This window comes from Brachybacterium sp. p3-SID1565, from assembly GCF_025143785.1.
Taxonomy (GTDB): domain Bacteria; phylum Actinomycetota; class Actinomycetes; order Actinomycetales; family Dermabacteraceae; genus Brachybacterium; species Brachybacterium epidermidis.
Window position 1 is genome coordinate 1 of record NZ_JAMBDS010000010.1, and the last position, 57,671, is coordinate 57,671.

At 69.3% G+C, this 57,671-nt stretch carries 48 protein-coding genes and 2 tRNA genes (1 of these 50 running past the window's edge); 20 read left to right on the forward strand and 30 right to left on the reverse strand.

The genetic code is table 11. The annotated features are described in order from the left end of the window. The 3 genes from M4D54_RS04130 to M4D54_RS04140 form a co-directional block, all read right to left on the reverse strand. On the reverse strand, positions 1-866 hold an 866-nt coding region (locus tag M4D54_RS04130), incomplete at its 3' end, for an FRG domain-containing protein (protein ID WP_259890394.1). Positions 867-1,102: 236 nt separating this feature from the next. Next, a complete protein-coding gene (locus tag M4D54_RS04135) occupies positions 1,103-2,494 on the reverse strand; it encodes an IS1380 family transposase (RefSeq protein WP_311199674.1) in 1,392 nt (463 codons plus the stop codon). Between the two features lie 268 nt (positions 2,495-2,762). Continuing rightward, positions 2,763-3,437: a TetR/AcrR family transcriptional regulator gene (locus M4D54_RS04140; RefSeq protein ID WP_259890397.1), complete on the reverse strand. Its 675-nt coding sequence runs from the start codon at positions 3,435-3,437 to the stop codon at positions 2,763-2,765. Positions 3,438-3,527: 90 nt separating this feature from the next. Here M4D54_RS04140 and M4D54_RS04145 point away from each other — a divergent pair, with 90 nt between their 5' ends. From M4D54_RS04145 to M4D54_RS04160, 4 genes are all read left to right on the forward strand, one after another. After that, complete coding sequence (locus tag M4D54_RS04145; protein WP_193865167.1) at positions 3,528-4,229, forward strand: DUF899 family protein; 702 nt, start codon at positions 3,528-3,530, stop codon at positions 4,227-4,229. A gap of 36 nt (positions 4,230-4,265) precedes the next feature. Next, on the forward strand, positions 4,266-4,769 hold the full coding sequence (locus M4D54_RS04150) for an SRPBCC family protein (RefSeq protein ID WP_193865168.1): 504 nt from the start codon (positions 4,266-4,268) through the stop codon (positions 4,767-4,769). 68 nt (positions 4,770-4,837) lie between these two features. Then, positions 4,838-5,737, forward strand: a complete 900-nt coding sequence (locus M4D54_RS04155) for a hypothetical protein (RefSeq protein ID WP_259890398.1) — start codon at positions 4,838-4,840, stop codon at positions 5,735-5,737. Between the two features lie 88 nt (positions 5,738-5,825). Next, on the forward strand, positions 5,826-7,037 hold the full coding sequence (locus M4D54_RS04160) for a toxic anion resistance protein (protein ID WP_259890399.1): 1,212 nt from the start codon (positions 5,826-5,828) through the stop codon (positions 7,035-7,037). An 80-nt stretch (positions 7,038-7,117) separates the two neighbouring features. Here the strand turns inward: M4D54_RS04160 and M4D54_RS04165 are convergent, their stop codons facing one another. From M4D54_RS04165 to M4D54_RS04215, 11 genes are all read right to left on the reverse strand, one after another. Then, the gene (locus tag M4D54_RS04165) at positions 7,118-8,332 is read right to left on the reverse strand and encodes a Wadjet anti-phage system protein JetD domain-containing protein (protein WP_259890401.1); all 1,215 of its coding nucleotides are present in this window, start codon (positions 8,330-8,332) and stop codon (positions 7,118-7,120) included. After that, positions 8,319-11,672: an ATP-binding protein gene (locus M4D54_RS04170; protein ID WP_259890403.1), complete on the reverse strand. Its 3,354-nt coding sequence runs from the start codon at positions 11,670-11,672 to the stop codon at positions 8,319-8,321. Before M4D54_RS04170 ends, M4D54_RS04165 begins: the two co-directional genes overlap by 14 nt. Next, positions 11,669-12,412 (reverse strand): DUF4194 domain-containing protein, encoded by a 744-nt coding sequence (locus tag M4D54_RS04175; RefSeq protein WP_193864974.1) that lies wholly within the window; start codon positions 12,410-12,412, stop codon positions 11,669-11,671. Before M4D54_RS04175 ends, M4D54_RS04170 begins: the two co-directional genes overlap by 4 nt. After that, positions 12,399-13,940: a DUF3375 domain-containing protein gene (locus tag M4D54_RS04180; RefSeq protein ID WP_017823489.1), complete on the reverse strand. Its 1,542-nt coding sequence runs from the start codon at positions 13,938-13,940 to the stop codon at positions 12,399-12,401. The genes M4D54_RS04175 and M4D54_RS04180 overlap by 14 nt, the downstream gene beginning before the upstream one ends. A gap of 421 nt (positions 13,941-14,361) precedes the next feature. Continuing rightward, positions 14,362-15,915, reverse strand: coding sequence for an aldehyde dehydrogenase family protein (locus tag M4D54_RS04185; RefSeq protein WP_259890408.1), 1,554 nt, complete (start codon positions 15,913-15,915; stop codon positions 14,362-14,364). Continuing rightward, positions 15,912-16,745 (reverse strand): NAD(P)-dependent oxidoreductase, encoded by an 834-nt coding sequence (locus M4D54_RS04190; protein WP_228018810.1) that lies wholly within the window; start codon positions 16,743-16,745, stop codon positions 15,912-15,914. Before M4D54_RS04190 ends, M4D54_RS04185 begins: the two co-directional genes overlap by 4 nt. Then, on the reverse strand, positions 16,745-17,278 hold the full coding sequence (locus M4D54_RS04195; RefSeq protein ID WP_228018917.1) for a hypothetical protein: 534 nt from the start codon (positions 17,276-17,278) through the stop codon (positions 16,745-16,747). The genes M4D54_RS04190 and M4D54_RS04195 overlap by 1 nt, the downstream gene beginning before the upstream one ends. Beyond that, positions 17,275-18,198 (reverse strand): DUF3100 domain-containing protein, encoded by a 924-nt coding sequence (locus tag M4D54_RS04200; RefSeq protein WP_311199675.1) that lies wholly within the window; start codon positions 18,196-18,198, stop codon positions 17,275-17,277. The genes M4D54_RS04195 and M4D54_RS04200 overlap by 4 nt, the downstream gene beginning before the upstream one ends. A 236-nt stretch (positions 18,199-18,434) precedes the next feature. Next, positions 18,435-19,550 (reverse strand): Gfo/Idh/MocA family protein, encoded by a 1,116-nt coding sequence (locus tag M4D54_RS04205; RefSeq protein WP_228018764.1) that lies wholly within the window; start codon positions 19,548-19,550, stop codon positions 18,435-18,437. Further along, entirely contained in the window at positions 19,544-20,554 is a 1,011-nt protein-coding gene (locus M4D54_RS04210) for a Gfo/Idh/MocA family protein (protein WP_193864977.1), read from the reverse strand. The genes M4D54_RS04205 and M4D54_RS04210 overlap by 7 nt, the downstream gene beginning before the upstream one ends. A gap of 284 nt (positions 20,555-20,838) precedes the next feature. After that, complete coding sequence (locus M4D54_RS04215; RefSeq protein ID WP_193864978.1) at positions 20,839-21,336, reverse strand: flavodoxin domain-containing protein; 498 nt, start codon at positions 21,334-21,336, stop codon at positions 20,839-20,841. An 84-nt stretch (positions 21,337-21,420) separates the two neighbouring features. Between M4D54_RS04215 and M4D54_RS04220 the strand changes: the two genes are divergently transcribed. Both M4D54_RS04220 and M4D54_RS04225 read left to right on the forward strand, forming a co-directional pair. Continuing rightward, entirely contained in the window at positions 21,421-21,840 is a 420-nt protein-coding gene (locus M4D54_RS04220; RefSeq protein WP_228018765.1) for a MerR family transcriptional regulator, read from the forward strand. A gap of 307 nt (positions 21,841-22,147) precedes the next feature. Further along, positions 22,148-23,719, forward strand: a complete 1,572-nt coding sequence (locus M4D54_RS04225; RefSeq protein ID WP_259890409.1) for a SulP family inorganic anion transporter — start codon at positions 22,148-22,150, stop codon at positions 23,717-23,719. A 786-nt stretch (positions 23,720-24,505) separates the two neighbouring features. Here M4D54_RS04225 and M4D54_RS04230 read toward each other — a convergent pair. Beyond that, complete coding sequence (locus tag M4D54_RS04230) at positions 24,506-25,357, reverse strand: uroporphyrinogen-III synthase (RefSeq protein ID WP_193864980.1); 852 nt, start codon at positions 25,355-25,357, stop codon at positions 24,506-24,508. Between the two features lie 291 nt (positions 25,358-25,648). Between M4D54_RS04230 and M4D54_RS04235 the strand changes: the two genes are divergently transcribed. Genes M4D54_RS04235 through M4D54_RS04255 form a run of 5 tightly spaced genes read left to right on the forward strand, consistent with a single transcriptional unit; the run spans position 25,649 to position 29,351 of the window. After that, entirely contained in the window at positions 25,649-25,903 is a 255-nt protein-coding gene (locus M4D54_RS04235; protein ID WP_193864981.1) for a hypothetical protein, read from the forward strand. Then, positions 25,900-27,189: a cupin domain-containing protein gene (locus tag M4D54_RS04240; RefSeq protein ID WP_193864982.1), complete on the forward strand. Its 1,290-nt coding sequence runs from the start codon at positions 25,900-25,902 to the stop codon at positions 27,187-27,189. The genes M4D54_RS04235 and M4D54_RS04240 overlap by 4 nt, the downstream gene beginning before the upstream one ends. Continuing rightward, complete coding sequence (locus M4D54_RS04245) at positions 27,186-28,202, forward strand: sucrase ferredoxin (protein ID WP_311199676.1); 1,017 nt, start codon at positions 27,186-27,188, stop codon at positions 28,200-28,202. Before M4D54_RS04240 ends, M4D54_RS04245 begins: the two co-directional genes overlap by 4 nt. Positions 28,203-28,205: 3 nt before the next feature. Next, the gene (locus M4D54_RS04250; protein ID WP_193864983.1) at positions 28,206-28,451 is read left to right on the forward strand and encodes a hypothetical protein; all 246 of its coding nucleotides are present in this window, start codon (positions 28,206-28,208) and stop codon (positions 28,449-28,451) included. A 9-nt stretch (positions 28,452-28,460) separates the two neighbouring features. After that, positions 28,461-29,351: a magnesium transporter CorA family protein gene (locus tag M4D54_RS04255; protein WP_193864984.1), complete on the forward strand. Its 891-nt coding sequence runs from the start codon at positions 28,461-28,463 to the stop codon at positions 29,349-29,351. A 117-nt stretch (positions 29,352-29,468) separates the two neighbouring features. On the opposite strand, the gene M4D54_RS04260 is transcribed toward M4D54_RS04255, so the two are convergent. The 3 genes from M4D54_RS04260 to M4D54_RS04270 all read right to left on the reverse strand — a co-directional run bounded on the left by M4D54_RS04260 (position 29,469) and on the right by M4D54_RS04270 (position 29,858). Then, positions 29,469-29,541 (reverse strand) — tRNA-Ala (locus M4D54_RS04260). Between the two features lie 34 nt (positions 29,542-29,575). Then, positions 29,576-29,764 (reverse strand): DLW-39 family protein, encoded by a 189-nt coding sequence (locus tag M4D54_RS04265; RefSeq protein WP_193864985.1) that lies wholly within the window; start codon positions 29,762-29,764, stop codon positions 29,576-29,578. A 20-nt stretch (positions 29,765-29,784) separates the two neighbouring features. Beyond that, positions 29,785-29,858, reverse strand: a tRNA-Ile gene (locus M4D54_RS04270). A gap of 204 nt (positions 29,859-30,062) precedes the next feature. On the opposite strand from M4D54_RS04270, the gene M4D54_RS04275 reads away from it, so the two are divergent. Continuing rightward, on the forward strand, positions 30,063-30,536 hold the full coding sequence (locus M4D54_RS04275) for an aminoacyl-tRNA deacylase (RefSeq protein ID WP_193864986.1): 474 nt from the start codon (positions 30,063-30,065) through the stop codon (positions 30,534-30,536). An 18-nt stretch (positions 30,537-30,554) separates the two neighbouring features. Here M4D54_RS04275 and M4D54_RS04280 read toward each other — a convergent pair whose 3' ends face one another. The 7 genes from M4D54_RS04280 to dnaA form a co-directional block, all read right to left on the reverse strand. Beyond that, positions 30,555-31,031: a DUF3566 domain-containing protein gene (locus M4D54_RS04280; protein WP_259890416.1), complete on the reverse strand. Its 477-nt coding sequence runs from the start codon at positions 31,029-31,031 to the stop codon at positions 30,555-30,557. A gap of 3 nt (positions 31,032-31,034) precedes the next feature. Then, the gene (gene gyrA / locus M4D54_RS04285; protein ID WP_193864987.1) at positions 31,035-33,992 is read right to left on the reverse strand and encodes a DNA gyrase subunit A; all 2,958 of its coding nucleotides are present in this window, start codon (positions 33,990-33,992) and stop codon (positions 31,035-31,037) included. A 97-nt stretch (positions 33,993-34,089) separates the two neighbouring features. Continuing rightward, positions 34,090-36,186: a DNA topoisomerase (ATP-hydrolyzing) subunit B gene (gyrB, locus tag M4D54_RS04290; protein ID WP_193864988.1), complete on the reverse strand. Its 2,097-nt coding sequence runs from the start codon at positions 36,184-36,186 to the stop codon at positions 34,090-34,092. 378 nt (positions 36,187-36,564) lie between these two features. Next, entirely contained in the window at positions 36,565-37,422 is an 858-nt protein-coding gene (locus tag M4D54_RS04295; RefSeq protein ID WP_259890418.1) for a DUF721 domain-containing protein, read from the reverse strand. After that, positions 37,419-38,684 carry a DNA replication/repair protein RecF gene (gene recF, locus M4D54_RS04300; RefSeq protein WP_193864989.1) on the reverse strand — a complete coding sequence of 422 codons (1,266 nt, stop codon included), beginning with the start codon at positions 38,682-38,684 and terminating at the stop codon, positions 37,419-37,421. Before recF ends, M4D54_RS04295 begins: the two co-directional genes overlap by 4 nt. A gap of 20 nt (positions 38,685-38,704) precedes the next feature. Beyond that, a complete protein-coding gene (dnaN, locus tag M4D54_RS04305; protein WP_193864990.1) occupies positions 38,705-39,829 on the reverse strand; it encodes a DNA polymerase III subunit beta in 1,125 nt (374 codons plus the stop codon). Between the two features lie 406 nt (positions 39,830-40,235). Beyond that, complete coding sequence (dnaA, locus tag M4D54_RS04310; RefSeq protein ID WP_193864991.1) at positions 40,236-41,936, reverse strand: chromosomal replication initiator protein DnaA; 1,701 nt, start codon at positions 41,934-41,936, stop codon at positions 40,236-40,238. 426 nt (positions 41,937-42,362) lie between these two features. On the opposite strand from dnaA, the gene rpmH reads away from it, so the two are divergent. The 8 genes from rpmH to M4D54_RS04350 all read left to right on the forward strand — a co-directional run bounded on the left by rpmH (position 42,363) and on the right by M4D54_RS04350 (position 48,673). Beyond that, the gene (gene rpmH, locus M4D54_RS04315; protein WP_193864992.1) at positions 42,363-42,500 is read left to right on the forward strand and encodes a 50S ribosomal protein L34; all 138 of its coding nucleotides are present in this window, start codon (positions 42,363-42,365) and stop codon (positions 42,498-42,500) included. A 26-nt stretch (positions 42,501-42,526) separates the two neighbouring features. Then, positions 42,527-42,904: a ribonuclease P protein component gene (gene rnpA, locus M4D54_RS04320; protein ID WP_193864993.1), complete on the forward strand. Its 378-nt coding sequence runs from the start codon at positions 42,527-42,529 to the stop codon at positions 42,902-42,904. Between the two features lie 11 nt (positions 42,905-42,915). Continuing rightward, positions 42,916-43,194 carry a membrane protein insertion efficiency factor YidD gene (gene yidD / locus M4D54_RS04325; RefSeq protein ID WP_228018767.1) on the forward strand — a complete coding sequence of 93 codons (279 nt, stop codon included), beginning with the start codon at positions 42,916-42,918 and terminating at the stop codon, positions 43,192-43,194. 86 nt (positions 43,195-43,280) lie between these two features. After that, the gene (yidC, locus tag M4D54_RS04330; RefSeq protein ID WP_193864995.1) at positions 43,281-44,387 is read left to right on the forward strand and encodes a membrane protein insertase YidC; all 1,107 of its coding nucleotides are present in this window, start codon (positions 43,281-43,283) and stop codon (positions 44,385-44,387) included. Between the two features lie 288 nt (positions 44,388-44,675). After that, a complete protein-coding gene (locus M4D54_RS04335) occupies positions 44,676-45,188 on the forward strand; it encodes a R3H domain-containing nucleic acid-binding protein (RefSeq protein ID WP_228018834.1) in 513 nt (170 codons plus the stop codon). A gap of 8 nt (positions 45,189-45,196) precedes the next feature. Further along, positions 45,197-45,889 (forward strand): 16S rRNA (guanine(527)-N(7))-methyltransferase RsmG, encoded by a 693-nt coding sequence (gene rsmG / locus M4D54_RS04340; protein ID WP_193864996.1) that lies wholly within the window; start codon positions 45,197-45,199, stop codon positions 45,887-45,889. Positions 45,890-45,941: 52 nt separating this feature from the next. Next, complete coding sequence (locus M4D54_RS04345) at positions 45,942-46,805, forward strand: ParA family protein (RefSeq protein WP_193865175.1); 864 nt, start codon at positions 45,942-45,944, stop codon at positions 46,803-46,805. Between the two features lie 86 nt (positions 46,806-46,891). After that, positions 46,892-48,673, forward strand: coding sequence for a ParB/RepB/Spo0J family partition protein (locus M4D54_RS04350; RefSeq protein ID WP_193864997.1), 1,782 nt, complete (start codon positions 46,892-46,894; stop codon positions 48,671-48,673). Between the two features lie 2,411 nt (positions 48,674-51,084). On the opposite strand, the gene M4D54_RS04355 is transcribed toward M4D54_RS04350, so the two are convergent. The 5 genes from M4D54_RS04355 to murJ all read right to left on the reverse strand — a co-directional run. Next, positions 51,085-51,435 carry a hypothetical protein gene (locus M4D54_RS04355; RefSeq protein ID WP_193864998.1) on the reverse strand — a complete coding sequence of 117 codons (351 nt, stop codon included), beginning with the start codon at positions 51,433-51,435 and terminating at the stop codon, positions 51,085-51,087. 292 nt (positions 51,436-51,727) lie between these two features. After that, on the reverse strand, positions 51,728-52,900 hold the full coding sequence (gene trxB / locus M4D54_RS04360) for a thioredoxin-disulfide reductase (protein ID WP_193864999.1): 1,173 nt from the start codon (positions 52,898-52,900) through the stop codon (positions 51,728-51,730). Positions 52,901-52,957: 57 nt separating this feature from the next. Next, positions 52,958-53,440, reverse strand: coding sequence for a hypothetical protein (locus M4D54_RS04365; RefSeq protein ID WP_259890427.1), 483 nt, complete (start codon positions 53,438-53,440; stop codon positions 52,958-52,960). Positions 53,441-53,484: 44 nt separating this feature from the next. Beyond that, positions 53,485-56,046, reverse strand: coding sequence for a hypothetical protein (locus tag M4D54_RS04370; RefSeq protein ID WP_259890429.1), 2,562 nt, complete (start codon positions 56,044-56,046; stop codon positions 53,485-53,487). 54 nt (positions 56,047-56,100) lie between these two features. Continuing rightward, positions 56,101-57,671: the 3' portion of a murein biosynthesis integral membrane protein MurJ gene (gene murJ / locus M4D54_RS04375; RefSeq protein ID WP_259890431.1), read on the reverse strand. The gene runs 157 nt beyond the window's last position; the window shows 1,571 of its 1,728 coding nt (coding positions 158-1,728); the start codon falls outside the window, past its right edge; its stop codon occupies positions 56,101-56,103.

Below are 57,671 nucleotides of genomic sequence, written 5' to 3' on the forward strand. Positions count from 1 at the left end.
TTAGAGAAGCGTCGCATGCCATCCACATCTGGATAGCAGGTTTGATGAGTGACGGGTGTCGTCGGGGTCAGATGCGACCTTCCCCCACCAGCCTTACGCAACTGACGGCGAATCGAAGCCTTATTGACATGAATTCTCGCAGTATATGCTGTAACGCTTTTACTTTCAGCGCGACGCGCAGACTCCGGGTTAGTAAAGTAGAAAGGAAGGGACATAATGGCCGAGACCTCATCCTTGAGCATCTGCCTATTCTCCTCTACATATTCATCCCATACCCATCGATGCACCTGCGTCGAAGGGAGCTTTCCTAGAAGAAAAACTCCAGACTGAGCGGCAAGACGAGGCGAGACTTCCGCCCGGGGTTTGAAAATTTTTATGCTCCCAGATTTGATATCTCCAATATTTACATCGACGCTTCCATCCAGAACCTCATCATCGCGCGGAAGAAGCACCGCAAACAGCCGACCATCCACCTCGTCCATGGCCTCGACCGCAAAAAACGTGGCAATGTAGGGGTCTGGACTAAAGTCGAGTAGCCGCGTCGGCACCCAGTTGTGTTGCAGGTATGCAAGCCATTCCAAATTACTTCGGAGCTTAGGCCTCTCTGCGACTAGCCAGTCTTTAGACTCCGCAAGTATGCGGTTCTCCACCTTCTGCAAGTCGGCATCAGTGAGCTCGTCATTCGCCATTAAACGCACGAGGGAGGATGTCACGGCCCATGCAGAGTTCGCCTGACCTCTCCAATACACATCGCAACCAGCTTCGTCTGCTTTAGCTTCAATCTCTTCAAAATACCTCTGAAGCTCGCTCGATGTCTTAAGGGTAGTCTCGACCAAATCATAGTGATCGTTAGGCTTAATCAGCACGATAGAACTCCATTGGCCTTCAGTTGAGATGGTGAGACCGGAGCGATTGATCTACAGTGCTGCTGACTAGCCTCGATCTTTCACGGTGCTGCTGAGCGGCAGCGTCGGGCGTCGAGGCCGATGTCCGTAGCTGATTCTGGCAAGAGGGTGTGACGGTCCGCCGCGTGTCGGTCGCGGTGGTCGGGCGTTCCGGTGCCAGGGTCCTTGGGGAGTGCGGTCAGCGACGGGGCCGGGAGCTATCCGGCGGGGGCGGGGAGGCCGGTGAGGCGGGCGTGGCCTGCCAGGACGATCCGGGCCCAGCGTGACCGGTCCGAGAGATGCAGGACCCGCTGCCGGGCATGCCGAGCGATGGTCGCGGGGACCTGGAACAAGCGGTGGCGCAAACGTTTGGGCTCCCACCGCCGGGCGGGCTGGTCGGCGTAGCCGAGCAGCCCCATCCAGGCAGTGATCTCGCTGGCCAGTGCGACGATCTGGCACCAGATCCGGTTCTGGGCGAAGGTCTTCAGTGGCAGGTTCCGTAAGCCGGCGTCTTTCGCGGCCCGGATCCGGTCCTCGCAGCGGGCACGGCGACGGTGACGGATCTCGAGGTCCGCGAGCTGGCCCGTGGTGGTGTTGGTGGCGAACGCGGTGAGCCGGTAGCCGTCGATGTCATCGAACCGCAGCTGCGCTCCGGGATGGGGACGTTCGCGGCGGACGATGACGCGCATCCCCTTTGGCCAGTCCTCGTCGAGGTCGAGCAGCCCGGTCAGTTCGGCGACATCCGCGCCGTCCCGGACGTCGCCGTCGGAGTTGTAGGCAGGCTCCCAGACGTGCTTGGGGATCAAGCGGAACAGCTCCGGCGTGTTCGCGGGCAGGGTGAATCCGACCGAGTACGAGACCCGCCGCTTCACCAGCTCCTGCAGCGTCTTCTTCGTCCCGCCGGCACCATCAATCCGGACCAACACCTTCCGCCCCGGCCGGGACCCCATCCCCACCTGCGCCAGCGCATCAGCGATCACCTGCTTGTGATCGGCTGCGGTGTTCGAGCCAGCATTCCCGGGACGCAGGAGGCAGGTCAGCATCTCCCCGGACCCGCCCGCGCCGTGGTCAACGAACGCGAGCAGCGGGTGGAATCCGAAGCCCTTCTTAAACGTTGGCCTCGCGAACTCTTTCTCGCTATGGGACGTCACCAGCGATGCGTCCAGGTCGATGACCAGTGGGTTCTTCGCCGTTGCGTTCGCGTTGGGGGCGTGGTTCCCGGCCTGAGCCCAGGCGTTCTTGCGTGCTTTCCGGCGGGCCGTGCTGATCGCGCTCTCGGCCTTGTCGACGTCACCGGCCAGGGTCGTGAGCAGGCGGGAGATCGTCGGATCCGAGGCCACAGGCCCATACACATCTGGTTCCGCCCGCAGCGTCGCGACATCAGCCAAGCAGTCCCCACCGACCGCCAACATGAGCGCAAGATCGGTGAGGATCTTTCCTGGGTCGTGCCGCGCGAACTGCTTCCTCCACGGCGCCAGGGCTCTGGACAGCTCGGTGGTCAGGCCCGTCGCCCGCAGCGTCTGGGTCAGCAGGATCCCGCCTGCTTGACCGACGGCGGGCACCGGTGCGACATCAACCTGAGGACGTGGATACAACCCGGTAGTATTCACCCTGAAGGTGCTCCTTGGACTGCGATGAACTGGACTCTAGACAAGCCCTATTCTTCCAGCTCAGGAGCACCTTCACCCATTACGACCCGCCCCTCGGACACCTCAACGATGAAAGCCCGAGGCTAGGCGCTCACGATCTGATCGGTGATCACATCTATGATATTCCTCACAAAGGTCCGAGGCAACTACACACCCGTTGGATCGTTCTCTCGAGGCCGTCTTTCGACTCATGCTCGTTCCCAGCTCACTCTCAAAGCAATGATCCGCCTCAGCGGATCCCGGTGGTGATGTCGTCCACCACGCGCTCAGCCACCTGCCTCACCACCTGGGGTTCTGAGCCGCGGAGGGGCCCGTGCACCATCAGCTCGGCGCAGCCGTGGACGGCCGACCAGCAGGAGAACTCCGCCCCCGGACGGCGGTAGGCCGGCAGAGCGCCGCTGGTAACGCACTCCTCCAGCGCCGCCAGCAGCTCCGCGAAGGGTGGCACCTCCTCGAGCCGCACCTGATCGGTGCCTCCTGCCTCACCGAAGAAGGCCAGTTCGAACCAGCCCGGTTCCTCGATCGCGAACTCGATGTACCCCAGCCCCACCCCGCGCAGGCGGCGCAGCGCGGCCTCGGCCCGGGCCACCAGTTCCACGGGCGTCTCGGCGCCGGTCCCGCTCGCGGCGCCCGGTTCCCCGATCCGTTCCCGCATCCGCCCCCGTTCCCGCATCCGCGTGGCCATTCGCTCCTGGATCTCCTGGCCCAGTGCACCCATCAGGGCTGCACGATCGCGGAAGTGTCGGTACGCGGCCGCGGGGGTCACGCCGGCGCGGCGGGTCACCTCACGCAGTGACAGCGCCGAGGGACCCTCACAGCGGGTGATCTCCAGGCCTTCGGCGATGAGAGCTGCCCGCAGATCACCGTGGTGGTAGCGGCGCGCGTCGACGGACGTGGTCCCCACTATTGACGCCCCTCCCCCGCAAGTTTACGGTGTTCACACAATGTGGATGGTGTTCACATGGACTCTATCCCTTCCTACCTGGGGGTCGTCATGACCACGCAGCACACCGCTCTCCCACCCGTCACAGATGCCGAGACCTGGAGGCGCGAGCTCGACGCCCTGCGCATCCGCGAGAAGGCCGCCACCCGCGAACTGGACGCGAGCGCCGCGCAGCGCCGGCGCCTGCCGATGGTGGCACTGCCGGACTACACGCTGGAGTCGAAGGACGGTCCGGTGAGCCTGGCCGACGTGTTCGAGGGCCGCTCGCAGCTGATCACCTACAACCACATGTGGAACCCCGACCCCGATGCCGAGTGGCAGTGCGGGGGCTGCACCGGCTTCACCAGCCAGTTCACCCGCCTGGACTTCCTGGACCTGTACGACGCCCGCTTCGTGGTCGTCACCCAGGGCCCGATCGACACGGCCTTCGCCTACCGCGAGAAGGTGGGCAACCAGATGCAGTGGTACTCCACCGCCAACAGCCCTTTCGGCGCCGATATGGACGCCCCTGCCGGCGGCGGGTTCGCCGTGAACGTGTTCCTGCGCGACGGCGAGAAGGTCTACCGCACCTGGCACACCACCGGTCGCGGCACCGAGCAGCTCTCCCACACCTTCCCCCTGGTGGACCTGCTGCCCTGGGGCCGTCAGGAGGCCTGGCAGGACGTCCCGGACGGCTGGCCGCAGTCCCCCACCTATGAGAAGTGGCTGGACTCCCCCGACGTTGCTCGGCTCTACGGGGCCTCGCAGTCATGAACGACACTGCGCAACAGCGACATAGCACGGAGCGAAATCCCCGCGCCGGACGTTGCCGAACTCACCCACCTCGTAGCCGAGCGCACTATCCACGCAGCGCCAGAGCGGGTGTTCTCCCTGCTCGCGGATCCCTCCCGTCATCACCTGACCGAACCCTCCGACTGGGTGCGGGGCAGCCTGGAGCAGTCGCCTGCCACGATCACGGAGGTGGGTCAGGTGTTCGGAATCGAGATGTTCCACGTCAACGCGGGGGGCCGCTACGAGATGCACAACCGCGTCATCGCCCTGGAGCCGGAGCGCACCATCGCGTGGGAACCGGCCCAGTACTCCGCAGACGGCATCCTGGAGACCGGCGGCTGGACCTGGCGGTACGACCTCGAACCCGCGGGTGCCGACACCCGCGTGCGCCTCACCTACGACTGGAGCGCCACCCCGCCCGAGATCATCGAGCAGATCGGCGGGATGCCGGCCGTGGGCATCGACCATCTGGAACGCTCCCTCGAGGCCCTCGCCGGTGCCGTGGAGACCAGCCACGCCTGAGCCCCGTCTACCCTCCGCCCAGCAGTAAGCGATAACCTGCGCACGACCACGAGACGAGGCGGGTGCACGTGAGCGAGGGGAACGACCCGTCGGCCCAGCGGCCGACCACCGAGGGTGCCGCCGCGCCCTCACGCCCCGCCCTGCCCGGGGACATGGACCTGCCGTGGAAGGCCACGGCTGAGCGCCGCGACCTGTGGGGACCGGCCCCGAAGCCCCTGGAGGGAAAGGTCCACTCCCCCGCAGCCGGCAGCTCGACCGAGCTGGTGCGCTCCGGCCCCCGTCGAAACCCCCTGGTGTCCTTCGGGGTGCCGGTGTTGACGGGCTCGGCGGCGGCCTTCGCCGTGGTCGCTCTCGGGGTGGCCGGGGTGATCGCCGGGCCGATCGCCGCGATCGCCGCCGGTGTGGGGGTGCTGGCCGCGGGCGGCACCGGTGGCCTGCTGTACTCCCTGCGCCCGCAGCCGGCCCGTCTGCTCACCACCGGTGCCGACGTGCCCGATTCCACCCGCGAGATGCTCGAGCAGATCCTGCACGCCACCGCTGAGACTCGCGGACGCACCCGTGACCTGCGCGCCCGCGCCTCGGACCCGACAGCCCTGCAGGTGCTGAAGGACGTCGACGCGCTGCTGGTGCGGATCGACGCCCTGGCCGGCTCCGAGGCGATACAGACCCTGCGCCCCTCCTCCGGTGAGGTGACGATGCTGGAGGGCATGGCCTCCCGGTACGTCCCGGAGCTGGTGGACGCCGCTGAGGACATCATCGGCTTCCTGGTCACCTTCCGCGGCTCCGCCCGCGAGGAGGCGCTGGAGAACCTGCGGGCCGTGGACCAGCAGCTCGGTGTGCTGGCCGACGGCGTGGAGCGCATCGAGCAGGACATGGTGGCCGGGGTGTCCCGCTCCCTCGAGGTGCACTCCGAGTTCCTGCGCACCCGTTTCGCCGATCAGCACCTGAACCCCATCATCGACGTATGAGAGCCGCCGGTCCGCCACCGCCCCGCCGGGGCCGACGGACCGGCCCGACCATTCCTGTCCCCGCGACCATCAGCCTGAGGAGGCCCCCATGGACAAGCTTCAGCCCCCCACCCCCGCCGAGGAGATCGTGCCCGCCGAGCCCGTCGAGGAGCTCAGTGAGGAGAAGGCCGTCTCCCTGCTCACCGACCTGCCCGCCGAGCAGCAGAAGGAGCTGGAGACCCGCGCCGACCAGTGGCTCGAGGAGATCTCCACCCTGAACCCCCACTCCCAGGAGTTCACCGCCCAGGTCAACGCGCTGGGCGCGGTGGCGCGTCGTACCTTCGAGCGCACCAGCGGCACCTCCTCCCGCTTCATGGAGCAGTCTCTGCGTGATGCGAAGGAGTCCGGCGGCAGCCAGGAAGTGGTCTCCAAGTCCCTCGCGGACCTGCGCAACACGATGGAGGACCTGGCCCCCAAGGAGGACACCTTCGCTTCCAAAGCACTGAGCTTCCTGCCCGGCCGCGGCGCCGCCAAGCGCTACTTCCGCAGCTTCGAGTCCAACCAGAAGCAGCTCGACGGTGTGCTGACGGCCCTGGGCCGCGGCCAGGAGATGCTGCAGCGCGACAACGCGGAGCTGGCCGTGGAGCGCCGCGGACTGTGGGAGGACCTGGGTGCCCTGCAGAAGGCCTCCCACCTGCTGGGTCTGCTGGATGATCGGGCGGTGGAGAAGGCGCGGCAGGCCCGTGCGGAGGGACGCACCGAGGCGGCCGACGCCCTGGAGCGCGACGTGCTGTTCGCCGTGCGTCAGCGCCGCCAGGACGTGGCCACCCAGATCGCCGTCACCGTGCAGGCGTACATGGCGATGGGCCTGATCGAGGACAACAACACCAAGCTCGCCCAGGGCGTGGAGCGGGCCCGCACCACCACGGTGACGGCACTGCGCACCGCGGTGATCACCGCGCAGGCGCTGGAGAACCAGAAGCTGGTGCTCGACCAGATCGACGCGGTCAACTCCACCACCGATTCGCTGGTGGCGCGCACCTCGCAGATGCTGGCCGACAACTCCGTGAAGATCCAGGAGCAGGCCGCCACCTCGGGCGTCTCCGCCGAGACCCTGCAGAAGGCCTTCGACAACCTGTTCACCACCATGGACGGGATCGACACCTTCCGCGCCCAGGCCAACCAGAACTTCCTGGAGACCGTCAACGCCCTGGAGCACCAGGTGGAGCGAGCCCAGCCCTACATGCGCCGCATGGAGCAAGCCCCCGCCCAGCAGGCCCAGATCGACTCGGCCTCGGACCTGCTGCGCATCGAGGACTGATCAGCTCCTCTCATCGCCGCGAGCGGCGATTTCGTTGAGCATCTCAGGAGTGAAAGGCCACCGATCTCGCTATTGATCGATCAGCATGACCGGTCAATCATCACGGCCGCTTCAAGGTGCGTGACCGCGTAGCCGAGCTCGATGCGTTCCTGCTCCAGCCGTGTGCCGCCCGTGGCGAGTTCATCGTGCAGGATCTGCTCGCTCCCGGTCAGGCGTGAGAGCGTGACCACCGGACGCACGGACGTGGTGACGGCGAGCGCTCGATGGTCTTCGAGGGTGTCGGCATCCATGAGAATGCTGGTGACGTCGTCATGGTGGTGCCGGGCCCGGTCCAGGATCCGGAAGCCGTCTGCGTCGATATCCCCCCAGTAGATGACCGGGACGTCTCGTATCCAGGGCACGTCGAGCAGGCTGGGGATCGCGTATCCGGAACCGCTCACGGCAACCGCCTCGGGGATGTCCGGGAGCACCTGGACGGTCTCAGCGTTCTCACACACGATGACCACGCGGGGGGTGAGCCCCAGATCAGGCAGCTGCCTCACGGCGATCCGGCAGCTTCGAGGGAAGCCGGGGTGTCCCTGTCGAAGTCGGGGATCGAGGACCAGGACGTCGTGGAAGACGGGGTCCGAGGCGAGGCCGAGGTCCTCCGACCCGTCGGCGCGGGCGGCGCCGACGAGCCTGCTCACCAGTGACCGGTGATCCCGCAGCCACTTCGTGTGCATACCCGGGAACGGCACCTGGCGGATGCGCAGCCCCGAGCGGGGGTGGGACAACAGCCAGGCCGCCACCGCGATCGACAGATCGGCATCTGTCGGAGACATCCGCAGCCACTGCGCGCGCGACCGGTCCATCCCCGCAGCGACCGAGTGACGCAGAGCCTCGCCCCCCACCCCGGGATGATTGGCCAGGTGGGGAGTCTCCTCATGGTGGGCCAGGTGGGACACCGCCGCTTCGTAGCGGACACGCAGGAGCTCCGCCTCCGCCTGGGTCGGTCCGCCGGCACACTCGGTGAGCACGTCAGCACCGGTTGCACCCCATCGCACGGGGACTCGCTGGGAGCCGAGGTGTGCCCAGCGGCGCTCCTCCCACTGCACGTGGAGGCCCAGCGGTTCGGGGGCGCGACGCCACAGCTGGACCCACTCGGAGACCGCGGGCGGGTCGGCAAGTGCCTGCGCAGCCGTGGGAGGGTGCAGGGGCACGCTCACGGTCGCCTTCGAAGGCTCAGCGAGCCATGCGGGCAGGTTGCGATCCCACTTGGTGCGCAAGGTCGCTCGGACGTCCTCAGATGTGCGCATGTGGACCTGATCCCATGTCGGTGAAGGCGACTGCCGAGAGCCGCGAGGCCCGACCGGTGGGGTTGGAGACGACCGCCGCTCCACCGACATACTCCTCGATCGTCTGCAGCATCTTCAGGGGTGTGGCCAGCAGCAGTTGGAAGCCGAAGGAGCGGAAGACCTCCAGTCCGGCCCGAGTGAAGTGGATATCGGTCTTGTCGAAGGCCTCATCGAGCACCACCAGACCGTACGGCGGGAACCCATCGGCGCTGGAGGTGAGCTGGTAGCGCAGGGCCGCAGCGAGGCAGAACGTCACGAGGCGCTGCCGCTGGCCACCGGACCGCCCGTCGGACCCCTTGTACACGTCGACCACCATGCCCTCGGCGTCGATCTCGCGCGCCTCGAACTCCACATGGCGACGGGTGTCGAGCACCCGCTTGCGCCAGGATTGATCTGCGCTCTCCGCGGAGCCCAGCCGGCGCAGGACGTGGTCCATCCGCGCGAACCGCTCCTCGGCCGCTGTGACGCTCTCATCGTCCTGGTGGAAAGCACCGTGGGTGATCTCCATCAGCTCCCCCAGGAACGCTTTCGCCTCGTCGCTCAGACGCTGATGGGCTATCAAGGTCAGCCAGGTGCGCCGTTCGGTGTCGAAAGGGGTGGCACGCAGTGACTCATCCACCGGTCCCAGTCGCTGCTGGACGTCGCGGATGGCGTGCGCGATGTCCGCGCGGAGCTGACCGATGTTGTTCTGGGACTGGGTGCGCAGCAGGTCCCGGAAGCGATGCTCGAACTCCGGCAACCGATCGGACTCCAGGCGACCCAGCTGCGCGAGGAAGTCCGGGGTGGCCGCGATGTCGTCGACCAGGTTCACCGATCTCTCGGCCCACTGACGCAGGTACCGAGCGCGGGCGAGCGCCAGCGCACTCTCCGCACTGCGGATCTGGTCCTTGACCTGATCGAGCTCATCGCGGATTTGCCCGGAGACCTCACTGATCACGTCGGGCAGTTGCTCACGCGCCAGCGTGCGCCGCCTGGCCCGGACCCGTCGATCGAGCTGCTCGCGATGCACGAGGTCAAGGTGCGCATCGGCGAGTTCCCCCCGAGCTCGTTCCAGATCGGCGGTCGCGGACTCGACCGCAGCGGACAGATCGTGGTGCCGGTTGCGAGCCTGCTCGGCATCGTCCCGGGCCTGCGCATGGTCCTCCCCAGCAGTGCGGAGCAGGACCTCCAGGCGGGCCATGTCGGCGTCGGACAGCAGGTCCTGTCGCTGCTGCCGCAACGTCCCGAGGCGCTGATCGACGTCGACGGCGTCGATGTCCTCCCAGTTCAGCTGCAGCAGCTGAGCAAGGTCGAGGTCCCGGTCCCGGAGGGCCCGCCGCTGCCGCTCCATGTCTGCAAGGCGTTGCTGACTCTGCGCGATCTCCGCGTTGGCCTGCTCGAGCTGCTGCCTGCGCACCTCGAGCAGAGCCGCGTTGTCGGTACCGATGACCCAGTGGTCCCGGTCCGAGATCCGATGGCGGTCATCCTTGATGTGGCGATCACGGTTCTTCACCTGCCCGGCGCGACTGAGTGCCTTCTCATGCCGAGCCAGCTGCTGCGCATCGTCGACCAGGACGTGCGGGAATCCCGAGGAGATGCGGCCCCGCAGCCACGACTGAAAGGGAGACGGTGCGAGTTCCAGCACGGACAGGACGGTGCGATGCGAGACCGCACCGGCATCGTGCCGGTGTCGATCCGTTTCCCGAACCCGTTCGTAGGAGATGCGCCGGTTCCAGTGCCGCGCATCGACAGCCCGGGCCACAGCAGGGTAGAGACGCTCAGGAACCAGGATGGTCGTGGAGAGTCCTGCCAGCAGTCGCTCGACGGCGCCCTGCCACTGCTCATCGCGGACGTTCATCAGCTCGCCGGCGAACGGAAGTGAGGCCGGGGACTCGCCGGCGGCCTCGGCGAGCTGGTCCCTCACCTCCACCAACGATGCCGGCAGGTTCGATCGCCGAGCGTTGAGGGATCGGATCTCCGCGATCAGATCGTCCCTGCGCCGTGTGGCCTCGGCGTGCTCCACGTGAACGGGACCGGAGGTCCGGGTCAGGCCACCTGTCTCGTGATCGATGCGCTGTTGTTCGCGCTGGGCCTGGGCCTGGGCACTGGCGAGCTCCTCCGCGGTGCCTGGCATCGGGGAGCCGAGGCGGTCGAGCACCGGGGCGATGCGGTCGATGTGGTTCCGAACCCGTTCCTGGCGGTCCTCGGCCTGCTCGATCCGGCTCTCGAGCACCTGCAGGGCGGCGCCGCCGCGGTCATCGAGGGCCTGTCGGGCACGACGCTCCGCCTCCCGGGCGTCGTCCTCCGCGCGCCGGGTCCTGTCCCGCTCGTGTGCGGCGGCAGCGAGCTCGATCTCGCTCGCGCTCAGGTCACTCTGAGCGAGTTCAGCCAAGCGGGTGTACCGGTACGTCCCGACGGCTGCCAGCAGTGCGGAGAGCTGTTCCTGTTCCGCAGTGGCAGCACGGTGGACCTGCCACTGCTCCCTTTGAGGGATCAGCGCCTCGATCTGCTCACGCGCATCGATGACGGTGGCGTGCGCGTCCTGCAGAGCCCGGAACTGTTCGACAGCCTGGTCCGCGAGGGCGAATGTCGATGGCGTCTCGAGCATGAAGCCGCGCAGCAGGTCGTCCAGCGAGGTCAGGGACTTTGCTGCCTGGGTGCGGTGCAGTAGCCGCTGGGCGTCCTCGCTGCCGATCCCGGTGAGCCGTCGCAGGTGCACGCCGAACCTGGTGTAGCTGTCCTCGGCTGCCTGCGGGGAGAGCTGCTGCTTCAGGCGCCGTCGATCGATGCCCGTGTCGCACAGTCGGAGGACGTCGGCCAGTTCTGTCGGCCGATCGAACAGGACGAAGGCGGAACGGAGATCGACGGCTGCAGCGGAACGACCCGCCACGTGCATCACTCGCATCGCCGTGACGGCGCGCCCCAGACCGTCCTCGAAGGTGAGCGCGATGCCGGAGACAGTCGTCGACTGCCGCAGGTAGCCGGGGCGCACCTCGCCGGTGGCCTCGTCGGTATGCCGACGGTAGGCGCCGCGCACGTAGCTCATGGGTGAGCGGTCACGGTCACCGGCCGGTCCGTCCTGGGCAGCGGCGTTGAAGCGCGTCTCACCGGGTTTCATGAGCACTGCACTGATGGCATCCAGGATCGATGACTTCCCGGAGCCGGACTCCCCGGTGAGCAGCAGACCTGCACGGGGCACGGTGAGGTCGTGGCGCTTGTCGAAGGTGCCCCAGTTGTGCAGCTGGATGCGGGCAAGTCGCATCTGCCCGGGATGGGAGACTCCCGCTGCGGTGGGGTCGAGGTCGAGGCTGGTCTGGCTCACGTCGCGCTCTCCGTCTCGTCGAGACCTGTCTCATCGGTGTCCGGCTCGTCAGGGTCCGGCCCGTCGGAATCTGCGTCGTCGGACTCTGCGTCTTCTTCTGTCATCCCGTCGGCACTGGGCAGGTCACCGGTCCCTCCGCGCCGCAGGCGTTCGTACTCCACCTCGATCCCCTCGATCACCTCGGGGGTCAGGATCAGCGCGAGGATCGAGGACACCTCCCACCGATCGTCGGTGTCCGTGGGGAGCAGGATCGACCACTCCCGCATCCGCTTGATGCTCGCGGTGAGCCTCTTGCCGAACTGCGCCTGGTCATGACCGGAGGAGGTGGCGTAGGCCTGCATGTGCGCCTCGATCTCATCGCGCCCCACCACCATCCGCTCCTGTTGGGCAGCGCCTTGGAGCAGCAGATGCCGGAGGTGGAGGAGCAGCGCGGAGTCGATGAAGCTCAGCGGTGCCTTCCGCAGCACGCTCGGGACGGCCTGGTCGAAGTCGGGGCCGGGCTCGAGGTTGCGGGAGAAGGCGACCTCGGCATCGGCGTCGATCACCAGATCCAGCAGCAGGTCGCCGAGGTGGCGCCGTACCACCGCCTCGTGTGCCAGCAGCGCCGACCACACCAGAGGATCACGGCGGAAGGAGATGTACGGTCCGCGCAGCAGCGCGACCAGTGCTCGGCGCACGTCCAGCGGCAGGGTCCCCGGGTCACCGGGCCACAGCACCACACGATCGTCACTCTCCGACATGACTGTCCTTTCCGAGGGGGCGGGTGAACCGGCTGCGACTGATCCGAGCGCTGCGCCAGCCATTGCCGCCGTTGTGTTCGGCTCGTCCGACACCGGCTTCGCGCTCGGCACCTGCTCTTCTCCCGACCAGGCGCCATCGCACCGTCTCCACGGTGTCGGACGGCCCCTCGACCCGTTCACCGTGCCGATGGGCGAGGACCAGCAGGCCGACGATCGAGGCGAGTCCCTGAGTCGCAGGATGCTCCTCGAGCACCTCACCGACAGTCGCCGTGGAGCGGCGAGAGAGGACATCGTCGACTGCATCGACCAGTTCAGCCATATCGATCTCCGATTCACGGATCGCTGCGCGCATCGCCTCGAGATCGAGCACCTCGGTCGACGCGAGCTCGAGATCGTCCTGCGCTGTGACGTCCGAGGGTACGAGCAGATGCAGCTGGCCGACCGAGCGCGGGGTGAAGGTCGACAGCGTCAGCTCCACACCGATCCTAGTGTGAGGCCTCACCTGGGGCGCGATCTCCAGACCGATGCGCTGGGGCCTGCGGAGCCGATCGGCAAGGGCCCGGAACTCCTCGAACTGCCGGGAGCGGACGAATTCGCGCAAGGACCGTGACAGGTCGATCATGGCGTGCCGCACCTGGTGGGATTCCCGTTGCAGACGGGCGAGGTACGACTGCAGGTACACGATCCGTTCGCGACCGAACCGGTGCGCGAAGGGACGGGTGGCAAGCGCATCCACGGCATCGTGGAACCTCGCTTCCTGGACGGGGTCGATCACCATGTCATGGAACGCGGCGAAGGAGCGTCCGGCCTCCGAGTCCTCGATCGCGTCGACGCCCAGGAACAGTTGGTCGAGGATCTCCCCCTGCGAGCCCTCGTGCTCCACCAGGTCCAGGCGCAGTCTCCGGTGCAGCCTCTCCAGTTCACCGCGCACCCGGGTGAAGTCGGACGGTACGTCCAAGGCCAGGGAGTACAGCTCGTCGATCGTCTCCAGTGCCTGAGCCTCCGGAAGCGGTTCTGCACCCAGTTCCATGACCTGTGCGATGGCCTCGTCGAGGCGGTCGCGCTCGGTATGCAGTGCCTCCAGCCGCCCAGCCGAGTCAGCATCGGTGTCGCGGGCAAGGGTGCGCAGCCGTTCGGTCAGCAGGGTGAGCCGGGAGCGTGTCACGGCATCGCGGGGGGTGTGCAGCTGTTCGATGAGACGCAGGGCGCTCTGAGAGTTCTCGGTGAGGGCGAATTCCTCCGTCCGTTCGGTCCGTGCAGCGCGGCGTGTGAGGTAACCCTGCTCTACCCATGTCGCACAGTACTGCTGGGCCGTGCGGGGCAGGTCGATGCCGTGGAAGCGCAGTTCCGCGAGGTCTGCAGACAGGAGGTCGTACAGGTCAGCGGCGGTACGGGTTCGCACATCCCCCGCGAGATGCGTTCCCAGGAGGCCGAGAGTGACAGGGGCGTTGTCGGTTCGCAGCAGCGCGAGGACGCCTTCCCCGCCGAACAGGTCCCGGTTCTCCAGTGCACGGGCGATCGCGGACATCAGCGGTCTCCTTCCTGTTCTTTGAGCGGCACAGCAACATCACAGCAGAGGCGCACCATGCGCATTCAGGACTCGCGTCGGAGCTGGATCACTCCACCAGGAACAGAGTAGGGACCCGCACCGACAGACGTGGGCCACCCCGGAAATCACCGGCCCCGCAGCACCTCGAACACGATGGAGTCGTCGCGGCGGTCGAAGGTGCCGTCGACCATGCGCTGCCCGCGGTCGCCGAATATGAACGAGGCGGCGGCGCCCGACCACGGGGGCTATGGGCCCCGGTCGCGATCTACTGCTGCGAGCACTGCTCGAAGCACTGAATCCCGGAGAGGCCCGGGTACCGCATCGAACCTATGCGGTACCCGGGCTCTTCCCTGCTGTGCGGCCCCCGGAACTCGGTTCGGATCGCTCAGCGGCCCGCGGATCAGTACCCGAACGCCAGCGGCGCCTGGTCGTCGGTCTCCACCCACACGGCCTTCGGCTCGGAGTACTCCAGCAGGCCGTCCCATCCGCTGGAGCGGCCGTGGCCGGAGTGGCCGAAGCCGCCGAAGGGGGCCATCACGTTGATGGTCTTGTAGCTGTTGACCCAGATGGTGCCGGCCCGCAACTGCCGCGCCACCCGGTGGGCGCGGTCCACGGCTCCCGTCCACACGGCGCCGGCCAGGCCGAAGTCGGTGGCGTTGGCCAGCTCGATCGCCTCGGCCTCGGTGTCGAAGGGGATCGCGGCGACCACCGGCCCGAACACCTCCTGCTGGGCGATCGGATCGGTGTTGGACACCCCTGCCAGCAGCGTGGGCGGGAAGAAGAACCCCTCACGGTCCAGGCGGGCACCACCGGCGACCACCTGCGCTGTCCCGGCCGCGGCGTCCACCAGTTCGGTGATGCGCTCCAGCTGGGCGCGGTTCTGCACCGGCCCCACCTGGGTGTCGGCCGCCAACGGGTCACCCTGCTGGATGCTGCGGGCCAGCTCCCCGAGCCGCTCCACCACCTGGTCATGCACCGAGCGCTGCACCAGCAGCCGGGACCCGGCCACACAGCTCTGCCCGGCACCGGAGAAGATCGCGGCGGTCGCCCCGCCCACGGCGCGGTCCAGGTCCGCATCCTCGAACACGATGTTGGCGCTCTTGCCCCCCAGCTCCAGCACACAGGGGATCAGCGCCTCACCGGCCGCAGCCGCGATGCGCCTGCCCGTGGCGGGTGACCCCACGAACACCACCTTGCCGATCCCGGGATGGGTGACCAGGCGCTGCCCGGCCGTCGGCCCCAGCCCGGCGATCACCGCCACCAGGCCCCGCGGGGCACCGGCCTGCTCCACCAGGGAAGCCAGCACGATCGAGGTCAGGGGAGTGAGCTCGGAGGGCTTCAGCACCACACCGTTGCCGGCGGCGAGCGCCGGAGCGAGCTGCCAGCCGGCGGTGAACACCGGCGCGTTCCACGGCGTCATCTGGGCGACCACCCCGTAGGGCTCGCGCAGGGTGTAGGTGAGGTGGCTGGTGGGCACGGGGATCGTCTGGCCGTGCTGCTTGTCCGCCCAGCCCGCGTAGTACTCGAACATCTCGGCGACCTTGGTGGTCTCCGCGCGGGCGTCGCCCAGGATCTTGCCGCCGGTGCGCGCCTCCAGCCGTGCGATCGGCTCGAGCTGCTCGCGCACCAGCTGGCCGATGCGCCACAGCACCTGGCCGCGGTCCGACGCGGTCATCCCCCACCAGCGCTGCTGCGCGATGCGGGCCGATCGCACCGCGGCATCCACGGCCTCCTCGCCGCCGTCGCGGTAGGTGAACAGCTCCTGCTCGGTCGCGGGGTCGATCAGCGGCACCTCGTCGCCGTCGCCGCTGTGCACGACGCCGTCGATCCAGCTGCCCACGGCGTCGGAGCCCATCAACTGGGCCCACAGTGCGGGGGCGGTGGCGGCGGGCGGCTGGGGGTCGGCCTGCTCAGAGGTGTCGTGCTGTCCGGGGGCGTGGTCAGGGGCGGTCATCGGGTGGTCACCATCCTGTTGAAGTCGTCGGCAGGGCCCACCTGCTCGCGCAGGCCGGCCCACATTCGTTCGGCTGCCTCCACCAGTGGGGAGGAGGCGCCCTGTTCGGCCACCATCTCGGCGGCGAGGGCCACGTCCCGGGCCATCAGGCCCACCGGGAAACCGGAGTCGAAGTCACCGGTGAGAACCCAGCGGGGCAGATTCACCTCGGTGACGGCGCTGCGACCGGAGGCGGTGTTGATCGCCGCCAGCAGGCGCTCCAGCTCCACGCCGGAGTTCTCCGCGACGCCGTGCAGGGCCTGGGCGGCGGCAAGGTGGATGCCGCACAGCAGGTTGTTCATCAGCTTCGCGGTGTTGCCGGCGCCCACCTCCCCTACGTGATTCACGTTGGTGGCCAGCGGTTCGAGGGCCTCCAGCACGGCGGGCAGGTGCTGCTCGGGGCAGCCCAGGAACACGGTCAGCTGTCCTGTGGCGGCGCCGGAGGGCCCGCCGGAGACGGGGGCGTCCACCAGCACGTGGCCGTTCTCGGCGAGGTGCTCGGCGCGGCGTCGGGTGTCGTCCGGCGGGCAGGTGCTGGCATCGATCACCAGCAGCTGGTGGGGTGCCTGGTCGAGGGCGGGCAGGATCTGGTCGACCTGCTCGGTGCCCGGCAGGGACAGCACGACGGTGCGGGCCCCGGCGAGCGCCTCGGCCAGCTCCATGCGCTCCACCCCGTCGGGCGTGGGGCCGGGGCCGGGGTCGACGCCGAGCACGCGGTGGCCGGCGCGCACCAGGGTGGCGGCCATGCCGCCGCCCATGTGGCCCAGGCCCACTACGGCGAATGCGCTCATCAGCTGGTGACCCGCAGCGTGATCTCGGCGATCAGGGCGGAGCCCACGTAGGTGCCGGTGAACACCAGCAGCGCGATGATCAGGATCTTCCAGCCGGAGCGGCACATCACGTCCAGCTCCATGCGGCTGATCGCGAAGCCGGCGTACGCCAGCGGCGGCACCGCGAGGGCCAGGAAGTCGATCCCGCTGACCAGCGGCAGGATCGTCCCGCTCCACGGCAGCATCGGCAGGGTGAACAGGATCGCCACCAGCGAGATCCATGCGACCGACGGCAGGCGCAGCGGCACGTACTTGGTCAGCAGCAGCCCGCCGATGCACATCACGTACAGCACCGCGAGGCCGATCACGATGTCGATCACCGAGAGGTCGGTGGCGAGCATCTGGATCGGCACCGCGATCAGCGACACGATGGCCACGTCGCGCAGGGTGGGCAGCAGCTGGATCTGCTTCTCGTCGCCGGCGGCGAAGTCGAGGTCGGACAGGTCGTCCTTGGGCAGCTCGGGCCCGGTGGGGGTGGCGTCGGCGGTGGTCATCGCAGCTCGTCCTTCCCGCTGGTGGGGGTGGTGGGATCGGCCGACGGGCCGGTGGCGGTGGCGGCGGGGTGGGCGGCCGCGGCGGCAGCCCGGCGCTCACGACGGGTGGGCGGGTTGCCGGGGTCGTCGGGCCTGGCCCAGCGGTACATCCACTCCACCAGCGGCAGGGCCACGAACAGGCTCACGTACATGCCGGTGGCGTAGGTGAGCAGGTTGGAGGAGCCGGCCAGCGCCGTGATGGTCTCGGTGGCGGCGGGGTCAGCGGCCGACAGGGCCCCGGCGCACGCGGCCATCATGGAGCCGGAGCCGATGCCGCACGCCATGGCCAGGGCCTCCACGCTGAACAGGCCGGAGGTGGAGAACAGTGAGGCCAGCACCGCGAAGATGAACGTGCCGAACAGGGTGCCCATCACGTACACGCCCAGCACGCCGGTGCCCTCGGCGCTGCGCAGCCCGTAGCGGTCGGCAATGATCGCGATGTTCGGCTCGCGGGCGATGGAGTGCACGGCACCGACGGACTCGCGGCCCATCCGCAGGATCCACACGGCGATCGGGAACGCCAGGATGATGGTGCCCAGGTTGCCGATCTCCTGCAGCAGCAGGGCGGGCCCGGACTTGATCACCAGCTCGATGCCGGGGCCGATGTCCGCACCGAAGCGGGCGATGAACGGCATCAGCGCCACCACGATCAGCGGCCCGGCAGCAGCGGCCCGCTCCCGGGAGACCACCTTCTTCATGTACCCCGCGACGTTGGGGTTCAGCAGCAGGGCGATCACGAAGGCGTACAGCATCGGCAGCAGCAGCACGGTGCCGATACCGATGGGGATGCGGCGCACCCCGATCAACTGGGCCAGGATGCCGACGACCAGCACCAGCAGGTGCAGCGGCCAGAGCCTGGCGAAACCGCGGGCGGTCTCCATGGGGGTGCTCCTCGGGGACGGGCCCCAGGCGGTCAGGTCATCCTCGACGCGACCAGGCCGTTCCTGCGGCAGGGTTACCCCGGAGCGTAGGCGGGCACGAGGGGATGCGCCAGGGACGTCCGTCTCCCGGACTCGGATCGGCATGGTGGCCTCGTGCCTGGGACCGCAGGCGCTGCCTGCCGAGGATGCTGCTGCCTATGACGAGCAGCGGTTCAGTCCTTCTCGAGGGTGACCGGTCAGTCCTTCTCGAGGGTGACCGGCTGCCCGGTGCGCACCGACTCCTGCGCGGCGGCGACGATGCGCACGGTGCGCAGGCCCGTCTCCCCCGTCGGCTCCACGGCCTCGCCGGTGCGGACGGCATCGAGGAAAGCGTCGATCAGCAGGGCGTCGTAGTTCGGCCCGTAGGGATGCCATTGACCCTGGCCGCCGACGTGCTGGGCGAAGGCGTCGATGTGCATCTGCCCGCCGGTGCCCAGGGCCTGCAGGGTGAGCCCGCCCCAGGTGGGGGCGTCCTTGGGCTGGGACCAGGAGCAGTCGATGGTGGCGACCATGCCGGAGTCGTAGGTGAGGGTGACCAGGCCGCCGGTCTCCGCTCCCTCGCCGGCGGTGTCCGCCCACAGGATGCGGTTGGCCACGGCGTGGACGGTGCGGGGCAGGCCGAACATCGAGTCGAGGATCTCGGCCAGGTGCACCGTGTGGTCCACCAGCGCGCCACCGCCGGAGAGCTCGGTGTCGCTGAACCAGGCTCGACCACCGGGCAGCTTGCCGTTGTTGGTGCCGGTCAGGCCGACGATCTGGCCCAGCGCACCCTCGGCGACCGCGGTGCGCAGCTGCTCGACAGCGGGAGCGAAGTGCACGGGGAACGCGGTCATCAGCACCACCCCGGCCTCGCGGCACGCGTCCACCATGGCCTCGGCGTCGGCGACGGTGGTGGCCAGCGGCTTCTCGCACAGCACGTGCACGCCCCGGCGGGCGGCCTCCAGCACCTGATCGCGGTGGTGGGCGTTGGCGCTGGTGACGATGACGGCGTCGGGGCCGCCCGGCCAGGCGTTCCAGGCCTCCTCGTCGGAGGAGACCAGGCGGCCTCCGGGCCGGGTGCGGTACTCGCCGTATCCCTCCGGGTCCGAGACCACCAGGTCCACGTCCCCGCGAGCCTCCAGGGCGGCGGCGTACGCGTGGGCGTGGGTGTGGGCGATGCTAAGGATCGCGACCTTAAAGCGTCCGGCCTGGGGGCTCGTGGGGCCGGGCGAGGCGGCGTCGGCCGAGGTGGCGGCGTCGGGTGTGACGGCGCCGACGGGGGTTGTGGGGCCGGGCGAGGCGGCGTCGGTGTCATGGGCGTGGTCGTTCAGCATGGGATGCTCCGTCCGGTGCGCAGGGACTCGAGGGCGGCGCGGGAGACCTCCACGACGTAGGCGCCGTCGGCCGCGGAGACTCGCGTGGGGGCACCGCTGGTGATCGCGGCGGTGAACTCGAGGATCTCCTCGGTGTAGGGGCTGCGCATGGAGCTGACGTCGGGCAGGTACCCGCCGTCGCCCTGGCTGCGGGCCGAGGCCACCGCGTCCAGCTGCACGGCCGGGTCGCCGTCGGAGTCGTACTGGAGGCGGCCGGCGTCCCCGGCGATGTCGAAGGTGTAGCGGAAGGCGGTGCCGGGCGGCCCCCACAGGCCGCGGCAGTGGCTGATGGCGCCGCCGGTGTGGGTGAGCACCACGTGGCCGGTGCGCACCAGGTCGGGGCCCGTCCCCGCAAACTGCTGGGCATACACGCTGCTGACGGGCCCGGCGATCCAGATCGCCTGGTCCAGGTCGTGGATCATCTGGTCCATGATGATGCCGCCGGAGGCCTCGTCATCGGCGTACCAGTCCTGTCCCGGCGCCGCCCCGGTGCGCTCGTAGCGCAGCACTGCGGGGGTGCCGACGGCACCGTTCTCCACGGCCTTCTTCGCGGCGGCGTACTGGGGGAAGTAGCGCACCACGTGGGCGGGATACAGGTGGCGGCCTGCCCGCTCGGCGTGCTCGACGACGGCACGGGAGTCCTCCGCGGTCAGCGTCAGCGGCTTCTCGCACACGACGTCCACGCCCGCGTCCAGGGCGGCGTGGACGATCTCGGCGTGAGCCGGGGTGGGGGTGCACACGTCCGCCACGTCCACCGCGGCAAGCAGCTCGTCCAGGGTGCCGTGCACGGTGGCGCCGTACTGCTCGGCGAAGCGATCGGCCCCGGAGTGGCTGTAGCAGTGCAGGTCCACGCCGAGCTCGAGCCAGCCGGGTGCGTGCTGGTGGGAGATCCCACCGGTGCCGATGATGCCGACGCGCAGGGCGGCGGCTGGGCCTCTGCTCGGAGTCGGGTCCTGGTGGGGCATGTCATCTCTCCGTCGCGGGAGGGGTCGATGGGCTCGCCGGGGCCAGTCGGTGGCTGCAGGTCCGGTTCGGCGCCTGCTGCACGTCCGGTTCGGCGTCGCCATCGATCCTAGCCCGATCCGTGCACGTTCACGTTGACGTCGTCGCAGTTCATGTGCGGCAACCAGACCGGGGGCCGAGCTGGCCAGGTCAGCCTGCACGCAGCAGCCGGATCAATCCTTGCGCAGCAACCGAGTCAGCCCGCGAGCAGCAGCCTGGTCGGTTCGTGTCGTGCGCAGCGGCCGGGTCAGTTCTTGCGCAGAAGCGGGGCCAACTCCTGCGCCCAGTCGCGCACGGCGTCCAGATCGCGGAAATCTCCGGTGGGGGTGCGCATGGACTTCAGCAGCAGCAGCTCGTGCACGGGGATCTTGTCCATGATCACCCAGCCGGGGAAGTTCTTGACCGCCACCGGGGAGAAGCCCAGCATCTCCAGGAAGGCGTCGGCGGCCTTCTGGCGGCCGCCCTTGGCGGGATCGGCTGCGGAGCCGGAGCAGGTGAAGAAGGCCATGGGACGGGAGGACAGCTGCTCGCGGTGGGTCTTGGCCCAGTTCGTGGCGGGCTTCTCGGCGGCGTCGATGCGCACGCCGGTGCCGAGCACCACGGCGTCGTAGCGGGAGGGGTCGGGTCCCTCGTTCACGTCCACCACCTCGGTGGCGACGCCTGCGGCGGTCAGGGTCTCGGCGATGGTCTCGGCAAGCGTGAGGGTGGCGCCGGAGTGGGTGGCGTACGTGACGAGAACGGTCATGCGATCACTATCGCACCGGGGAGGGGCCGGGTCGAGGGACTCCGGGACGATCTGCGGCGCGCGGGCGTGCGGCACACTGGGCACATGAGCGGAGTGCGCGACGGCCAGGACCTGATGCACATCGGTGCTGTTGCCGAACGCACCGAGCTGAGCCTGCGCACGCTGCGTCACTACGACGAGATCGGCCTGGTGACCCCGTCGGCCCGCAGCGAGGGCGGGTTCCGCCTGTACACCGAGGCCGATGTGGAGCGGATCCTGCTGATCCGGCGGATGAAACCGCTCGGGTTCACCCTCCAGCAGATGCAGGAGCTGCTGGACATCACCGACGCCGTGACCGCGCCCGATACGACGAATGCGTCCGATTCCGCTGACGCACCTGCCGATGCAGTGGACCGCCTGCGCGCCTTCGAGGAGTCGGCGATCGAGCGACGCCGAGCCCTGGAGAAGCAGGTGGTCATGGCCGACGAGTTCCTGGCCCGACTGCGCGATCTGACCGGCCGCTGAGGCACCCCGCACGCCGAAGCACCCTGAGACGGACCCACATGCCGAAGCAGCCCCTGTGAGGCACGACGCACGCACAGTTCCCCAACCATGACGTAGCGTGAGGGTCGGCGTCGTGGCCCGTGGTCCGTCATGGCGCCGCGAGGCACAGCGCCGCCGATCTCCCGTCTGCCGATCTCCCGTCTGCAGATCTCCCGTCTGCAGGCCTCCGGCCGGACCGACAGGCCGGCCCGTCGGCCCGCACCCGTTGCCGCATCGCTGACGCAGCCCGACATCCCGAGCCCCCGCGCACGTCTCCCCGAGGACCCCTATGACCGCCTCCCCCACCACGCTCGATCCTGCCGCGCCCGACTCCGGAGCACCGCATCCGCAGCACTCCCAGCAGCAGCCCACCCGCGTTCGCGAGGTGCTGCGCGATCCTCGCCGACTGAAGACCGAGGTCCTCGCCGGGCTGGTGGTGGCCCTGGCCCTGATCCCCGAGGCGATCTCCTTCTCGATCCTGGCGGGCGTGGACCCGCGGCTGGGCCTGTTCGCCTCCTTCACCATGGCCGTGACCATCGCCTTCGTGGGAGGGCGCCCCGCGATGATCTCCGCGGCCACCGGTGCCGTGGCGCTGGTGATCGCTCCCGTCGCGGCCGAGCACGGGGTGGACCACCTGATCGCCACCGTGATCCTGGCCGGCCTGCTGCAGATCCTGCTGGCGGTGCTGGGGGTGGCGAAGCTGATGCGGTTCATCCCCCGCTCCGTGATGACCGGCTTCGTCAACGCCCTGGCGATCCTGATCTTCATCGCCCAGCTGCCGCACCTGATCGGCCCGGACCTGCCGTGGCTGGTGTACCCGCTGACGGCCGCGGGCCTGCTGATGCTGGTGGCCCTGCCCCGGCTCACCAAGGCCGTTCCCGCCCCGCTGATCGCGATCGTGGTGCTCACCGTGCTGGTGGTGGCGGCGGGATGGCGGGTGCCCGATGTGGGCAGCCAGGGCGAGCTGCCCGACTCCCTGCCCCAGCTGCTGATCCCGGATGTGCCCTTCACGCTGGAGACCCTGCGGATCATCGCCCCGTACGCCCTGGCCATGGCCATGGTGGGGCTGATGGAGTCGCTGCTGACCGCGAAGCTGGTGGACGACATCACCGACACCCACTCCGACAAGACCCGCGAGAGCTGGGGCCAGGGCGTGGCCAACGTGGTCACCGGCTTCTTCGGCGGCATGGGCGGCTGCGCCATGATCGGCCAGACCATGATCAACGTGAAGGAGTCCGGCGCCCGCACGCGGCTGTCCACCTTCCTGGCCGGCGTGTTCCTGCTGATCCTGGTGGTGGCCCTCGGCGACATCGTGGGCCTGATCCCGATGGCCGCACTGGTGGCCGTGATGATCATGGTCTCGGTGGGCACCTTCGACTGGCACAGCATCCGCCCCTCCACGCTGCGACGCATGCCGCTGTCGGAGACGGCCGTCATGGCCACCACCGTGATCGCGACCGTGGTCACCGACAACCTCGCGATCGGCGTGGTGCTGGGCGTGGTGTGCGCGATGGTCATGTTCGCCCGGCGGGTGGCGCACCTGACCCGCATCGAGAAGGTGTGGGAGACCGATGTGGACGGCGACGGCAGCGTGGACATCCGCCGCTACCGGGTGATCGGCCAGCTGTTCTTCGCCTCGAGCAACGACCTGGTGTACCAGTTCGACTACGCCGGCGACCCGGAGACGGTCATCATCGACCTCACCGACGCCGACGTGTGGGACGCCTCCACGGTGGCCTCCCTGGACGCGGTGCAGTCGAAGTACGCCGCCCGCGGCAAGGAGGCCCGCATCATCGGCCTCGAGGGTGCCGGTGCCGAGCGCCTGGAGCGCCTCTCGGGGAACCTCGGGCAGGGGCACTGACAGTAGGGGCGGACGCAGACGCTCAGAGCAAGGAGGCGTACAGCTCGCGGATCTCGTCACGGGTGGCGGGCCGCGGGTTGCCCGGGGTGCACACGTCGGCGAAGGCGTCGCTTCGTGTAGCCGCGGCGGCGCAGCTCGGGCACCGGTTCCTGCACGGCGCCTCGACCGAGGTAGCCAGTCTGGTTGAAGATCACGCGATAGGCCATGGGAGATGGGTTCTCTCGTGATCCGCTCGCGGGCAGCGGCCTGGGGTGGGGCGCGCCGACGGAGCGGTCTTGGCCAGAGCGGTCTCCGCCGCGTGTCAATCGAATTACAGACAGTCTCCCCCGGAGCGGCGCCATGCAGCGGGGGCTTACGTCCTGTTCGCGCCGGATTCATCCGATGCCTTCCCGCCAGGGTGGCGCTGGGTGCACGCCGCGTCAGGGCGTACGCGCGGTCATCGACCCCACTCCCGGGAACGGGATCGCTCTGTCGGGCGCCGCAGATCGTTTTCCAACCATGGGATGCCCGGGGGCGTTGAGTGCGCATAGGCGCAGGTCATAGGAAAGAGTGAGGGAGCAGCGACGGTTCTGCCGGCCCGCCGACGGCACCGCCGGAGCGATCTCCGTGCTCCTGAGACCCGCGCGCGTCTGAGAACCAATCCTGGTTCTCAGACGCGCTCCGCTCTCAGGTCCTCCGCACGAGCCCCGGGCTCGCTGGCGCCTGGACATCGATCTTTGACCCGCGGTCCACGACCTACGACCCACGATCCTCGACCCCCGATCCTCGGCACTCGACCTCGGAGGGTCAGCTGCGGGGCTGCTGCCCGTAGTGCTGCACGATGGCCTTGACCATCGACCCCAGGCGCATCCGCTCCGGCTGCAGCACGGGGATGTCCTGGTCCTCGTACGGTCCCGCGTTGACCGGGCCCACCACCGCCAGCACCAGGTCGCCGGCCTGCGCTCGCTCACGGATACCGTCCAGCACGCCCTCCTCGCGGGCCACCTCCAACCAGCGGGCAGCACCCGGCGCGGCGGTGGAGACCACGGCGTCGATCCGGCCGGTCGCGGCGTCGTGCACGGAGCGGCGCACGGCCTCGGGGTCGCGAGGAGGGCCCCACCGGTACACCGTCAGGCTCGCCACCTCAGCACCCATCTCGTCCAACAGCTCGTCGAGCCCGTCGGCCCCCGAACCGTGATGCTGCACCGCCACCCGCCGCCCGGCGACATCCATGGTGCGCAGGTGGTCGGCGACTTCCGCGGCGGTCTCCGACTCGGCCACCCAGTGGGCGGTCAGGCCCGCCTGCTGGATCGCGCCGCGCCCCTTGGGGCCGCGCGCCAGGATCGTGGCACCGGACAGTGCTTCGCGCAGCTGCTCGGCGATCCCGGAGGCAGTGGCCGCCTCGAACCAGCCGCGCATCCCGATGCCGGTGGTGATCACCAGCAGCTCGGGTGGATCGGCGATCAGCTCCCGGGTGCGGGACAGCAGGGCCTCGTCGTCCACGTGCGGGATGTTGGTCAGGGCTGCGGCCACCGACACCTCGGCGCCGTGCCGTTCGAGAGCGGCCGCCAGTTCCTCCGTGCGGCGGTCCACCGCCAGCACGATACGGCGGCCGTCGAGGGCGTCGGAGAGACGGTGCGCGTCCGGAGAGGTGGTCATGACCTCAGGGTACGGAGGAAACGGGCCGGCGTCCGCAGGGAACTGGCCGGGGGCGGCAGGGAACGGGCCGGCGTCCGCAGGGAACGGGCCGGTGGCGGCAGGAGACTGGGCGCTGACCGCAGGGAACGGGCCGGCGGCATTGAAACGATCGGTCCGCGCGGTTCCGTCCGTCGGCCCGGACCGATAGCCTCCTGTGAGGCGGGTCACCGGGTACCCGGTGATGATCGGCCATGGCCGGCGCACCGGTCGGCCGAACGGCCCGCCCTCCATGTCCCCGATTGAGGAGGAAGCATGACCGACACGACGAAGGATCCCCTGGAGAACGAGAACGAGGGCCCGGCCGACGGCGGAGCCGCCGGCGTTCCCGGTGTGCAGGACGGCGGTGCCGACGGCGGCGCGGAGGGCCCTGCGGACGGTGGCGCCTCGGGCGTTCCCGGCGTGCAGGACGGTGGCGCTGACGGCGGTGCTGAGGGTCCGGCCGACGGCGGTGCCTCCGGCGTCCCCGGCCAGCAGGACGGCGGCGCCGACGGTGGAGCTGATCGGTGACCACCTGTCCTTCGACCGATGACCAGCACCCCGGTTCCCGTGACGGGGCCGGGGTGCTGGCCTCGCGCCTGATCGACGTCGGCCGCGAGGAGTTCGCCGCCGAGGTGTGGGGGCGCAAGGCTCTGCTGACGCGGGGAGCGAGCGATTTCTCCGACCTGTTCTCCTCCGCCGCGGTCGACGAGCTGATCTCCCGCCGCGGTCTGCGCTCGCCGTTCCTGCGCGTCGCGAAGGACGGGGCGACGCTGCCGGTGTCCTCCTTCACGTCTGGCGCCGGTGTGGGTGCCACGATCGGCGACCAGCTGGATGACACCGCTCTGTGGCGGCACTTCCGTGATGGCGCCACCCTGGTGCTGCAGGCCCTGCAGCGCACCTGGGAGCCACTCGCTGCCTTCACTGCCGATCTCGCCGACGAGCTGGGCAATCCTGTGCAGGCCAATGCCTACATCACGCCCCCGCAGAATCAGGGCTTCGACGACCACTACGACGTGCACGACGTGTTCGTGCTGCAGATCGAGGGCACCAAGCGATGGGTGCTGCGCCCTCCCGTGCTGGAGGCACCCCTGCGGGACCAGCCCTGGACCGACCGCCGGGACGCGGTCGCCGAGGCCGCCGCCAAGGAGCCGTACATCGACGCGGTGCTCGAACCCGGGGACGCCCTCTACCTGCCGCGGGGCTGGCTGCATTCGGCCACAGCGCAGGGCGAGGTCTCCATCCACGTGACCCTCGGCATCCATAACTGGACCCGGTACGCCGTGGCCGAGGAGGTCACCCAGTCCGTACTGGCGCTTCTGCGGGAGGATCCGCAGATGCGGCAGAGCCTCCCGCTGGGGTCCGACGGGCCCGACAGGGAGGTGCTGGACCTGGTGCGGGAGAAGATCGCGGCCGTTCTCGACGATGCTGACCCCTCCGCCGGCCTGGCCCGCACCCGTCGGGGGCAGGCACGCCCGGCACCATTGGGACCGCTCGCACAGCTCGCCGCCCTGCGGGGCCTGCAAGCCCACACAGACGATGCAGACGATGCAGGATCGTCCCGGTTCGTGCTGCGCGGCCACCTGGATGCGCGGCTGGACGGATCTCGCTTGTGGACGCGGGTGGGCTGGCTGGACTTCACCGAGGAGGAGCTCGCGCACGTGAAGGCGGCGCTGGCCGGTGACTCGATCACCGCGGGCCAGGCCGGTCGTGAGCTGGTGGAGCGCCTGGTGCGTTCCGGCGTGCTGGTGCCGGCCGATGCTGTCCCCGCGGAAGTGCGCCCCGGGGTCGGTACACCTTCCGGCACTGAGACGTGACCCCTCTGCCACCACAGCACGCATTCCGCTGCGCCGATGCCGCCCGGGAGCGCGGTGACGGAATCGCCGGCACCGCGCCCCGCGGCACGTACTGGGTGCTGGTCGAGCATCGCGGGGGCTGGCCACCCAACGGCTTCGACGGCCTGGATCTCGATGCTGAGGTGTACGCACAGGTGTTCGCGGCAGCGCAGGCGCTGCGGGCCCGTATCCTGCTGATCCGTCGGCACGGGCGGCGCTCCCGGGCCGCCTCGGGCCGCTGGGGCGTGATGCACCTGGCCGGGCCTGGGGACCTGCGGCAGATCTGGGGCCGCTGGCGGCACGATGAGGACCTGCGGGTTATCCCGGAAGCCCTGACGGAGCTGGCTGATCCGGCGAACGCGGGCCGGCTCAGCGGGGATCCGGTGCTGCTGGTGTGCGCTCATGGTCAGCACGACGTGTGCTGTGCGGTGCGCGGGCGGCCCGTCGCGGCGGCCCTGGCCGCGCGGTGGCCGGAGTCGGTCTGGGAGTGCTCGCACGTGGGTGGCGACAGGTTCGCGGCGAACGTTCTGGTGGTGCCCGACGGCGTGTACTACGGCAACCTCGAGGCCGACAGCACTGTCGCTGTGATCAAGGACCACATGTGGGGGCTCATCGGGGCCGAGCACCTGCGGGGGTACACGGACCTGGCACCGGTGGAGCAAGTGGCAGTCAGTGCCGCCCTCGAGCACTGGGGCCCGGCCGGCCGCTTCGACCACCGCATCGACTCCGCCGCGTTCGAGGACGGCCGGTGGCGGGTGCGAGTACGTCGCCTGCGCTCAGGGGCGGGAACTAAGGTCCGGGCTGCGGGCGCAGAAGATCGGCAGGAGCTCGCTGCCCAGCAGCTGCTCGAGGTGGAGCTCAGCGCCTCGCGCACCGAGCCTCGCCAGCTCACCTGCCGCGGGCTGCAGAAAGCGGTCGCGGCCGCGTTCACCGTGGAGCACGTCCGGGAGCTGCTCGGACCCTCGCCAGGGACCACCCCACGTTCTACGATGTAGCTCATGGCCGAGATCGCGATCCGTGCGCTCAAGCAGAAAGCCTCCGCCGTCGCGGCAGAGGCACGGGCGGGCACCGGGCTGCTGGATCCAGTGGCGCTGCGGTCCCTCGACGCGTCCCATCTCGCCACCGCTCTCGAACTGGGGGACGACGTCGATGGCCTGGCCACCGACGACGACCGGATGGCAGAAGCCGCGCAGGACCTTGGCATCACCGTCCTCGCGCCCGGTTCGGCCTCGCAGCAGGTCTAGCGTGCACCCATGCAGATCCTTCAGGACGACGACACCAGGACCGCTCAGGACGGCGAGTTCATCGCGCTCTCCCGCGGATTCGACACACGACTGACAGCCTGGGCGGCCGGGCAGCTGGATCTCGCGGACTCGATCCGCGCCCACACCCGGCACGGGCGCACCCCGCGCCGGCCCGCCCTGAGCATCGGGGAAGCCTCCGCGCATCTGCTCCTGTTCACCTTCAGAGCCGACAGCGATCCGTCACCGATCCATCTGCTGGTGGCGCGCGACGGGATGCTGATCGTCGCCGACGGTGATGACCTCGACCGCATCAGGGACCGCCTCCACGCGCCGAGCACCTCACCGAGCCCCGACCTGTGGGCGATCGTGATCGACCTCGTGCACCAGTTGGCTCTCCACACCCAGGACGTCCTGGACGACATGGTCGAGCGGAGCCGGCGGCTCGAGGTGCGAGCAGCCGGCTTCACCTCCGCGCCGGAGCGCAAGGCCATCGCCGAGCTGCGCAACCACCTGTTCTCCATCCAGGAGATCTCCGATACCCAGCACCGCCTGATGGCACCGGACGGGGACCTGGCGCAGTGCCTCTCGTCCGGCCAACGTCGTCAGCTCCGTCGCAGTGCGAACGCCGTGGACGCCGTGCGCTCTCGAGCCACCCAGCAGTACGCCCGCCTGGGCGACGTGCTCCAGCAGCAGGGGACGATCATCAGCGAGCGCCTCACCTTCGTGGCCACGATCTTCCTGCCCCTGAACCTGGCCGCGGGATTCTTCGGCACGAACTTCGGCTGGCTGGTGGACAGGATCGGCTCCCTCAGCGCTTTCCTCGCTCTCGGCGTGGCCCTGCCGCTGCTGCTGGTCCTGGTGACCATCGTGCTCACCCACCGGGTGGCGCGCTCGTCCTGAGAACGGGACGGCGACCCGTCATCGCAGCTGTGGGCAGGGCTCGCACTCCGGCGAACGGCTGATCACACGTCAGAGGCCCCCTCCCTGACGGGAGAGGGCCTCTGACGTGCTGCTTTGTGGAGACTAGGGGGGTCGAACCCCTGACCTGAAGCTTGCAAAGCTACCGCTCTACCAACTGAGCTAAGTCCCCGGGTGCGCCGGTGGCGCGGGATCGATTGTAGACCTCACACCCGCTGCGCGGGAACAGGCTGGGCCTTGGGGGCGGCCTGTGCCTGGTCCTGCTCGGCGGAGATGGCCTCGGCCTCGTTCCACAGGTCGTTGCGGAGCCGATCCGATTCCACCTTGCGCCAGACGAGAACGCCGGCGACGGTGCTGCTGATCAGGACTGCTGCGATCTGCGCGAACTTCTTCACGAGTCCTCCGATCCTCGAAGTGGGCCTAACTGGACTTGAACCAGTGACCTCTGTCTTATCAGGACAGCGCTCTAACCGACTGAGCTATAGGCCCATGATGGCGATCCCTGCACGGTACTTCAAGGCGGGCCCGGAGAACCGTGCGGCGGCGTGCCACCGACGCACTACGCTACAGCCCCTCCCGCCTCCACGTCCAACCGGCCCGGATGGTTGTACGGGAGGTCACAGCGGGCCCCGTCCCCCGGTCTCGGTTCGATCGCCGGCCCCTCGTGACCAGATCCGCCCCTATGGTGAGGCCATGAGCGAGCATCGTGCCATCACCGCCCTGGAGTCCCTGGGACTGGACCACACCGTCACTCGCCACGACCGAGTCTCCTCCCTGGCCGAGGCCGCTGCTGCCCGCGGCCTCCAGCCCCGCGACCTGATCAAGACCCTGGTGGTGCGCCGCGCCGAGGGCGACTTCCTCTTCGTGCTGGTGCCCGGTGACCGGGAGATCTCCTGGCCGAAGCTGCGCTCCCTGCTGGGCGTGAACCGCCTGTCGATGCCGGACAAGGACGTGGCCATGCAGGCCACCGGCTACGAGCGCGGCACCATCACGCCCTTCGGCTCCACCACCGCCTGGCCTGTCATCGCCGATGCCTCCCTGGTCGGGGACCCGGATCGCGAGATCTCCCTGGGCGCCGGAGCGCACGGCGTGGCCGTCACGGTGAACGCCGAGGCCACCCTCGAAGCGCTGACCGCGCAGGTCGCGGACGTCACCGAACTGCACTGAGGGCCACAGACCCCGGTCTCACTCGTCGGTGAAGGTGAGCTTCAGCCCGCCCAGCAGTGCCGCCACCAGGTTGTACAGGAACGCCAGCAGGGTGCCCAGCGCCGTGATCAGCACAACGTTCACCACGGCCACCACGGTGCCGTAGCTGACCATCTTCGAGAAGCTGAAGAAATCCATGAAGGGCAGCGGGTCGCCACCGTTGAGGTCACGTCCCAGCTGGTCGATCTGATTCCACAGGCCGATGGCATCCACCAGGTTCCACAGCAGTGCCACGGCTACGACGGTGGAGATGCCGATCGCGATCGCGATCAGGAACGACAGCTTCATCACCGAGAACGGGTCCAGCCGCGCCAGGGTGAGGCGCACGCGCCGCGGCCCGCGCCGCTCGCGCTCGTTGGCGCTGCCGACCGAGGCCGACTTCACGGGGCTGCGGCTGGCGCCCTTGGAGGAGCCGCCGGACGACGCCGAATCGCGCTGTGCGTTGCTCGTGGTCACGGGTCACTCCTCGGTCTGGGTGTCGTCGTCGGACGACGGGTCGGACGGCTCCGAGCCTAGATCATCGCCGCCGTCGACCGTCCCCTGCGACGCGTCCGCGGGCGAAGCCTCCACAGGATCTGCGGAACCGGCCTCGCCATCGGGATCGGCCGGAAGGTCCTCCCGGGCGGCCTCTGTGGCGGTCTCGGTCCCCTCCATCGCCTCGGCGATCGCGGCCTCACCAGCGGCGGCCTGTGACTCAGCGCCCTCAGCGGCCTCCATCTCCTCGTCCACCTCGGCCTCGGAGGTGGTGGTCACCAGGATGATGTGGTCGCCCTTGTCGGGCTTGGCGAACACCACGCCCATGGTGGTGCGGCCCTTGGCGGGCACGCCGTCCACGCGCGAGCGCACCACCTTGCCCCGCTCCATCACCACCAGCAGCTCGTCGCTCTCCTGCACAACGGCCGCACCGACCAGGTGGCCGCGGTCGTCCGGCAGCTTCGCCACCCGGATGCCCAGGCCGCCGCGACCCTGCAGGCGGTACTCGTCGATGCTGGTGCGCTTGGCGAAGCCGCCGTCGGTCACGGTGACCACGAAGGTGCCCGGCCGCACCACGTCCATGGCCAGCAGCTCGTCCTGGTTGCGGAACTTCATGCCGGTCACACCGGAGGTGGCGCGGCCCATGGGGCGCAGCACGTCGTCGGCGGCGGGGAAGCGCACAGACTGGCCGTTGCGGGAGACCATCAGCAGGTGGTCGTCGCTGTTGACGGCACGGGCCGCGATCACGCGGTCCTGACGGGGCCCGTCGGGGCCATCCACCTCGCGCAGGTTGATGGCGATGATGCCGCCGGTGCGGTTGGAGTCGAAGGCCGACAGCGGGGTCTTCTTCACCAGGCCCGAGCGGGTGGCCAGCACCAGGAACTCGGCGTCCTCGTAGGTGTCCAGGGACAGCACCGAGGCGATCCGCTCCTCCGGCTGGAAGGCCATCAGGTTCGCCACGTGCTGGCCCTTCGCATCGCGCGGCGCCTCAGGGATCTCGTAGCCCTTGGAGCGGTACACGCGGCCCTGGTTGGTGAAGAACAGCAGCCAGCGGTGGGTGGTGGTGGTGAAGAAGTGCTCCACCACGTCGTCGGCCCGCAGCGCCGCCCCGCGCACGCCCTTGCCGCCGCGCTTCTGCGCCCGGTACTGGTCGGTGCGGGTGCGCTTGACGTAGCCGCCCTTGGTGATGGTGACGACCACGTCCTCCTCCGGGATCAGGTCCTCCATCGACATGTCCGAGTCGAAGGGCAGGATCTGGGTGCGGCGGTCGTCGCCGTACTTCTCCACGATCTCGGCGAGCTCCTCGGAGACGATGCTGCGCTGCCGGGCCGGATCGGCCAGGATCGCCTTGTACTCCTCGATCATCGCCTGCAGGCGGTCGTGCTCGTCGATGATCTTCTGGCGCTCCAGGGCGGCCAGGCGGCGAAGCTGCATCGCCAGGATGGCGTTGGCCTGGATCTCGTCGATCTCCAGCAGCTCCATCAGTCCCTCGCGGGCCTGGTCGGCATCCGGGGAACGCCGGATCAGGGCGATCACCTCGTCCAGCGCGTCCAGCGCCTTGAGGTAGCCGCGGTAGATGTGGATCTGCTCCTCGGCCTTGCGCAGGCGGTACTGGGTGCGCCGCACGATCACGTCGATCTGGTGGCGGGTCCACTCGCGCACGAACGAGTCGATCGACAGGGTGCGCGGCACCCCACCGGCCAGGGCCAGCATGTTGGCGGAAAAGTTCTCCTGCAGCTGGGTGTGCTTGTAGAGGTTGTTGAGCACCACCTTGGCCACGGCGTCCCGCTTGAGGGTGAGCACCAGGCGCTGGCCGGTGCGGCCGGAGGTCTCGTCGGTGATGTCGGCGACGCCCTGCACCTTGCCCAGCTTGACCAGCTCGGCGATCTTGCGGGCCAGGGTGTCGGGGTTGACCTGGTAAGGCAGCTCGGTGACCACCAGGGCCATCCGCCCGCCCACCTCCTCGGTGTTGACCACGGCGCGCTGAGTGATGGAGCCGCGGCCGGTGCGGTAGGCCTCCTCGATGCCCTTGGTGCCCACGATGGTGGCGCCGGTGGGGAAGTCGGGGCCCTTGATGAACCGCAGGCAGGCCTCCAGCAGCTCGGGCTTGGTGGCCTCGGGGTTCTGCAGCAGCCACTGCACGGCCCCTGCGACCTCGCGCAGGTTGTGCGGGGGGATGTTGGTGGCCATGCCCACGGCGATCCCCGAGGAGCCGTTGACCAGCAGGTTCGGGAAGCGGGCCGGCAGGATCGACGGCTCCTGGATGGTGTTGTCGTAGTTGCCGACGGTGTCGACGGTCTCCTGCTCGATGTCCCGCACCAGCTCCAGGGCCAGCGGTGCCATCTTGCACTCGGTGTACCTCGGGGCGGCCGCGCCGTCGTCACCGGCGGAGCCGAAGTTGCCCTGCCCCAGGATCAGTGGGTACCGCATGGACCACGGCTGGACCAGGCGCACCATCGCGTCGTAGATCGCCGAGTCGCCGTGGGGGTGGTAGTTGCCCATCACCTCGCCGACGACCTTCGCGCACTTGGAGAAGGAGCGGTCGGGGCGGTAGCCGCCGTCGTACATCGCGTAGACGATGCGGCGGTGGACGGGCTTGAGTCCGTCACGCACGTCCGGCAGGGCGCGGCCGACGATCACGCTCATCGCGTAGTCGAGGTAGGAGCGCTGCATCTCCTGGTTGAGGTCGACCTGGCTGATCTTGTCGACCTCGCTCTCGTCCAGCGGGTCCACCAGCGTCACGGTGCGATCGACGGCCTCGGAGGCGGTGACCTGGGTGGTGCCCTCGGGGGCGACCTGGCCGGCCGGTGCGCCCTCCAGCAGGACGTCATCGGCGCCGGACGGGGTGCCCGTCGGCTCGGGGCCGGTCCCACCGGCGCCCTGGTCGGCGGGCAGGCCGCTGTTCTCCTCGGGGGTGGTGGGGTCGTTCGGGATGTCGCTCATGCGGGAAGGACCTTTCGCGTCGGATCCAGAGGGATCCACGGGCAGCGGGTGGGGCGGGCCGATGGGCGCGCACCGGGGGTGCGCGGCGCCCGGGCCGTCAGATGTCGAGGAAGCGGACGTCCTTGGCGTTCTCCTGGATGAAGCGGCGGCGCGCGTCGACGTCATCGCCCATCAGCACCGAGAAGATGGTGTCCGCATCGGCGGCCTCGTCCACGGTGACCTGCTTCAGGGTGCGCACGTCGCGGTCCATGGTGGTGGTCTGGAGCTCCTTCCAGTCCATCTCGCCCAGGCCCTTGTAGCGCTGGATCCCGTTCTCCTTGGGGATCCGCTTGCCGGCCGCGCGGCCGGCCTCCAGGCGCTGATCGCGCTCCTCGTCGCTGAACACGTACTCGTGCGGTGAGTTGGACCACTTCAGGCGGTACAGCGGCGGCATCGCGATGAACACGTGGCCCAGTTCGATCAGCGGCCGCATGTAGCGGAACAGCAGGGTCAGCAGCAGGGTGCAGATGTGCTGGCCGTCGACGTCGGCGTCGGCCATCAGGATGATCTTGTGGTACCGCAGCTTGGTGGCGTCGAAGTCCTCACCGATGCCGGTGCCGAAGGCGGTGATCAGCGAGCGCACCTCCTGGTTGTCCAGGGCGCGGTCCAGCCGGGCCTTCTCCACGTTCAGGATCTTGCCGCGGATGGGCAGGATGGCCTGGGTGCGCGGATCGCGACCGGAGACGGCCGAGCCGCCGGCGGAGTCGCCCTCCACGATGAAGATCTCGGACTCGGCGGGGTTGCGGGAGGAGCAGTCGCGCAGCTTGCCGGGCATGCCGCCCGTCTCCAGCGGGGACTTGCGGCGCGTGGCGTCGCGGGCCTTGCGGGCGGCCTCGCGGGCCATCGCGGCGGCCTGCGCCTTGGTGACGATGGAGCGGGCCTCCTGAGGGTGGGACTCCATCCAGGCCACCAGCTGGTCGTTCATCACCTTGACCATGAAGGTGCGAGCGATGGCGTTGCCCAGCTTGGTCTTGGTCTGGCCCTCGAACTGCGGCTCGCCCAGCTTCACGGACACCACAGCGGTCAGGCCCTCGCGGATGTCCTCACCGGTGAGGTTGGCGTCCTTCTCCTTGAGGATGCCCTGGGCGCGGGCGTAGCGGTTCACGATCGCCGTCAGCGCCGTGCGGAAGCCCTCTTCGTGGGTGCCGCCCTCGTGGGTGTTGATGGTGTTGGCGTAGGTGTGCACCGACTCGGAGTAGGCACCCGTCCACTGCATGGCGACCTCGACGGAGATCTTCACCTCGGTGTCCTCGGCCTCGAAGGCGATGATCTCGGGGTGGATCACCTCGGCCCGCTTGGCCTTGTTGATGAACTCCACGAAGTCCTGCAGGCCGCGGTCGTAGCGGTAGGTCCAGGTGGGGGGGCCGGTGGGCTTGTCCTCGCCCTCGCCCTCCAGCTCGACGTCGACGAGGTCTTCCTCGCTCTCCTCCACGACGGCGGGACGCAGATCGGTGAGGGTGATCGCCAGGCCCTTGTTCAGGAACGCCATCTGCTGGAAGCGCTTGCGCAGCACCTCGACGTCGAACACGGTGGCGTCGAAGATCTCCGCATCCGGCCAGAAGCTGATGGTGGTGCCGGTCTCCTCGGTCTGCTCGCCCTTGTCCAGCGGGGCCTCGGGGATGCCGCGCTGGTACGCCTGGCGCCACACGTGGCCCTGACGGCGGATCTCCACCTCCATCCGACGGGACAGGGCGTTGACCACCGAGGATCCCACGCCGTGCAGACCTCCGGAGACGGCGTACCCGCCGCCGCCGAACTTGCCGCCGGCGTGCAGCACGGTGAGCACCAGCTCCACGGCGGGCTTGCCCTCGGTGGGGTGCATGTCCACCGGGATGCCGCGGGCGTGGTCGACCACCCTGACGCCGCCGTCCTCCAGCAGCGTGACCTCGATCGAGTCGCCGTGGCCGGCCAGGGCCTCGTCCACGGAGTTGTCGACGATCTCCCACACCAGGTGGTGCAGCCCGCGCTCACCGGTGGAGCCGATGTACATGCCGGGGCGCTTGCGGACGGCCTCGAGGCCCTCGAGAACGGTGATGTCCGAGGCCTCGTAGTGCTCAGGTGCGTGAGCGGCGCTCTCCGCGGCGCTGGGCGCGGGGGGCTCGGCCTGGGCCTGGGTCACTGCCTGATCGGGCGTGGGGTGGTCGCTGTCGCTCACGTGGTGCAGCTCCTCGCAGTCCGGGGGCCCTCGGCTCCGGTGGAGCGCCGAGGGAGTTCGACCTGGTGGCGGCGCGGAACGTATCCTGGCCTGGCACGCGAACGGCCCGACGCGCCTCGCGCACGCGCGCGAGGGCCCACAGGCCGCTGACCTCGGGGCCGGGAACAGGAAGCAGTGCGCCGGGTTGCCGGTCGAACCTGGTCGATTCTATCGGAATCAGGCCCGTGAACCTATTCGACGCCCCGATCATGTGGACAACACGACGCGGAAGTGCCCCCAGGAGGCCCGAGAACCCCCCGTGGAACGACTCGGACGCCGTCCCGTGGGGTCCGGTACGCGCCGAGGGGTGATCTCCCGCCACGGGGCCGCGCAGGGATCTCACCCGTAGGTGTCGCGCGGGCCCCGCCAGGTGACGGTGCGGCGGCCCTTCTTCCAGCTGCGCTGCGCGGCGGCGGGCCCGGTGACTCGCAGCTCGGAGACGACGTGCGAACCCACGTGCTCCTCGATGGTGGTGATCAGCTGGGGAGTGAGCATGCGCAGCTGGGAGGCCCAGGCGGAGGAGGAGGCGCTGACCACCAGCACCCCGTCCTCGAAGGAGACCGGGCGACAATGGACAGCCAGCCGGTCGCCGACGATCTCCTCCCACTCCTCGAGCACGCGTCCCGCGCTCATGCCGGCACTCCATCCCAGGTCGCCCAGCACGCGGCGCAGCACCAGCTGCACGCCCTGCGGGTCCCGGGGATCGGGCCGCGCGCCGGAGTAGCCCGGCGCGCTAGTGGATCGGTCGCGCACGTCGCGGGCCTGGGTCTTGGCGGAGATCGGGAACAGGCCCCGGTCTCGCGCCGCGGCCCGGGAGCGGTTGACGGTGCGGCGGGCGAGCTCGAAGGGATCAGCGGGGGTGGGCAGGTCCACCGGGTCGTAGGCAGGCGGTTCCGGCTCGGGATCGCGGTCGTCGACCCACTGCTGGTCATCGGCCCCCTGGTCGGGACCGGGACCCGGCTCCGGCCAGCTCGCCTGGCGCTGGGCGCGGGTCTGCTCGGTCGGCGGCTCCTGCGGCAGATGCGCGGCACCGAGGCGCTGCGCCGATGTGTCGTCCCGGCGCCACGTGGACAGGTCGTAGGGGTTCGCCAGCGACGGTCGCGGCAGGGTCGGGGGCGGGGTGCGACGCCTACCGTCAGCTGCGCTGCCACCGCCGGGCGCAGACCCGCCGCGGCGCGGAGTCATGCGGCCGCTCACCAGCTGCTCCCGGCGCTGCTGCTGCGCGGCACCGCCTCGCCGAGCGTCACGTCCACCAGGTGCATGTCCCCGTGCAGGGAGGTGGGGATGTCGGTGTCGTTGGCGGTGGTGATCAGCACCTGGGTGGCGCCGGTGACGATGCGTCCCAGGCGCTCACGGCGGTGCACGTCCAGCTCGCTGAACACGTCGTCGAGTATCAGGATGGGCTCGCCGTCGCCGAGATCCCCCTCCTCCAGTCGCAGCAGGTCGTAGGAGCCCAGGCGCAGCGACAGGGCCAGCGACCAGCTCTCGCCATGGCTCGCATACCCCTTGGCGGGGAAGTCGTGCAGACGGATCTCCATGTCGTCGCGGTGGGGGCCCACCAGGGTGACGCCGCGGTCGATCTCCTCGTCGTGCCTCTCGCCCAGCATCCGCAGCATCACATCGTGGATCTCGACGGTGGTGGGGAGCGTGCCGGGCAGGGCACCGAGCTCGTCGAGCACCGCGGAGCGGTAGGCGACATCGGCCGGGGAGTTCACCTCGGGCCGCTGGTCCGGGGGCAGGGAGAGGGACTCCTCGGCACCCTCGTCGGAGGAGACCCGCAGGTAGGAGTAGCCCACATGGGGGCGCAGGCGATTGACCAGGTGCAGTCGCGCACGCAGCAGGTCCGCACCCAGTCGGGCCAGCTGCTGGTCCCACACCACCAGGGTGGACTCGGCGGACTCGGCGGGGTCCAGCCCGCCCACAGACCGGCCGCTGCTGCCGCGTCTCATGGACCGCATCTGCTTGAGCAGGTTGGAGCGCTGCTTGAGCACCCGGTCGTAGTCGGCCTTGACCGAGGCGTAGCGCGGGGCGATGACGAACAGCAGCTCGTCCAGGAACCGCCGCCGGCCCTCGGGATCGGCCTTGACCAGGCCCAGGTCCTCCGGGGCGAACAGCACCGCTCGCACCTCTCCCAGCAGGTCCCGCAGCCGACTGAGGCCGCTGCCCTGCACGCGGGCACGATTGGAGCGGCCCGGGGTGATCTCGAGGTCCACCTGCAGGGGGCGGCCGGCGCGCAGGAAGCTCGCGCGGATGATGGCGGTGCTCTCGCCGCGGTGCACCAGCGCGGCATCGTGGGAGACACGGTGGCTGGAGAGGGTGGCGAGGTACCAGACGGCCTCGACGATGTTCGTCTTTCCCTGGCCGTTCCGTCCCACCAGCACGGTGATCCCGGGCTTCACGGCCAGGGACAGCCGGGGGTAGGAGCGGTAGTCGGTGAGCTCGAGGGAGGTCAGCAGCACGGAGGGGTCACCCCCGCCGCTCAGATCCGCATCGGCATGATCAGGTACTTGTACGAGCTGCTGGGGCTGCCCTCGAGAGACTCCTGGCCGGCCATGACGGAGGGCTTGATGGAGTCGGTGAAGGTGAGCCGCGCGAACTCGGTGCCCAGGGCGCTCAGACCGTCCAGCAGGAAGCCGGAGTTGTATCCGACCACCAGGTCCTCGCCGTCCAGCTGCGCCTCGAGCACCTCACTGGCCTGGGCGTCGTCACCGGCGCCGGCCTCCAGAGCCACCTGACCCTCGGTGAAGGAGAGCCGCACGGGAGTGTTGCGCTCGGCCACCAGGGACACGCGCTTGACCGCGTCGATGAGCGGCCCGGTGGCGACCACGGCGGTGATCGGGGTGGAGTCGGGGAACAGGCGGCGCACGGGCGGGTAGTCGCCGTCGACCAGGGTGGAGGTGGTGCGGCGGCCGCCGGCCTCGAAGCCGATCAGGTTCGCCGAACCCTCCTGGGACAGGGCGATGTCGACCCTGCCCCCGGTTGCCAGGGAACGGGCCACCTCGTGCAGGGTGCGGGCGCGCACCAGGGCGGTCAGCTCGGTGCCGGGACTGGCCGGGTTCCAGGTGAGCTCGCGCATCGCCAGCCGGTAGCGGTCGGTGGACATCAGCGTCATGGTCTCGCCGGAGATCTCGATCTTCACGCCGGTGAGCAGGGGGAGGGTGTCGTCCTTGGAGGCGGCCACGGTCACCTGGGAGATCGCCTCGGCGAACACGTCGGCCGGGACGGATCCGGCCACGGGCGGCATGGCCGGCAGCTGTGGGTACTCCTCGACCGGCAGGGTGGCCAGGGCGAAGCGAGCGCTGCCGCAGCGGACCTGGAGCTTGGTCCCCTCGAGGGCGACGGTGACGTCCTTGTTGGGCAGGGCCCTCACGATGTCCGAGAGCATCCGGCCCTGCACCAGCACCTCGCCGGGCTGGTCCACCTCGGCGTCGATGGTGATCTGCGCGCTGACCTCGTAGTCGAAGGTGGACAGCTGCAGCTCACCGCCGGCGTCGGCCACGATCCGCACACCCTGCAGGATGGGCATCGCCGGTCGCACGGGGAGGGTGCGGGTGGCCCAGGAGACGGCGTCGCCCAGAACGCCGCGGTCGAGGTGGAACTTCACCGTTGCCACTCCTTCGGAAGGGTCGTCATTCACGATCGGGACCCAGCGTATCCGCTCCGTGACCCTTCCGCCGACACACCGGCTGAGATCCTTGACTTCCCTGGTGCCCGCCCCCGGCGCCCCATCCACATCCCCGTCGAGCACATAACTGCAGTCCTCTTCATCACGGCTGTGGATTCCGTGGACAACCACCGTCCTCGCAGGTCATCACCGATGAGCGACAGATGGACGGAGTGTGAATCACACGCGTTCCGGCGTGGTCGGACTGTGCAGGACGAAGCCCTCACAGCCGATTCCTGTGATTCCGCCATGCACACCATCTCCTGCATGGATGCCAATCCGTCCACACCATCCACAGAGTTGTCCACATTGGGGAGGAGCAGGGCCCTCTCCCGCGTGTGATCCCTCAGTGCCGGGAGCTGGAATTGGAGCTCTTGATCCGTGCCGTCAGCTCCGTGACCTGGTTGAAGATCGCGCGGCGCTCCTTCATCAGCTCGCTGATCTTCTTGTTGGCGTGCATCACGGTAGTGTGGTCGCGGCCGCCGAACTCCTCGCCGATGCGGATCAGCGGCATGTCGGTCAGCTCACGGCACAGGTACATCGCGATCTGCCGGGCCGAGACCAGGCGCCGCGAGCGCCCAGTGCCGATGATCTCCTCGACCGAAAGACCGAAGTAAGTGGCCGTCTGCGCGATGATCGTGGAGGCGGTGATCTGGGTGCCGTCGTCGTGGCTGAGCAGGTCCTTCAGCACGCTCTGGGCGAGTGTGACGTCCATCGGCTGCCGGGACAGGGAGTGCAGCGCCTGGACCCGGATCAGTGCGCCCTCGAGCTCGCGGATGTTGGTGGCGATGTGGCTGGCGATGTACTCCAGCACGTCGTGGGGCACCTCGCCGGTGTTCTCCTGGGCCACCTTCTTGCGCAGGATCGCGATGCGGGTCTCCAGATCCGGAGGCTGGACGTCGGTCATCAGGCCCATCTCGAAGCGCGAGCGCATGCGGTCCTCGAAGCCTCCCAGCTCCTTGGGGGGAAGGTCCGAGGTGATCACGATCTGCTTGTCCGAGTTGTACAGCGTGTTGAAGGTGTGGAAGAACGCCTCCATCGTCTCCGGTGCGCGCTGAAGGAACTGGATGTCGTCGATCAGCAGGATGTCTATGTCGCGGTAGCGGCGCTGGAACTCCTGGGCCTTGCCGAACTGGCCGGACTGCACGGAGTTGATGAAGTCGTTGGTGAACTCCTCGGAGTTCACGTACCGCACCACGATCTCCGGGTACAGGCTCTGGGCGTAGTGGCCCACGGCGTGCAGGAGGTGGGTCTTGCCCAGGCCGGAGCCGCCGTAGATGAACAGCGGGTTGTATGCCTTGGCGGGGGTCTCGGCCACGGCCGAGCAGGCTGCCTGCGCGAAACGGTTCGAGGAGCCGATCACGAAGGTGTCGAAGGTGTACTTGCCGTTCAGGCGCGAATCGCCCACCAGCGTGGTCTCGGCGAGCGGGGCCCGCGGTGCCGGCGCCGGGGAATCCGCGGTGGGAGGGGACCACAGGGATCGGCTACCGGCAGGGGAGGTGCTGCTAATGGGCCGGGCCGAGTTCGGGCCCCACTGGGCCGGCGGGGTCGAGGAGTGCGCGGCGGTGGCCGACGGGGCGATGCTGCCTGTGCCACCTGCGGTCCCTGACCGGTCACCGCTGCCTGCACGGGTGAATCCACCGTCGGAGGGGCCGATGTGGACATCCTCCGCAGAACCATCCACAGAGTTGTCCACAGAGTGTGCACCGGCGCTGGTGGGACGGGAGATCACCGCACCGGCGGGGGCGGGATCCTCGTCGTCCCCCTCCAGCAGCAGGGACTCGTCCACGGTCACCGCGAAGCGCATCTCGCGCTGGGCGGCCTCGCTGAGCGCACTCTTGAGGGAGTCCACGATCCGGTGCTCGAACAGCTCCTTCGCAGAGGTGGAGGGGGCTGCCAGCAGGGCGGTGTCCGCCACCACGGCCATCAGTCGGGACAGGGTGAGCAGGGCCATCACCCGGGGGGACACGGTCTCGTCACGGCGCAGGATCTGAAGGGTGCGGTCCCAGATCACCTCGACGTCGATCCGCGTGTCATTCATGATCATCTCCGGTGGAAGGCAGCAGTCCAGGTAGTTTTCCACATGATCCACAATCGTGTGGATCGCTGGTGTGGATGTGTGGGGCGTCGGGTGGCCGCACCTGGTCGGGGCGGGCGGTTCCCGGGATGTGCGTCCCCTCACCGCCGTCCGCTACCGCCGTGGAGACGCCCGTGGGCATACGGCGCGCAGTGAGAAACCGGCCACACCGGCGCTCACCTGCGCCTCAGCCGTTGACCCCTCGACGCCCCGCCCCTAGGATCGTGCAGTCAGCGCTGCGAGCCGACCTGTAGACGTCACCGGGACGTCGTCCTGGTCGGTCCGGTCACCCGGCAGCCGCTCCGTCATCCGCGCGAGCGCCCGATCAGCCCGTCCGCGCAGCAGACCACATGCCACCGCGAGGGGCACGTCCGTGCCCATGATCGAGGAGAACCGATGAGCAAGCGCACCTTCCAGCCGAACAACCGTCGTCGCGCCAAGAAGCACGGCTTCCGCGCCCGCATGCGCACTCGCGCAGGCCGCGCCATCGTCAACGCGCGTCGCGCCCGGGGCCGCAGCGAACTGTCGGCCTGAGGCCGCAGGCCGGCAGCGTCGGGACCGTGACCCCCTGGTCCCGTCACCGGCTCCGCACCGGCGACGACTTCCGCGCCGTCACCCGCCGTGGCGTGCGCAGCGCCCGATCCCACGTGGTCGTGCATCTGGCCCTCCTGCCGGAGGGGCCGGAGGCACCCCGCGTGGGATTCGTCGTGTCCAAGAAGATCGGCAACGCCGTGGTGCGCAACCGCGTGACCCGTCGGATGCGGGAGATCATCCGGCCGCTGCTGGCGCAGCTGCCCCCGACCGCCGCCGTGGTGGTGCGCGCCCTGCCGGGCATCGATGCGCTGGCCTTCGACCAGCTCGAGGCGGATCTGGCCGGTGCGCTCGATTCAGCCACCCGCAAGCTCTCCCGGCGCTCCGCTGGAGAGGCGGCGCTCTGATGGGCACTTCAATGCGCACCGTGAGGCACCTGCCGCGCCGCCTGCTGGCACTGCCGGTGCGGGCCTACCAGGTGGGAATCTCGCCGTACACGCCGCCGGCCTGCCGCTTCTACCCCGTCTGCTCCCAGTACGGCATGGACGCCCTGCGCGTCCATGGCGCCGTGAAGGGGACCCTGCTCACCGCGTGGCGCATCCTGCGCTGCAACCCGCTCACCCGCGGCGGCCCCGATCCGGTTCCCGCCCCGGGGATGTGGACCAATCCACGTCGACTGCGGAGACCGGCCCGCTAGGGCCTACCCTTGTCCAGAACCCCGACCCACAGCCGTCACATCGCATGGACGTCATGCGCATCCGGGCGGCAGGAAGAACCAGGCCGATGAACCCTCTGTATCCCATCGAATGGGCCGTGGCATGGATCATGGTGCAGTTCCACAGGCTGCTGTCCGTGTTCATGGACCCCGACTCCGGCTGGACCTGGGCGCTGTCGATCGTGGGCCTCACCGTGGTGATCAGGACCCTGATCATCCCGCTGTTCGTACGTCAGATCCGGGCCTCCCGGGCGATGCAGATGGTCAGCCCCGAGCTGCAGGCCGTGCAGAAGAAGTACAAGGGCAAGACGGACCCGGAGTCCCGCCAGGCGATGGCGCAGGAGACCATGGCCATCTACAAGGAGGCCGGCGCCAGCCCGTTCTCCTCGTGCCTGCCGATCCTGCTGCAGATGCCGATCTTCTTCGCGCTGTTCCGGGTGCTGTTCACCAAGCTGCCCCAGGCCGCCGGGGGTGAGGGCTTCGGCCCGCTCACCCCGGAACTGGCCCACAGCGCCTACACCGGTACCTTCCTCGGCAACGTCACCATCGCCGACAGCTTCCTGCAGTCCGGCGCCGGCGGTCTGACCACCAAGCTCGTCTCCGGCATCATCATCGCTCTCATGTGCGCGGTCACCTTCATCACCCAGAAGGAGCTGACCATGCGCAACATGCCCAAGGCAGCCCTCGAGGGGCCGATGGCCAGCACGCAGAAGATGATGCTGTACATGCTCCCGTTCATCTACGTGATCACGGGACCGGGCATGCCGATCGGTGTGCTCATCTACTGGCTCACCACCAACGTGTGGACCTTCGTCCAGCAGTACATCGTCATCCGCGCGACCCCCACCCCGGGCTCCGATGCGGAGAAGCAGCGCCAGGCCCGCATCAACGCCAAGCGCGAGAAGAAGGGCCTGGAGCCCCTGGACTTCACGCCGAAGAAGAAGGTCGTGGAGGAGCCCGAGGAGGCTGCCCCCATCCGCGTGCAGCCCAAGAAGAACAAGAGCCTCAGTGATCAGGAGAAGCTGGCGCAGGCCCGCGCCGCCCGCGCCAAGGCGCAGGAGCAGCGCCGGGCTGCCCAGCAGGCCCGCGCCGCCCAGGAGAAGCCCGCGCCGTCCACCTCGCCCCTGAACAAGGGATCCAAGGGCTCCAAGAAGGGCTCCAAGCGCCACAAGTGACCGTGTCCGAGGGGAGCACTGCTGCTCCCGGGACATCCTTTTTCCCGCAGCATTCCAGGAGGACCACCGATGAACGACACCACCCCGCAGCCCCCCTCGGGCGAGGGCGGCCACGCAGGCGCCGCCGCTGACCGCACCACCCCGGATCCCACCGCGATGGATGCCGAGATCATCACCCTCGAGGAGCAGGGCGAGGCCGCCCAGGCCGCCGGCACCCCAGAGCCCGCCCGCTCCGCTGAGGCTGTCGCATCCACCGGTGATGCATCTTTCGCCGCCGACCAGGAGGCCCTGGCAGGTGCTCCGGCTGCCGAGGACTCCGGTGAGTCCCGCCAGGAGCGTCTGAAGCGCCTGGAGGAGGAGGGCGACATCGCCGCCGACTACCTCGAGGAGCTGCTGGACATCGCCGATCTCGACGGCGACATCGACATCGACGTGGACGGCGACCGTGCCTCCGTGGAGATCCGCGGGGCCGAGAAGCTGAAGCGCATGAACGAGCCGCGCGGCGAGCTGCTGGACGCCCTGCAGGAGCTCACTCGACTGGCCGTGCAGACCCGCACCGGCGACCGCTCCCGCCTGATGCTGGACATCTGCGGCTTCCGGGCCCAGCACAAGGAGTCCCTGGAGGATCTCGCCGCCGATGCCGTCGCGCAGGCGAAGTCCGGGGGCTCCCCGGTGCCGCTGCGCCCCATGAACCCCTTCGAGCGCAAGGTCGTCCACGACGTCGCCAAGCGCGAGGGACTGCGCTCGGAGTCCGACGGTGATGGCAAGGACCGTCACGTCGTGATCTACCCGGCGTCCTGAGGTCCCGGATGGCCCCCTCCTCCACCGTTCCCGAGCAGCTGCGCGGCCCGGCCGAGCGGCTCTTCGGCGACCGTCTCGACCTGGCCGAGCGCTTCACCGGGATGCTCGCCGAGCAGGGCCCCGAGCGGGGTCTCATCGGTCCGCGCGAGGTGGATCGGCTGTGGGAGCGGCACGTCCTGAACTGCGCCCTGCTGGCCGACGCGATCGACGAGGTGGGCGCGACTGACCGGCCCGTCGGCACCCTGGCCGACGTCGGCTCCGGTGCAGGACTGCCGGGCATCGTGATCGCGATCGCGCGGCCCGGGCTGCGCGTCACCCTGATCGAGACCATGCAGCGTCGCACCACCTGGCTCGACGAGGTGAACGCGGAACTGGGCCTGGGCATCGAGGTGGTGCGCGCCCGTGCCGAGGAGCTGCACGGCGAGCGTGACTTCGATCTGGTCACCGCGCGCGCCGTGGCCGCGCTGGACAAACTGGCCAAGTGGACCCTGCCCCTGGTGACCGCGGGCGGCACGCTGCTGGCCATGAAGGGCGGCTCCGCGGCGGAGGAGATCGACAAGGCCGCCCCGGTGCTGCGCCGTCTGGGCGGGACCGATGCCCGCATCGAGCGGTACGGGGACGGCGAGGTGGAGGTTCCCACTACAGTGGTCCACGTGCTCCGCACCCCCCAGGCGACCAGGAAGGGAGGCCGACGTGGCTGATCAGCGCGAGGACTCCGCGCCCGCAGGCGGCGGTCTGGACGACACTCCGCTGATGCGCGAACTGGCCCGTGACCATGCTCGACGCCGCGAGCTGGAAGGGCTCGAGTTCGCCGCTCCGGAGGCCACCCGTGTGATCACGGTGGCCAACCAGAAGGGCGGGGTGGGCAAGACCTCCACCACCGTGAACGTGGCGGCCGCCCTGGCCATGGGTGGGCTGGACGTGCTGGTGGTGGACGTGGACCCGCAGGGCAATGCCTCCACGGCCCTGGGCATCGACCACCACGCGGACGTGCCCAGCATGTACGAGGTGCTGGTGGAGTCCACCCCCATGCAAGAGGTGATCCAGCCGGTCCCCGAGATGGAGGGGCTGCTGTGCGCGCCCGCGACCATCAACCTCTCCGGTGCCGAGATCGAGCTGGTCTCGATGGTGGCCCGGGAGAACCGGCTGCGCGGCGCCATCCGCGATCTGCTGGCCGAGCGCGAATCGGCCGGCCTCCCGCGCCTGGACTACGTGCTGGTGGACTGCCCGCCCTCCCTGGGCCTGCTGACCGTGAACGCCCTGGTCGCGGCCCGAGAGGTGCTGATCCCGATCCAGGCCGAGTACTACGCGCTCGAGGGCCTCACCCTGCTGCTGAACAACATCGAGCTGCTGCGCCAGCACCTGAACCCGGAGCTGGTGGTCTCCTCGATCCTGCTGACGATGTACGACGCCCGTACCAGACTGGCCGCCCAGGTGGCCCAGGACGTGCGCGACCACTTCCCGGAGCAGACCTTCTCCACCACCATCCCGCGCTCGGTCCGGATCTCCGAGGCCCCCAGCTACGGGCAGACGGTCCTGACCTACGACCCGGGGTCGAGCGGCGCCCTCGCGTACCGCGCCGCAGCCCACGAACTCACCATTCGCCCAGCCCCCTGACCCCCCGATCCGCCGATGGCGACGACGCCCCCAGCGGAACGGTTCCCCTGCTCTCGGTGGACGACCCACCCGGAAGGACGACGCACATGACGCAGAAGCGCGGACTCGGTCGAGGCCTCGGCGCACTGATCCCGGGCGCCGGCACCGCACCTGCACCCGGCCAGGATCTGCGCACCCGTTCGCACCCGCGCACCTCGCCGGAGGCCGGGGAGAAGGGCTCCTCGACCAGGCCGGTGGACATGTTCTTCTCCGGTGAACCGGTGCACTCGGACTCCGACCGGCCCCAGCGCGAACGCGCAGCCAAGCAGGATCTCGCCGGAGACATGGCGCGCGCCGCCGCGGAGCGCCGCGGGCGCGGCGCCGGAGGTACGGCGACCAGCAGGAGCACCTCGTCACCCGCGCGAAGGACCCGCACCGCGAAATCCTCCCCCGCGGGCGCATCCGCTGGGTCAGGTGCCACCGAGTCCGAGTCCTCCAAGGACGGATCCTCGAGGCAGGGAACCGCCACGAAGAGTGCGTCGAAGGCGGGGACGTCGAAAGGGGGGGCATCGAAGGCGGGGACCTCCAAGGCCGGTGCATCGAAGTCCCGCCGTGACACCACGTCCACTGCTGGACAGAAGGGCACCTCCTCGTCCCGGGCCACGACGTCCACCACGACGAAGCCCGGTCGTTCCACCTCCCCCAAGCCCGCCGATCCCGCAGGCACGCAGCAGGCGCCCGCTGCAGAAGCGCCCTCGGAGGAGACTCCTGCAGTGGCGAGCCCCTCCGCTGCGACCGAACCTGCGCAGTCCGGCTCCGCCGATGCCGCACCGGTCGAGGCTTCTGCACCGGTCGCTCCCTCCCCGATCGCTGCCGCGCCGGTGGAGGAGGATTCCACCGTGTCCGAGACTCCTGGCGAGAGCCCCGCGGTCGACGTCGAGGAGGTCCAGAGCACCCCGGTGTCCGTGCCGCGGGACACGAGCTCGGTGACCGAGACCGCGGAGCCCGATACCGCATCCAAGGACGATGAGGACGCGGACCTGGTGCCCGTGCCGGGCGCGGAGTTCGCCGAGGTCCCGATCCATGAGATCCGCGAGAACCCGCGCAACCCCCGCACCATGTTCGACGAGGATGAGCTCGACGAGCTCGCCGAGTCGCTCCAGCAGGTCGGTGTGCTGCAGCCCGTGGTGGTGCGGCCGATCTCCGTCACGGAGGATGGTGAGTCCTTCGAGCTGGTCATGGGCGAGCGCCGTTGGCGTGCAGCTCGGCGTGCCGGCCTTGATCGGATCCCGGCGATCATCCGTGAGACCAGGGACGACGACCTCCTGCGCGATGCGCTGCTGGAGAATCTGCACCGATCCCAGCTGAACCCGCTGGAGGAAGCGGCTGCATATCAGCAGCTGCTGGAGGACTTCGGCTGCACCCAGGAGGAGCTGGCTGAGCGGATCGGCCGGTCGCGCCCTCAGATCACCAACACTCTTCGCCTGATGCGCTTGCCCGCTCTTGTGCAGCGACGACTCGCCAGCGGAGCGATCAGCGCTGGCCACGCACGAGCTCTCCTCTCCCTGGATGACCCGTCCCTGATGGAGGAGCTCGCCCAGCGCATCGTGCAGGAGGGCCTCTCGGTGCGTGCGGTGGAACGCCTGGTGACCCGCGGTGCACAGCCCACGGTCACTCGGACCCCGCGACGCAGCACCTACGATCCCCACGTCGTGGACATCACCAGCCGGCTCTCCAATCGTCTGGAGGCTCCCGTTCGCATCGACGTGGGCAAGCGCAAGGGAAAGATCACGCTGGAGTTCTCCAACATCGAGGATCTCGAGCGTCTGGTGGAACGCATCGGGCTGGAGCTGCCGGCCCAGTTCCACGGGAACGACCAGCGGGTCTGAACGGCACCCTGTGTACGGCGCGGGGCAACTCGGCGCCTGGACATCGCACAGAGCCGGGCTCCGGCATAGGGGTGGGTTCCGCGACCCGGTGCAAGAGTATGCAGTCCACTGCATAAGCGTGCAGCCTCGGCGGTGTCGCTCCTCCTCAGCGGCGGACGGGTCACGCATTTCTGGTGTGGTTGTGACACGCACGTGCCCGTTGAGCCCAAGAGCACTGCGAGACCGCATCCACGTGCATACGCCGACGCATCGTGCCCCTGCTGAATCCACCATTGTGCACAGACGTGTGGATGAGACGCGTTTCCGCTGGTGATCGCTCGGTTGTCCTGCTCCGGTGACGGCCCTGAATCACGTGCTAGCGGTACCTTTTGGGGTCGGTGAGATGATGCGGACGTTCGCTGCGTTGTTCCACGTGAATCAGGGTTAGCGTGAGGCTGGGCGCTACTGCGGGAACGGTTTCACGTGGATCATCGCTCGTCATCTCCTCGCGCGGGCTCGCCAAGTCGTCACGCGGCTTGCTTGCGGGCGGCTACGCGGACGACGCAGAGGTTCCACGGGAAACGTCAGATTTCGTGTAACGGCGAAGTAAGTGCGTGCGACTCGTACAGCGCCGTATAGATTTGCCGTGTAGAAAGCGGTGCGCCCCGTGGACGAGGGACATCCGGAGAATTACAACCGCGGGGCCTCTCCTCGCCCCGCAAGGGGCCGACACCATGTTTCACGTGTAACCCGTGTTGCCGGGCATTCGAGTTGATTCCCCGTGACTGGGGCTGCACCGCATGACGCGTTGCATGTGGAACGCGGACGGGCTGCCAGGTCAAGCGGGATTGATCCGGCCAGCACTCGTCAGGCGCACAGCCGAGGCCGCTGGGCTCACTTGCGGGGTGGGATCGTGCGGGCTCTCCCGAGGTCGAGGGCCGGAGCCATCCCGCGCACGGGGTGGCCCGGGGCGGCCGCCACGAACCTGGCTACGAGCCGCGCATGAGATTCACGTGAAACGCAACGATGAAACACAACTTGCCATCTCCCCGTCGGCGGCGTTGTCAGCTGTAACGGCACGATGCTCTAGTTTCCCGTGAAACAGCCGCACAGTCCGGGCCGTGGTGGATGGAGCGTGCGGAGCAAGGTGTCTTTGATGTGCGGCCGCGGATGGACGCCTCTCATTACGGTAGCCCCGAGCGTCGCGCGTCCTCCTAGCGGCACACCCCGCCTGCCGGAGCCAGTGCTATGCGCAGCGGGGCCAGGTAGGCCGAAGCTCACCGCGGTCCACGCAACGTGCCGGGCAGTTTCACGTGAAGCTACCAAAAAGGGTGCTATCGGCGATGCTTGGATCCCGTTCCCATCTGGACGCACGGCGTCACCACCCAGCACGTGAGCTGGTTGCACGTGAAACTCTCACCCGCGGTTCATGCGGGCAGCGATACGGTCGCGTCAAGAGAAGCGGCAATAATCGGACGGATCCAGTGTGGCGCCGAGCTCTTGGGGCGTTCCATGTGAAACGGAGTTCTCGCAGTACCGAGACTGCGGCGCCGAGTGGGCTTCGGTTGTGCGGAGAACTCGCCTAGCGTCGCGCCTGGTAGCCGATCCACAATGACAGCGTCGTCTAGGGAGCACAGAGGTCACTCGATCGATCACGACGATGGGCGCCGTATGTTCCATGTGAAACGACGGCCTTGCCGAGCGAAGCATCCCGTTTCACATGGAACACAACCTCTGACCGCCAGGTGATGGCTGCTGGGCGGTGCAGGCCACACCGTCACGACTCAATTCACGGGGGGCTGTTCAATTAGGAACCCTCCAGTGGGTCTACCCGTTCGCCGTGAAACCGGCAGAATCGTTCGGACAGAGCACCCCACCGCGGGCTTCGCCGACAGAGGACCCTCTACTATCCGGCCGCAGACGGCGGCGTTTCACGCGGAACATAGAGCTGCCCACAGCTGCATGAGGCCGCCGTTGATGAATGACCGGGCGGGCTGCAGCGACGCGAGCGCCCGCCAGCGCACCGGCGAAGTCGACAGCAATCATCACTGGGAACAGCCAGCGGAGCGGTACAGCCATGTTCCTCGTGGAGCCGGGCCATGAGGGAGGAGGGCCACTCAATCCGCGACTTTGCACACTGTGAGTAGGTGTGTGGACAATCCCCCTCGGTCGATCTTTGTTCCGGACCAGGCTGTGCACGCCAGGCCCAGGCCCCTTACCCTGGGTGGCCTGCGGGAATGAGCAAAACTGCAGGTCAGACGCTACTTTGTACACGTGAGTAGAGATGATTCACGACCTCGACCTTGTCCACATTTTCCTGTGGATGACCTTGTGGACTGATGTGCCGCTGTGTGTGGACAACTGTGTGCACACCATGGTGCACGGCGAGTTCGTGCATGTCAGCGGTAGGAGTACGGGATGACTTGACAGGATCAGTCGAGACCCGCATCCACGCTGCCGAACCGCACGTCGACCTCGTGCTTGGGGAGGGCACCGTCGTGACGCTTGGTGATGGACCACTCCCCGCGAAGTCGCACCGGCGTGCCATCCGGAAAGGCACCGCGCAGGTCGGCGATGAGCGGGTGAGGTGGGTCTGCGTCCGCAGGTACGCCGGACCCGGCGGGCACGCTGTGCTCCTTGCCGACGCGCAGTGGAGTCCTTGGCGACACGGGGGTAGAGCCGGGCCCCGGTGCGGCAACGGTTCCCGGCGCCAGTCGCAGCCAGACCGGAAGCACGTCGATCACCAGCTGATCGAGCACCTCATCGGACGGGTCCTCGATCATGACCGCATGCACAGACGGCCCCCACCGTCGGCCCAGCTCACGAAGCACCGTGGGTGCCGGTCGGCACGGACCGCACCACGATGCGGTCACCAGCACCACGGCAGGACGGTCCCCGCTCAGGTCAGTCGGCTGCTCCGGATCAGCGAGCAGCTCCAGGTCAGTCGGCTGGTCTGGGTGCACCGGGTGCTCCACGTCAGCCGACCGGTCCTTCCGCGAAGGCCTCCCCGCCCCTGGCATGGAGGGGCTGCTCATGAGAAGGAGCCCAGGTCGGTTCGGATCGGTGCCGCGCCGATCACTCCGCTGCGGGCAGTGTCGTCGACGCGTCGGACTCCGTCCCCGGCGTGACGGGGGTGAGCTGGGCCTCCGGTGCGGAGGGCTCCGTCGGCACCTCGTCGGCGGCGGCCTCGCGGGGGCTTGCCTCCCCGGCGAAAGCCAGCGCTGCCTGGTCGGTGAGCCAGCGCTCCGCGTCCAGCGCGGCCTGGCAGCCGGATCCCGCGGCAGTGATGGCCTGCCGGTAGGTGTGGTCGACCACGTCGCCGGCAGCGAAGACTCCTGGAACGGACGTGTAGGTGGAGCGGTCCTTGCACACGATGTATCCCTGCGCATCCAGTTCGAGCTTCCCGCGCAGCAGCTCGGTGCGCGGCACGTGCCCGATGGCCTCGAACACGGCGCCGGTGGGAAGGGTGCGCTCCTCCCCGGTCTCCACGTCCCGCAGGGTCACCGATTCCACCTTGTCCTCACCGTTGATGCTCACCACCTGGCTGTTCCAGGCGAAGCGCAGCTTGGGATCGGCCTCGGCGCGCCGGGCCATGATCTTGGAGGCCCGCAGCTCGTCCCGGCGGTGCACCAGGGTCACGTTGGTGGCGTAGCGGGTGAGGAACGTGGCCTCCTCCACGGCGCTGTCGCCACCGCCGACCACCACGATGTCCTGGTCCTTGAAGAAGAAGCCGTCGCAGGTGGCGCACCAGCTGACGCCCTTGCCCGAGAGCCGCTCCTCGCCCTCCACACCGAGCTCGCGGTAGGCGGAACCGGTGGCGATGATGAGGGCCTTCGCGCGGTGCACGGTGCCGTCATCGAGAGTGACTGTCTTGATCTCACCCTCCAGCTGGAGGTCCACCGCGTCCTCGAACAGGATCTCAGCGCCGAACCGCTCGGCCTGCTCCTGCATCTGCGCCATCAGCTCGGGCCCTTGCACGCCCCCGGGGAAGCCGGGGAAGTTCTCCACGTCAGTGGTGGTCATCAGCGCGCCGCCGGCGTCGAGAGCGCCCGCGATCACCACGGGCTTCATCTCGGCGCGGGCCGCGTACACGGCGGCCGTGTAGCCGGCAGGGCCGGAGCCGACGATGACCACATCGTGCACGGGGGCGTCGCTGTGATCGGGGGCCGCCTGCTGCGTCTCGGGCTCGGCGGTGGCGCCCAGAGGGGTCGTGCCGAGGATGTTCAGGGCCTGGATGGGCTGGTTCACGGGTGGGTTCCTTCCATGGGGTACGGGGAGTTCGGGGTGCGGGTCACCGGAGCGACCTCAGACGCTGCCGACCATGACCTGGCCGGTCCACAGCAGGTTCGCGGCGGGATCGGCGTCCTGGACCGATCCGCACTGGGGCAGCACCACGGTCGCCGAGACGATGCCGCCGGTGGAGCGCAGCGTCTCGCGGTCCCCGGGACCGTGCACCAGCAGCCAGCCGGGTGTCTCCTCGGCGCCCCATGCCACCTCCTCCATGATCAGCACGGAATCGGGAATGTTCTGCTCACGCAGGCACTGCGCGGCGTCGAAGCTCGCCATGGGCAGGATGGCTCCGCTGTCGATCAGGCGCTGCACCTCGGTCCCGAGGGTCATCTCCGTGATAACGGGGAGACCCGACTCGTTCTTCCCGGGGACAGCCGCTCCCTCCACCGAGGAGGACCCGGTGCGGACCCGGCTGGTGGTGCCGCTGTCGAGCGCCGCAGAGAGCTGCAGCCCCAGCAGCAGGGCGATCAGGGCCAGGGACAGCGGGATCCCGGTCACGGAGCGGGACCGCGCGGGCAACCTGCTGCGCCGCGAGTGCGCCATCACTCGACCCGCAGTTCGGCGATGCGGCCGCGGAAGCCGTCACGATTGCTGTCCGGTGGCAGTTCGGGGAACCACAGCGCCACCTGCTGGGCCTCGATCGGCTCCGGAGGTGCCAGCCGCGCCTCGCCGTCACCGGCGAACTGGCCGGTGGCGAGCACGTCCCCCAGGGAGCCGTCCTCACCCACGGCGCGCAGCTCGATCACCCCACCGCTGTTGCGCGCGGTGGTGGCCACGACCGCTGTGAGCGTGGAGGGCTCCCCGAGATCCAGGCGCAGCCCCGCGCCGTCCTTGAGGTTGCCGTACTGCGGGTTCGTGTAGATCTGTGTGGACCAGAAGGTGCCGGGATCACCGTCGGTGATGCGCTCGGTCTGGTCGGCGTTGTCCGGTGCACGGTCCGAGCCCAGCGTGAACACCTCGACGCCGCGCAGAGTGGCCGGCGGGGCCGGCGGCTCCTCCTCGGTGGGCTCCTCCTCCGCGGGCTCCTCGCCCCCGCCGTCGCTGACCGGGGCCCCCGCCGACGCCTCGGGGGGATCGGTGTTGAGAGGATTCGTGACCCGGTCGCGAAGCCCGGAGGTGATGGTGGACAGGGCCAGCACCATCGCCACGATCACCAGCAGCACGCCGCCCAGCAGGATCCACTGCGAGATCCGGGAACGCTGCTCGGCCGGCAGCGGCCCCATGGTGTACGCGTCGGGGTCGTCCGAGTCCACAGCCACGTTGACCACGTCGCGCAGCAGGGCCGCCCGTCCGATCGGCACCGTGGCGTCCAGGTCGGTGCCCTCGAGCGAGGAGCGGTCACGCCCGCGCACCACGATCGGCCCGGTCGGCCCGGTCGGCTCGGACGGCGCGACCGGTGCCATGGCAGCCGTCTGCTCCGGGGACGACGGGGTGGCAGCGTCCTCGGCGGGCTGTCCGACGACGCCCGGGGTAAGCGCAGCCTGCGAGGGCGTGCGGGACCCGTCCGCCCAGTCCTCGGCCAGCGGCTGGGAAGGATCGCTCGACGGCTGGGCAGGACCGTCCTCGCGGCGCGGGGCCAGCGGCCACAGGGTGCCGGAGCGACGCGCCGGCAGCGGCGAGGAGCCCGCGCTGCTGCTGCTCGCCCCAGCAGCAGCACCGGCGGCAGCGGCACCAGCAGCAGCGACACCGGCAGCAGCGACACCGGTAGCGCCGCGACCGGCGCCCCGATCCGGAGCGTCGACGTCGGCAGCGGCAGGGCCGGGAGTCCGGTCCTCCGAGCGCCCGGACTCTGAGTCGCGCATGGCGCCCGAGTGGCGCGCAGCGTCGGAGCCCAGCGCGTCCTGCGACGCCTGCGCGGTCTCCGGTCGACGCGGCAGGGTGATGTCGAGGTGCCCGGGGAAAGCGGCGTCATCGCGCTTCTGGTCCAGGCGAAGGTCCCTGATCAGCGACTGAGCCTGCTGGGAGTGGGCGGTGATGTGCGGCGTCGGCGTGGCCGGGTCCTCCGACGCGGCGGGATCGCCGTCGCCGCCCGCCCCGGTGGAGGCGACCGAGGGACGGGGGTCCTCGGCCGCGCTGTGCTCGCCCAGGCGCGCGGTCGCGCCCGCCCCTGCCACTGCACCGGCCGCGCCGGCAGTCGCACCGGCCCCGGCCGAGCCTGCGAGAGCTGCAGCTTCGGCGGCGGTGGCTCCTTGATCGGAGACGGCATCCCCCTGCTCAGGAGCAGCGGGATCGGGCGCCTCCTTGCCGGGAGCAGGGGCCGCCTGCCCATCCCTGCCAGGGGCGCTCTCCTCGTTCCGCTCGTACGCCTCGAGCGTGACCGGGATCGACTGCCACGGCTCCAACTCGGCGATCAGATCCCGGCTGGTCTCGGGGATGACCTCGGCGGCTTCGTTCAGCACCAGATCGCACAGCAGGTCGAGATCGGCGGGCACAGGGTGCTGTGCGATCTGCGAGGGGCGGGGGACGGGGCCCGCCCCGCTGCGGTGCGGGTTGCGACCCGCCAGTGCCCGGTACAGCAGGGCCACCAGAGCCCGGGTGTCCTGGAAGGAGGCAATGGCTCCCGAACGGTCCAGTCCCGCATGTGACGCGGCCTCCACCCCCACGCCCAGGATCGTGACCTGGCCGGATGTTGTGTCCACGAAGACGCGGTTGGAGTCCAGGAACTGGTGGCGCACCCCGCGGCGGCGGGCCGTCTCCACCCCCCGGGCGGCCTCCCCGATGATCGCGCGTGCCGTCTCGGGGTGCAGGCTGCGGCCGCGCAGCAGGGCCGCCAGCGGTGGGGCCGCCGGCAAGGGGTACTCGACCACGGTCAGCGGCTGCGGATCAGCGCCCGAGGCGTCGGCCCCGTCCTCCCGCGGATCGTCCAGGACCATGACGTCCCGCACCGGGATCAGTCGGGGATCCTCCACCAGGTAGGCGCGGCGCGCGGCGTCGGCCGTCTCCAGCGCTGCTGTCCCGTGGACCACGAACAGGGCCACCCTCTCCCCGGTGGCCACCGAACGAGCACGCTGCCAGGAGGCGTTCTCGGCCACCCCGGACAAGGGGATCGTCCCCTCCAGGGTCCACCGGGAGCGCAGCGCGTCCTGATGCGGGATGGTGTTCACCGACCGTCCTTCTCTCGTCCGACGGGCCCGTGCCTGCCCGAAGCGTCCCCCATGCTACGAGGTGGACCTGGCACGCCGGAGAACGCGCCGCTGCACGATCCCGATCAGCCACCGCACCTCATCCACGCGCAGCAGCCAGGTGAGGCCCAGGAACACACCGCTCATCACTGCACCGATCAGACTGCCCAGCACGATCGCCCACACGCGGTGCGACCAGATCAGGCCCTCCGTCAGCTGCACCAGGCCGGTACCCAGGAGCCAGGCCACCACCCCCGCCGCCAGCAGCTTCGCGAGCACGACGGCGCCCTTGCGGATCCCGGGCGGCTCCACACCCAGTCGGGCGGCCTGCCTGCGCAGCATCAGCAGGCCCACGGCCCAGGCCGCCAGGTTGCCGAGACTGGTGGTACCCGCCGCGGCCATCGCCGCCCAGCGCGGATCCACCACCGTGAGGATCACCGGAACCGACAGCAGGGTGATGGCGGCGATCGGGATCTGCATCAGGAACGGGGTGCGCGCGTCCTCGTAGGCATAGAACAGCCGCTTGATCAGGTACAGCGAGGCGAAGGGCACCAGGCCCAGCATGTATGCCACCAGCACGGTGCCGTTGGCGCGGGCCCCGATCACCCCGGTGCCGCCGCCGATCACCCACATGATCGGCCCGGACAGCGCCACGAACACCGCGGTGCACAGCACCATCGGCACGGCGAGGAGGCGGTTGGTCTCCGCGTAGCGCGTCAGCGCGCCGCCGTGGTCGCCATTGGCCGCGTACCGGGAGATGGCGGGGAACGTCGCCGTGACCAGGGTGACCGCGATGATCCCCTGCGGGATCATGAACGCCATGTACGCCCACTCCATGGTGAGCAGTGCCGGGTACCGTGCCGCCGCTTCCGGCTGGCCCCTCAGCAGCTCGGAGGCGCGCACCGCCCCGTTGGTGGCCCAGCGGGACGCCCAGATGCCCAGCTGTCCCAGCCCCAGCATCCCCAGGGTCCACAGGCCGATCCGGCTCAGCTTGCCCAGGCCCAGGCCGCGGAAGCCCCAGCGGGGACGCAGGTGCAGGTCCAGCTTCTTGACGTACCAGAACAGGAACAGCACCTGTGCGGCCGATCCGCCCACGTTGATCGCTGCCATCGCGGCCACCATCGGCATGGTCCACAGCTCCGCCTCGGCGACGGTGCCCCAGATGCCCAGGAAGATGCCGGCTCCCGCGATGCCCACCAGGTTGTTCAGCACCGGCGCCCACTGGTACGGGCCGAAGGAGTCGTGGGCGTTCAGCAGCTGTCCGCACATCACGTACAGGGCGGAGAAGAAGATCTGCGGCATCATCCACAGGCCCAGCTGGATGGCCAGGGCGTAGGTCACGGGGGGCAGCACACCGCTGGTGAGAACCAGCAGCAGCGGCACCGCCACCATGCACACCGCGGTGATGGCCAGGGCGAACGTGGCCACCAGGGTCATCAGGCGCGAGATGTAGTCGCTGCCCCGATCGGGCCGTTTGACCGCGCGCACGATCGCAGGCACCAGGATGGCGTTCAGGGTGCCGCCGCCCACCAGGATCCAGATCGTGTTGGGCAGGGTGTTGGCGGCGCTGAACGCATTGGCGGCGGCCGTCATGGAACCGCCCAGGA

What these genes read in the sequence shown, in the direction of transcription:
- M4D54_RS04145 (WP_193865167.1), top strand. Translation starts at nt 3,528, where the DNA reads ATGACCACGCAGCACACCGCTCTCCCACCCGTCACAGATGCCGAGACC.
- M4D54_RS04160 (WP_259890399.1), top strand. Translation starts at nt 5,826, where the DNA reads ATGGACAAGCTTCAGCCCCCCACCCCCGCCGAGGAGATCGTGCCCGCC.
- M4D54_RS04165 (WP_259890401.1), bottom strand. Translation starts at nt 8,332, where the DNA reads ATGCGCACATCTGAGGACGTCCGAGCGACCTTGCGCACCAAGTGGGAT.
- M4D54_RS04175 (WP_193864974.1), bottom strand. Translation starts at nt 12,412, where the DNA reads ATGTCGGAGAGTGACGATCGTGTGGTGCTGTGGCCCGGTGACCCGGGG.
- M4D54_RS04180 (WP_017823489.1), bottom strand. Translation starts at nt 13,940, where the DNA reads ATGTCCGCGATCGCCCGTGCACTGGAGAACCGGGACCTGTTCGGCGGG.
- M4D54_RS04185 (WP_259890408.1), bottom strand. Translation starts at nt 15,915, where the DNA reads ATGACCGCCCCTGACCACGCCCCCGGACAGCACGACACCTCTGAGCAG.
- M4D54_RS04190 (WP_228018810.1), bottom strand. Translation starts at nt 16,745, where the DNA reads ATGAGCGCATTCGCCGTAGTGGGCCTGGGCCACATGGGCGGCGGCATG.
- M4D54_RS04195 (WP_228018917.1), bottom strand. Translation starts at nt 17,278, where the DNA reads ATGACCACCGCCGACGCCACCCCCACCGGGCCCGAGCTGCCCAAGGAC.
- M4D54_RS04200 (WP_311199675.1), bottom strand. Translation starts at nt 18,198, where the DNA reads ATGGAGACCGCCCGCGGTTTCGCCAGGCTCTGGCCGCTGCACCTGCTG.
- M4D54_RS04205 (WP_228018764.1), bottom strand. Translation starts at nt 19,550, where the DNA reads ATGCTGAACGACCACGCCCATGACACCGACGCCGCCTCGCCCGGCCCC.
- M4D54_RS04210 (WP_193864977.1), bottom strand. Translation starts at nt 20,554, where the DNA reads ATGCCCCACCAGGACCCGACTCCGAGCAGAGGCCCAGCCGCCGCCCTG.
- M4D54_RS04215 (WP_193864978.1), bottom strand. Translation starts at nt 21,336, where the DNA reads ATGACCGTTCTCGTCACGTACGCCACCCACTCCGGCGCCACCCTCACG.
- M4D54_RS04220 (WP_228018765.1), top strand. Translation starts at nt 21,421, where the DNA reads ATGAGCGGAGTGCGCGACGGCCAGGACCTGATGCACATCGGTGCTGTT.
- M4D54_RS04225 (WP_259890409.1), top strand. Translation starts at nt 22,148, where the DNA reads ATGACCGCCTCCCCCACCACGCTCGATCCTGCCGCGCCCGACTCCGGA.
- M4D54_RS04230 (WP_193864980.1), bottom strand. Translation starts at nt 25,357, where the DNA reads ATGACCACCTCTCCGGACGCGCACCGTCTCTCCGACGCCCTCGACGGC.
- M4D54_RS04235 (WP_193864981.1), top strand. Translation starts at nt 25,649, where the DNA reads ATGACCGACACGACGAAGGATCCCCTGGAGAACGAGAACGAGGGCCCG.
- M4D54_RS04250 (WP_193864983.1), top strand. Translation starts at nt 28,206, where the DNA reads ATGGCCGAGATCGCGATCCGTGCGCTCAAGCAGAAAGCCTCCGCCGTC.
- M4D54_RS04255 (WP_193864984.1), top strand. Translation starts at nt 28,461, where the DNA reads ATGCAGATCCTTCAGGACGACGACACCAGGACCGCTCAGGACGGCGAG.
- M4D54_RS04275 (WP_193864986.1), top strand. Translation starts at nt 30,063, where the DNA reads ATGAGCGAGCATCGTGCCATCACCGCCCTGGAGTCCCTGGGACTGGAC.
- gyrA (WP_193864987.1), bottom strand. Translation starts at nt 33,992, where the DNA reads ATGAGCGACATCCCGAACGACCCCACCACCCCCGAGGAGAACAGCGGC.
- dnaA (WP_193864991.1), bottom strand. Translation starts at nt 41,936, where the DNA reads ATGATCATGAATGACACGCGGATCGACGTCGAGGTGATCTGGGACCGC.
- rpmH (WP_193864992.1), top strand. Translation starts at nt 42,363, where the DNA reads ATGAGCAAGCGCACCTTCCAGCCGAACAACCGTCGTCGCGCCAAGAAG.
- yidD (WP_228018767.1), top strand. Translation starts at nt 42,916, where the DNA reads ATGCGCACCGTGAGGCACCTGCCGCGCCGCCTGCTGGCACTGCCGGTG.
- yidC (WP_193864995.1), top strand. Translation starts at nt 43,281, where the DNA reads ATGAACCCTCTGTATCCCATCGAATGGGCCGTGGCATGGATCATGGTG.
- rsmG (WP_193864996.1), top strand. Translation starts at nt 45,197, where the DNA reads ATGGCCCCCTCCTCCACCGTTCCCGAGCAGCTGCGCGGCCCGGCCGAG.
- M4D54_RS04345 (WP_193865175.1), top strand. Translation starts at nt 45,942, where the DNA reads ATGCGCGAACTGGCCCGTGACCATGCTCGACGCCGCGAGCTGGAAGGG.
- M4D54_RS04350 (WP_193864997.1), top strand. Translation starts at nt 46,892, where the DNA reads ATGACGCAGAAGCGCGGACTCGGTCGAGGCCTCGGCGCACTGATCCCG.
- M4D54_RS04355 (WP_193864998.1), bottom strand. Translation starts at nt 51,435, where the DNA reads ATGATCGAGGACCCGTCCGATGAGGTGCTCGATCAGCTGGTGATCGAC.